Source organism: Paraburkholderia sp. UCT31 (genome assembly GCF_014397655.1).
Lineage (GTDB): Bacteria > Pseudomonadota > Gammaproteobacteria > Burkholderiales > Burkholderiaceae > Paraburkholderia > Paraburkholderia tuberum.
This window is the reverse complement of sequence record NZ_VZQP01000011.1, coordinates 56,409-113,402: the sequence shown is the minus strand read 5'-3', so window position 1 is coordinate 113,402 and position 56,994 is coordinate 56,409. Positions and strand designations below refer to the sequence as shown.

General features: G+C 64.2%; 53 protein-coding genes and 4 tRNA genes (1 of these 57 cut by a window edge). 18 read left to right on the top strand and 39 right to left on the bottom strand.

Features of this window, described 5'->3' with window-relative positions; translation table 11 throughout:
• The 4 genes from rnhA to F6X40_RS11945 form a co-directional block, all read left to right on the top strand.
• Window positions 1-184 carry the 3' portion of a ribonuclease HI gene (gene rnhA / locus F6X40_RS11960; protein ID WP_184028269.1) on the top strand. The gene continues 263 nt to the left of window position 1, outside the view, so 184 of the gene's 447 nt are visible here — the last part of the coding sequence; its start codon lies off the left edge, out of view; its stop codon occupies window positions 182-184.
• Between the two features lie 80 nt (window positions 185-264).
• Window positions 265-999 (top strand): DNA polymerase III subunit epsilon, encoded by a 735-nt coding sequence (gene dnaQ, locus F6X40_RS11955; protein ID WP_184071651.1) that lies wholly within the window; start codon window positions 265-267, stop codon window positions 997-999.
• Between the two features lie 48 nt (window positions 1,000-1,047).
• Window positions 1,048-1,122: transfer RNA gene (locus F6X40_RS11950), tRNA-Val, on the top strand.
• 519 nt (window positions 1,123-1,641) lie between these two features.
• A complete protein-coding gene (locus F6X40_RS11945; protein WP_187627996.1) occupies window positions 1,642-3,516 on the top strand; it encodes an ABC transporter ATP-binding protein in 1,875 nt (624 codons plus the stop codon).
• Between the two features lie 84 nt (window positions 3,517-3,600).
• Here the strand turns inward: F6X40_RS11945 and F6X40_RS11940 are convergent, their stop codons facing one another.
• The 3 genes from F6X40_RS11940 to F6X40_RS11930 all read right to left on the bottom strand — a co-directional run bounded on the left by F6X40_RS11940 (window position 3,601) and on the right by F6X40_RS11930 (window position 6,389).
• The gene (locus tag F6X40_RS11940) at window positions 3,601-4,065 is read right to left on the bottom strand and encodes a DUF2214 family protein (protein ID WP_184071647.1); all 465 of its coding nucleotides are present in this window, start codon (window positions 4,063-4,065) and stop codon (window positions 3,601-3,603) included.
• A gap of 150 nt (window positions 4,066-4,215) precedes the next feature.
• Entirely contained in the window at window positions 4,216-5,064 is an 849-nt protein-coding gene (locus F6X40_RS11935; protein ID WP_187627995.1) for a hypothetical protein, read from the bottom strand.
• A gap of 260 nt (window positions 5,065-5,324) precedes the next feature.
• Window positions 5,325-6,389 (bottom strand): glycosyltransferase family 4 protein, encoded by a 1,065-nt coding sequence (locus F6X40_RS11930; protein WP_187627994.1) that lies wholly within the window; start codon window positions 6,387-6,389, stop codon window positions 5,325-5,327.
• 695 nt (window positions 6,390-7,084) lie between these two features.
• Here F6X40_RS11930 and F6X40_RS11925 point away from each other — a divergent pair.
• A complete protein-coding gene (locus F6X40_RS11925; RefSeq protein WP_184071643.1) occupies window positions 7,085-8,920 on the top strand; it encodes an ABC transporter ATP-binding protein in 1,836 nt (611 codons plus the stop codon).
• A gap of 96 nt (window positions 8,921-9,016) precedes the next feature.
• On the opposite strand, the gene otsA is transcribed toward F6X40_RS11925, so the two are convergent.
• Together otsA and otsB are read right to left on the bottom strand one after the other, a co-directional pair.
• Window positions 9,017-10,495, bottom strand: a complete 1,479-nt coding sequence (otsA, locus tag F6X40_RS11920) for an alpha,alpha-trehalose-phosphate synthase (UDP-forming) (protein ID WP_187627993.1) — start codon at window positions 10,493-10,495, stop codon at window positions 9,017-9,019.
• Window positions 10,496-10,548: 53 nt separating this feature from the next.
• Complete coding sequence (otsB, locus tag F6X40_RS11915) at window positions 10,549-11,298, bottom strand: trehalose-phosphatase (protein WP_090801136.1); 750 nt, start codon at window positions 11,296-11,298, stop codon at window positions 10,549-10,551.
• 486 nt (window positions 11,299-11,784) lie between these two features.
• On the opposite strand from otsB, the gene F6X40_RS11910 reads away from it, so the two are divergent.
• The 3 genes from F6X40_RS11910 to F6X40_RS11900 are packed head-to-tail and all read left to right on the top strand — an operon-like array spanning window position 11,785 to window position 13,813.
• Window positions 11,785-12,399 (top strand): SCO family protein, encoded by a 615-nt coding sequence (locus F6X40_RS11910; RefSeq protein ID WP_187627992.1) that lies wholly within the window; start codon window positions 11,785-11,787, stop codon window positions 12,397-12,399.
• A 28-nt stretch (window positions 12,400-12,427) separates the two neighbouring features.
• Window positions 12,428-12,889 carry a copper chaperone PCu(A)C gene (locus tag F6X40_RS11905; protein WP_187627991.1) on the top strand — a complete coding sequence of 154 codons (462 nt, stop codon included), beginning with the start codon at window positions 12,428-12,430 and terminating at the stop codon, window positions 12,887-12,889.
• A 39-nt stretch (window positions 12,890-12,928) separates the two neighbouring features.
• Window positions 12,929-13,813 (top strand): cytochrome c oxidase assembly protein, encoded by an 885-nt coding sequence (locus F6X40_RS11900; protein ID WP_184071635.1) that lies wholly within the window; start codon window positions 12,929-12,931, stop codon window positions 13,811-13,813.
• An 11-nt stretch (window positions 13,814-13,824) separates the two neighbouring features.
• Here F6X40_RS11900 and F6X40_RS11895 read toward each other — a convergent pair whose 3' ends face one another.
• From F6X40_RS11895 to uvrC, 8 genes are all read right to left on the bottom strand, one after another.
• Complete coding sequence (locus F6X40_RS11895) at window positions 13,825-14,325, bottom strand: GNAT family N-acetyltransferase (protein ID WP_187627990.1); 501 nt, start codon at window positions 14,323-14,325, stop codon at window positions 13,825-13,827.
• A 136-nt stretch (window positions 14,326-14,461) separates the two neighbouring features.
• Window positions 14,462-15,211 carry a TraB/GumN family protein gene (locus F6X40_RS11890; protein WP_187627989.1) on the bottom strand — a complete coding sequence of 250 codons (750 nt, stop codon included), beginning with the start codon at window positions 15,209-15,211 and terminating at the stop codon, window positions 14,462-14,464.
• A 180-nt stretch (window positions 15,212-15,391) separates the two neighbouring features.
• Window positions 15,392-15,934, bottom strand: a complete 543-nt coding sequence (locus F6X40_RS11885; protein WP_262421438.1) for a DUF3108 domain-containing protein — start codon at window positions 15,932-15,934, stop codon at window positions 15,392-15,394.
• Window positions 15,935-16,229: 295 nt separating this feature from the next.
• Window positions 16,230-16,303 (bottom strand) — tRNA-Cys (locus F6X40_RS11880).
• Between the two features lie 128 nt (window positions 16,304-16,431).
• A tRNA-Gly gene (locus tag F6X40_RS11875) sits at window positions 16,432-16,507 on the bottom strand.
• Between the two features lie 61 nt (window positions 16,508-16,568).
• Window positions 16,569-16,644, bottom strand: a tRNA-Gly gene (locus F6X40_RS11870).
• Between the two features lie 196 nt (window positions 16,645-16,840).
• On the bottom strand, window positions 16,841-17,434 hold the full coding sequence (pgsA, locus tag F6X40_RS11865) for a CDP-diacylglycerol--glycerol-3-phosphate 3-phosphatidyltransferase (RefSeq protein WP_062127799.1): 594 nt from the start codon (window positions 17,432-17,434) through the stop codon (window positions 16,841-16,843).
• Window positions 17,435-17,637: 203 nt separating this feature from the next.
• Window positions 17,638-19,869, bottom strand: coding sequence for an excinuclease ABC subunit UvrC (gene uvrC / locus F6X40_RS11860; RefSeq protein ID WP_187627988.1), 2,232 nt, complete (start codon window positions 19,867-19,869; stop codon window positions 17,638-17,640).
• A 263-nt stretch (window positions 19,870-20,132) separates the two neighbouring features.
• Here uvrC and earP point away from each other — a divergent pair, with 263 nt between their 5' ends.
• From earP to F6X40_RS11840, 4 genes are all read left to right on the top strand, one after another.
• Entirely contained in the window at window positions 20,133-21,326 is a 1,194-nt protein-coding gene (gene earP, locus F6X40_RS11855; protein ID WP_187627987.1) for an elongation factor P maturation arginine rhamnosyltransferase EarP, read from the top strand.
• Window positions 21,327-21,721: 395 nt separating this feature from the next.
• Complete coding sequence (efp, locus tag F6X40_RS11850) at window positions 21,722-22,279, top strand: elongation factor P (RefSeq protein WP_008919334.1); 558 nt, start codon at window positions 21,722-21,724, stop codon at window positions 22,277-22,279.
• A 274-nt stretch (window positions 22,280-22,553) separates the two neighbouring features.
• A complete protein-coding gene (locus F6X40_RS11845) occupies window positions 22,554-22,760 on the top strand; it encodes a CsbD family protein (RefSeq protein ID WP_090801149.1) in 207 nt (68 codons plus the stop codon).
• Between the two features lie 188 nt (window positions 22,761-22,948).
• Window positions 22,949-24,331 (top strand): sigma-54-dependent transcriptional regulator, encoded by a 1,383-nt coding sequence (locus F6X40_RS11840; protein ID WP_187627986.1) that lies wholly within the window; start codon window positions 22,949-22,951, stop codon window positions 24,329-24,331.
• 110 nt (window positions 24,332-24,441) lie between these two features.
• On the opposite strand, the gene nagZ is transcribed toward F6X40_RS11840, so the two are convergent.
• The 22 genes from nagZ to F6X40_RS11730 all read right to left on the bottom strand — a co-directional run bounded on the left by nagZ (window position 24,442) and on the right by F6X40_RS11730 (window position 44,808).
• Window positions 24,442-25,470 (bottom strand): beta-N-acetylhexosaminidase, encoded by a 1,029-nt coding sequence (gene nagZ, locus F6X40_RS11835; RefSeq protein ID WP_187627985.1) that lies wholly within the window; start codon window positions 25,468-25,470, stop codon window positions 24,442-24,444.
• Window positions 25,471-25,534: 64 nt separating this feature from the next.
• Window positions 25,535-26,002, bottom strand: coding sequence for a holo-ACP synthase (gene acpS / locus F6X40_RS11830; RefSeq protein ID WP_184071620.1), 468 nt, complete (start codon window positions 26,000-26,002; stop codon window positions 25,535-25,537).
• Window positions 26,003-26,026: 24 nt separating this feature from the next.
• Window positions 26,027-26,791, bottom strand: coding sequence for a pyridoxine 5'-phosphate synthase (gene pdxJ / locus F6X40_RS11825; protein ID WP_187627984.1), 765 nt, complete (start codon window positions 26,789-26,791; stop codon window positions 26,027-26,029).
• Window positions 26,788-27,702 (bottom strand): DNA repair protein RecO, encoded by a 915-nt coding sequence (recO, locus tag F6X40_RS11820; RefSeq protein WP_187627983.1) that lies wholly within the window; start codon window positions 27,700-27,702, stop codon window positions 26,788-26,790. Before recO ends, pdxJ begins: the two co-directional genes overlap by 4 nt.
• Entirely contained in the window at window positions 27,689-28,588 is a 900-nt protein-coding gene (era, locus tag F6X40_RS11815) for a GTPase Era (protein ID WP_026225953.1), read from the bottom strand. The genes recO and era overlap by 14 nt, the downstream gene beginning before the upstream one ends.
• 54 nt (window positions 28,589-28,642) lie before the next feature.
• A complete protein-coding gene (gene rnc, locus F6X40_RS11810) occupies window positions 28,643-29,923 on the bottom strand; it encodes a ribonuclease III (protein WP_187627982.1) in 1,281 nt (426 codons plus the stop codon).
• Between the two features lie 185 nt (window positions 29,924-30,108).
• Window positions 30,109-31,002: a signal peptidase I gene (gene lepB / locus F6X40_RS11805; protein WP_187627981.1), complete on the bottom strand. Its 894-nt coding sequence runs from the start codon at window positions 31,000-31,002 to the stop codon at window positions 30,109-30,111.
• Between the two features lie 18 nt (window positions 31,003-31,020).
• A complete protein-coding gene (gene lepA, locus F6X40_RS11800) occupies window positions 31,021-32,814 on the bottom strand; it encodes a translation elongation factor 4 (protein ID WP_187627980.1) in 1,794 nt (597 codons plus the stop codon).
• Between the two features lie 229 nt (window positions 32,815-33,043).
• Window positions 33,044-33,316: a glutaredoxin family protein gene (locus tag F6X40_RS11795; RefSeq protein WP_184061411.1), complete on the bottom strand. Its 273-nt coding sequence runs from the start codon at window positions 33,314-33,316 to the stop codon at window positions 33,044-33,046.
• Window positions 33,313-34,821, bottom strand: coding sequence for a DegQ family serine endoprotease (locus tag F6X40_RS11790; protein WP_187627979.1), 1,509 nt, complete (start codon window positions 34,819-34,821; stop codon window positions 33,313-33,315). Before F6X40_RS11790 ends, F6X40_RS11795 begins: the two co-directional genes overlap by 4 nt.
• Before the next feature lie 37 nt (window positions 34,822-34,858).
• Window positions 34,859-35,899: a MucB/RseB C-terminal domain-containing protein gene (locus F6X40_RS11785; RefSeq protein WP_187627978.1), complete on the bottom strand. Its 1,041-nt coding sequence runs from the start codon at window positions 35,897-35,899 to the stop codon at window positions 34,859-34,861.
• A 4-nt stretch (window positions 35,900-35,903) separates the two neighbouring features.
• On the bottom strand, window positions 35,904-36,518 hold the full coding sequence (locus F6X40_RS11780) for a sigma-E factor negative regulatory protein (RefSeq protein WP_184028053.1): 615 nt from the start codon (window positions 36,516-36,518) through the stop codon (window positions 35,904-35,906).
• Between the two features lie 93 nt (window positions 36,519-36,611).
• Window positions 36,612-37,211: an RNA polymerase sigma factor RpoE gene (gene rpoE / locus F6X40_RS11775; RefSeq protein ID WP_006051939.1), complete on the bottom strand. Its 600-nt coding sequence runs from the start codon at window positions 37,209-37,211 to the stop codon at window positions 36,612-36,614.
• Between the two features lie 101 nt (window positions 37,212-37,312).
• A complete protein-coding gene (locus F6X40_RS11770) occupies window positions 37,313-37,636 on the bottom strand; it encodes a hypothetical protein (RefSeq protein WP_410452401.1) in 324 nt (107 codons plus the stop codon).
• Between the two features lie 191 nt (window positions 37,637-37,827).
• A complete protein-coding gene (fabF, locus tag F6X40_RS11765) occupies window positions 37,828-39,084 on the bottom strand; it encodes a beta-ketoacyl-ACP synthase II (protein ID WP_184028047.1) in 1,257 nt (418 codons plus the stop codon).
• A gap of 256 nt (window positions 39,085-39,340) precedes the next feature.
• A complete protein-coding gene (gene acpP, locus F6X40_RS11760) occupies window positions 39,341-39,580 on the bottom strand; it encodes an acyl carrier protein (RefSeq protein ID WP_004197638.1) in 240 nt (79 codons plus the stop codon).
• Between the two features lie 152 nt (window positions 39,581-39,732).
• A complete protein-coding gene (fabG, locus tag F6X40_RS11755; RefSeq protein WP_090801174.1) occupies window positions 39,733-40,482 on the bottom strand; it encodes a 3-oxoacyl-ACP reductase FabG in 750 nt (249 codons plus the stop codon).
• Window positions 40,483-40,596: 114 nt separating this feature from the next.
• Entirely contained in the window at window positions 40,597-41,532 is a 936-nt protein-coding gene (gene fabD / locus F6X40_RS11750) for an ACP S-malonyltransferase (protein WP_184061405.1), read from the bottom strand.
• Between the two features lie 118 nt (window positions 41,533-41,650).
• A complete protein-coding gene (locus tag F6X40_RS11745; protein ID WP_184071600.1) occupies window positions 41,651-42,640 on the bottom strand; it encodes a beta-ketoacyl-ACP synthase III in 990 nt (329 codons plus the stop codon).
• Window positions 42,640-43,746 carry a phosphate acyltransferase PlsX gene (gene plsX / locus F6X40_RS11740; protein WP_090801179.1) on the bottom strand — a complete coding sequence of 369 codons (1,107 nt, stop codon included), beginning with the start codon at window positions 43,744-43,746 and terminating at the stop codon, window positions 42,640-42,642. Before plsX ends, F6X40_RS11745 begins: the two co-directional genes overlap by 1 nt.
• 123 nt (window positions 43,747-43,869) lie before the next feature.
• Window positions 43,870-44,049 (bottom strand): 50S ribosomal protein L32, encoded by a 180-nt coding sequence (gene rpmF, locus F6X40_RS11735; RefSeq protein WP_006401275.1) that lies wholly within the window; start codon window positions 44,047-44,049, stop codon window positions 43,870-43,872.
• A 102-nt stretch (window positions 44,050-44,151) separates the two neighbouring features.
• Window positions 44,152-44,808, bottom strand: a complete 657-nt coding sequence (locus tag F6X40_RS11730; protein WP_187627976.1) for a DUF177 domain-containing protein — start codon at window positions 44,806-44,808, stop codon at window positions 44,152-44,154.
• Window positions 44,809-45,116: 308 nt separating this feature from the next.
• On the opposite strand from F6X40_RS11730, the gene F6X40_RS11725 reads away from it, so the two are divergent.
• Window positions 45,117-45,734, top strand: coding sequence for a Maf-like protein (locus F6X40_RS11725; protein WP_187627975.1), 618 nt, complete (start codon window positions 45,117-45,119; stop codon window positions 45,732-45,734).
• The gene (locus F6X40_RS11720; RefSeq protein WP_187627974.1) at window positions 45,731-46,450 is read left to right on the top strand and encodes an SAM-dependent methyltransferase; all 720 of its coding nucleotides are present in this window, start codon (window positions 45,731-45,733) and stop codon (window positions 46,448-46,450) included. Before F6X40_RS11725 ends, F6X40_RS11720 begins: the two co-directional genes overlap by 4 nt.
• Window positions 46,451-46,562: 112 nt before the next feature.
• Here the strand turns inward: F6X40_RS11720 and F6X40_RS11715 are convergent, their stop codons facing one another.
• The 4 genes from F6X40_RS11715 to F6X40_RS11700 are packed head-to-tail and all read right to left on the bottom strand — an operon-like array spanning window position 46,563 to window position 49,707.
• The gene (locus tag F6X40_RS11715; protein WP_187627973.1) at window positions 46,563-47,564 is read right to left on the bottom strand and encodes a S49 family peptidase; all 1,002 of its coding nucleotides are present in this window, start codon (window positions 47,562-47,564) and stop codon (window positions 46,563-46,565) included.
• A gap of 28 nt (window positions 47,565-47,592) precedes the next feature.
• Complete coding sequence (locus F6X40_RS11710; protein WP_184071593.1) at window positions 47,593-48,009, bottom strand: Rieske (2Fe-2S) protein; 417 nt, start codon at window positions 48,007-48,009, stop codon at window positions 47,593-47,595.
• Entirely contained in the window at window positions 48,006-48,665 is a 660-nt protein-coding gene (locus F6X40_RS11705) for an HAD-IA family hydrolase (RefSeq protein WP_187627972.1), read from the bottom strand. The genes F6X40_RS11710 and F6X40_RS11705 overlap by 4 nt, the downstream gene beginning before the upstream one ends.
• Window positions 48,658-49,707, bottom strand: a complete 1,050-nt coding sequence (locus F6X40_RS11700; protein ID WP_184071589.1) for an RluA family pseudouridine synthase — start codon at window positions 49,705-49,707, stop codon at window positions 48,658-48,660. The genes F6X40_RS11705 and F6X40_RS11700 overlap by 8 nt, the downstream gene beginning before the upstream one ends.
• A gap of 724 nt (window positions 49,708-50,431) precedes the next feature.
• Here F6X40_RS11700 and F6X40_RS11695 point away from each other — a divergent pair.
• The 4 genes from F6X40_RS11695 to glp all read left to right on the top strand — a co-directional run bounded on the left by F6X40_RS11695 (window position 50,432) and on the right by glp (window position 56,976).
• Window positions 50,432-53,659: a ribonuclease E/G gene (locus tag F6X40_RS11695; protein WP_187627971.1), complete on the top strand. Its 3,228-nt coding sequence runs from the start codon at window positions 50,432-50,434 to the stop codon at window positions 53,657-53,659.
• A gap of 191 nt (window positions 53,660-53,850) precedes the next feature.
• Window positions 53,851-54,960, top strand: coding sequence for a GTP 3',8-cyclase MoaA (moaA, locus tag F6X40_RS11690; RefSeq protein WP_187627970.1), 1,110 nt, complete (start codon window positions 53,851-53,853; stop codon window positions 54,958-54,960).
• A gap of 11 nt (window positions 54,961-54,971) precedes the next feature.
• Window positions 54,972-55,598 carry a molybdenum cofactor guanylyltransferase MobA gene (mobA, locus tag F6X40_RS11685; RefSeq protein WP_187627969.1) on the top strand — a complete coding sequence of 209 codons (627 nt, stop codon included), beginning with the start codon at window positions 54,972-54,974 and terminating at the stop codon, window positions 55,596-55,598.
• Window positions 55,599-55,659: 61 nt separating this feature from the next.
• Complete coding sequence (glp, locus tag F6X40_RS11680; protein WP_187627968.1) at window positions 55,660-56,976, top strand: gephyrin-like molybdotransferase Glp; 1,317 nt, start codon at window positions 55,660-55,662, stop codon at window positions 56,974-56,976.
• Window positions 56,977-56,994: the final 18 nt, after the last annotated feature.

Here is a 56,994-nt window from a genome sequence, read left to right as displayed (position 1 = left end):
GAAAGGCTGGGTCACCGCGGCGAAACAGCCGGTCAAGAACGCCGATCTGTGGAAGCGGCTCGATGCGCTCGTCGCGCAACACGAGATTGAATGGCGCTGGGTGCGCGGCCACAATGGCCACCCGGAAAACGAGCGCGCCGATCAGTTGGCCAATCGCGGCGTTGCATCGCTCGCCGAGATGTAAAGAGCGTGCGCGCATCGGCAACACCGCGCGCCGCCCTCCCCGCTTTTTTCCGCAATTTTTTCGAAGCAGGCTAATCCGACATGCGTCAACTGATCCTCGATACCGAAACTACCGGCCTGAACGCCCGCGGCGGCGACCGGATTCTCGAACTCGGTTGCGTCGAGCTCGTGAACCGCCGGCTGACCGGCAACAACCTGCACTTCTATATCAACCCCGAGCGCGACAGCGATCCGGGCGCGCTCGCGGTGCACGGCCTCACCACGGAATTTTTGAGCGATAAGCCGAAGTTCGCGGAGATCATCGACCAGTTCCGCGATTTCATCCAGGACGCGGACCTGATCATCCACAACGCGCCATTCGACATCGGCTTTCTCGACGCCGAGTTCGCGCTGCTCGGTCTGCCGCCAGTGAGCATGCACTGCGGCGAGATTATCGACACGCTCGCGCAAGCCAAGCAGATGTTCCCCGGCAAGCGCAATTCGCTCGATGCGCTGTGCGACCGCTTCGGCATCAGCAATGCGCACCGTACGCTGCACGGCGCGCTGCTCGACTCGGAACTGCTCGCCGAGGTCTATCTGGCGATGACGCGCGGTCAGGAAAGCCTCGTCATCGACATGCTCGGCGAAGCGCAGGCCGGCGGCGATACGCATGCGCCGCGCGTCGCACTCGACTCGCTGGAGCTGGTCGTGATCGCTGCGAGCGACGACGAAAGCACCGCGCACGAAGCCGTACTCGACGATCTCGACAAGGCGCTCAAAGGCGCGAGCGTATGGCGTCTTGAACCCGCCCCGGCAACTGATGAGCAAACTGCTTAAAAAAGACTAGACGAACCCTAAATTCCCTGACATAATTTCGATCTCTTCGGGTGGTTAGCTCAGCGGTAGAGCACTGCCTTCACACGGCAGGGGTCACTGGTTCGATCCCAGTACTACCCACCAGATTCTTGGTGTGTCGATCACCGAAGACAAAAGGGCTTACGCAGCAATGCGTAAGCCCTTTTTCTATTTGCCGGCAAATAACGTCGCGTGCGCCATACGAGATATCGTTGGCTATAGAACCACGTCGTTCCGTAGGTTGGCGAGCGCCCCGCACTATTGCTATATTCGGCAAACGGGCATTCGCCCGGTCCGGCTCCGTCCGGTTTCTCCATCTTGAACCATCTCAGGGAAGCGCCACATGTTTGCAGTGCATCGCGCGCTCCCCCGCATGGTTCCACGACCGCCGGCCCGTCCGCCACGACCGATGCGACCTTGAAGCCGCAGCGTTGTCGCTGATGCGCCGCCGCCTCGGCAGGCGCACCGCGTTCATTCCAGACAGTCCGTTGTTCCGTTGCCGTTGTTTGCCGTCGTATTTTTTCGCGCCTTGCCGCGCGGATTCCGGCATCCGCTGGCTGTCTACCCCTTTTTCGCTTCTGACTGGAATCTCGGCGCGCTCGCGCTTCGCCGGGCCCAAAGCAAATGGCCAACAGAAAACTCGACTTTCGCGGACAAGCCTTCAAGGATGTCCTCGGCTTCACCTTCCGTCACTGGGCGCAACAGCCGGGGCGCATCGTCGTGATCGCGGCGCTCGCGCTGTTCACGGCGGGCGCGGACATCCTGACGCCGGTCTTCGCCGGACGTCTCGTCGACGCGATCGCGGCCGGTCCGGCGTCGTCGGCGCCCGTCTGGCATCACGCGCTCGCGGCCTTCGGCGCGCTCGCCGCGCTCGGCCTCACCGCGACGCTGCTGCGCCAAGGCGTGTACTTCAACATCATCCGCTTCACGCTGAAGATGATGAGCGAGATCGCCGCGCGCGCGTTTCAGCGCGTGCAGCGCTTTTCGACCGACTGGCACGCGAACAGCTTCGCCGGCTCGACCGTGCGCAAGATCACGCGCGGCATGTGGGCGCTCGACCTGCTGAATGACACGCTGCTGATCGCGCTGCTGCCATCGCTGGCGATGCTGATCGGCGCGACCCTGCTGCTCGGCTCGCGCTGGCTCATGATGGGCATCGTCGTCGGCATCGGCTCGCTGCTGTATATCGGCGTGACCGTGACGGTGTCGCTGGGCTTCGTCGCGCCGTCCGCGCGTCTCGCGAACGCGTGGGACACACGCATGGGCGGCGCGCTCGCCGATGCGGTCAGCTGCAACGGCGTCGTCAAGGCATTCGGCGCGGAAGCGCGCGAGGAAGCGCGCCTCGCGCGCGTGATCGGCAAATGGCGGCAACGCACACGCCGCACGTGGGTGCGCGGCACGCTCAACGGCGGCCTCCAGGGCGGCATGCTGGCCGCGATCCAGGCGGCGATTCTCGGCGTGGCGCTACTGCTGTGGGCACGCGGCGAAGCGAGCGTCGGCGACATCACGTTCGCGCTGACGATGTTCTTCATGCTGCAAGGCTATCTGCGTGACATCGGCATGCACATCCGTAACCTGCAGCGCTCGGTCAACGACATGGAGGAGCTCGTGTCGCTCGATAGTCAGCCGCTCGGCGTCGAGGATCGTCCCGGCGCCGGCGCCATCGCGATCCGCGACGGCGAGATCCGCTTCGAGCACGTGTCGTTTCACTATGGCGCGCACAGCCGGCCGCTCTACGACGACTTTTCCATCCGCATCGCGCCGGGCGAGCGCGTCGGGCTGGTCGGTCATTCCGGCTCGGGCAAGACGACCTTCATCAAGCTGATCCAGCGCCTTCACGACATTTCGGGCGGGCGGATCACGATCGACGGCCAGGACATCGCGCAGGTCCAGCAAGCGTCGCTGCGCAGCCAGATCGCGATCGTCCAGCAGGAGCCGCTACTGTTTCACCGCTCGCTTGCCGAGAACATCGCGTATGGACGGCCCGGCGCGAGCCGCGCCGACATCGAGCGGGCCGCGCGGCTCGCGAGCGCGCACGACTTCATCGCCGCGCTGCCGAACGGCTACGACACGCTGGTCGGCGAACGCGGCATCAAGCTATCGGGCGGCGAGCGTCAACGCGTCGCGATCGCGCGGGCTTTTCTCGCCGACGCGCCGATCCTGATTCTGGACGAAGCCACGTCGAGCCTCGACAGCGAAAGCGAAGTGCTGATCCAGCGCGCGATGGAGCGGCTGATGCAGGGGCGCACGACGCTGGTGGTCGCGCATCGGCTGTCGACGGTGCGCGCGCTCGACCGGCTCCTCGTGCTCGACAAGGGCAAGGTGATCGAGGAAGGCAGCCACGACGCGCTGATCAAACGCGACAACGGCTTGTACCGTCGCTTGTTCGAGCGTCAGGCGCTGGAACTGATCAAGGGTCTCGGCGAGCCGGAGCTCGTGCGCGAGTCGGCAAAGGTCAAAGCCGACCGGGTCGACGATTCTGGCTTGTTGGTCGGCTAGCGCGACGTGGGCATGCACCAGGCTTCACGGCAAACGATGCCACGCCCGGCGCCACCAGCCCCTGGCAATAGAAGACCCGCCGCGCTACACCGCGCCGGCGGGCAACCCGATGCCGCGCGCCATTCCGGTCGCGGCAAACACCATCAGAACCAGCAGCACGGTCTGGATCACGCTGAAATGCGCGTAAGATCGCGCCTTCTTCAGATTCGGCGCCGCGCCGCTGCGGATCGACGCGCGCCAGCGCATCAGGCCGAGCATCGTGGGCACTTCGAGGATCAGGATCAGCACCAGCAACGTCATCTTCACGTGAAAGAGCGGCTGGTGCAGGTAGTAGTCGGCGCCCTTCTCATAGCTACCGAACATGCGCATCAGGCCGGTCACGATCAGCACCAGCGCGGCGATGCCCCAGCCTGAATCGGCGCGGAACACCGAACGCAACGCGGCGGGCACCGACGCGCGACGCAGCGACCACGTGCGTCTGAGAATCGACGCGAGCGCAAAACCATACGCGAGCAGATGAAGGGCGGCAAGCAACCAGCGAACCAGCATGGCGACTCCTGCGAAAGACGCGATACGATCGATGAGTGTCCCACTCGCCCGCCTGCAGGCCGGGCGCCTTGATTGCATTATCGACGAAGCTTCGCTTCGGGATGCGTGCATCGGCCACGCGATGTGACCGATAGCACAAAACATGCAGCGTCAGACCTGGCGCAGCGTCGTGTCGAGCGCGCGGGCGGCGACGCGATCGCCTTCGGTCGTCAGCGCGGCGCGGAAAACGGTCTGCCGGTTATGACCCGCGGCGGCCGGCGAATCCCACAGCAACTCGACCTTCGGACGTACGCCGAACGCGCTGCGCGCAAGCGAGGGCGCCGCGACCGACCCTATCGGCGCCGCTGACGCGCCGGCCTTGCCCGCCGCGCCGAACGCGACCGCGGGCGCCGGCGTCGCGAGCGCATTGGAACCGCTCGCCCAGCGCACCGACAATTCGCGCGCATCGTATTGCCCCACCTTGCGCCGCTCAGCCCACACGACGACGGTGCGGGTCAGCGGATCGAGCGACACCGCATAGCGGCCGATCGCAAAGCGCCGCGCCGCCACATTGGTACGCCACAACGGCAGCGGCCGGCAGATCCACAAGACGATCGCATACAGCACCGGCGCCGCGACGAGCCAACCGTTGCTGGCCGCGACCGCCTGCATCGCGCGACGCCAGCCTGCGCTCGCGACGAACGCGCCGACCGACCACAGCGCAAACAGAAACCCGAGGAACGCGAACAGGCGCAGCGACTGACGCAGCCATTGCGGCAACGGATGGAACGGACGCTCCGCGACGGCGCGCGCGCCCGGCAGGAAGATCAGCAGGAACAGAAAAACGAGGTTGATACATGCCCACGGTGAAGACGCCATCGCGGTCAGCGCGGTGGTCAGCTTCATCTCGGACATCGAGAAAAACCAGCGGGCGGCGAGCACGAGACCGATGGCGCGCAACGTAAAAATCGTTCCGGCGCCGGGCGCGGCGTTCGCGCGCGTCTCTTTCGTTCTCGCCAAGGCATCCTCCTGTCGTCGGCGGCACCGCAGCCCAATTTGCGGCACGGCAATTATAGGGATATTACCGAGACTGGCTCGTTCGCGCCGCGCGGAAACCCGTATTTTCAGTTGTGCACCGACGAAAAACGCAGCGCGCATGCAACAACGCCCCGCCGGCGACGTGCCGGCGGGGCGTTCAGAGCAACGAAGGAAGCGTGCAACGAGTTGCTGCCGACAGCGTTTTATCTACCGCGAAACAACCGCGGCGGAACAATCGCCAATCAGCCCGCGTTGACTTCGCGCAGCACCGTGCGATGTTTGCGACGCAGCAGTTCTTCATAGGTGGCGACGTAGTTCTGCGCCATCACCTTCGACGAGAAGCGCGCCTCGAACGCCTTGCGCACGCCAGCGCGGGGCAGCGTGTGCAGACGTTTGACGGCGGCGACCGCGCTGATTTCGTCCTCGACGACGAAACCCGACACGCCGTTTTCGATCACTTCCGGCACAGAACCGCGATTGAACGCGATCACCGGCGTGCCGCAAGCCATCGCCTCGATCATCACGAGACCGAAGGGCTCCGGCCAGTCGATCGGGAACACCAGTGCGTGCGCATTGCCGAGAAACTCGCGCTTTTCAGCTTCGCCGATTTCGCCGATGTACTCGATGTGCGACAACGACATCAGCGGCTTGATGACTTCTTCGTAGTAGGCACGGTCGGCCTTGTCGATCTTGGCGGCGACCTTGAGCTTCATGCCTGCCTGCCCGGCGATGCGAATCGCCCTGTCAAGCCCCTTCTCCGGCGAGACGCGGCCCAGGAATGCGAGGTAGCCGGGCTCGACGTTGGGAATCGGCTTGAGCACGTCTTCCGGCAAACCGTGATAGACGGTTTGCAGCCAGTGCGCCTGCGGCAGCGGAATGCGCTGGTTGTCCGAGATCGACACGACCGGCACGTCATTGAACGTGTTGAAGATCGGCTGCAGTTCAGGCAGATCGAGACGGCCGTGCAGCGTCGTGACGAACGGCACAGGCTGACGCGCGAACAGCGAGAACGGGTAGTAGTCGATGTGGAAATGCAGCACGTCGAATTCGTCCGCGCGGCGGCGCACTTCTTCGAGCAGCAGCATGTGCGGCGCCATCACGTCGCGGATCGTCGGGTCGAGGCGCAGCGCCTGCGGCCAGAAAGCTTCGAGCTTCGCCGAGGTTTGCGAATCACCGCTTGCAAACAGCGTGACGTCGTGGCCCTGCTCGACCAGCGCCTCGGTCAGATAGGACACCACGCGTTCCGTACCACCGTACAGCTTGGGAGGAACCGCCTCGTGCAGCGGAGCGATTTGAGCGATTCGCATATTGACGAACTCCTAGTAAAAAATCAGGCAAAAGTACTGCATTTGGAAAAAGCGACTCGCTTGCTCGCCAGGGCAGTCTGGCCGGAAATGCCGGCGCGGGCCTGATTCTTTTGAGAAATCCTGCGATGGATCGCTTGGTAACGAGCCCGGACAAGTGGATCAGCGACTGGGCATGTGCGAGTAAACGCGCCCGTTGCACCGACGTTGACAAACTGTCAGAAAAATTGCCGGGCTAATGAGCACGCATTATCGATGCCCGGATTGTTGCAGCACCGCAGCATTTCAAAGTCTTTACGTTGTTACAAACGCGAAACACTTTGCAAACCCTTGTTTTCAAAGATAGTTCTACAGTATCCACGAGGTTTCGGGAGGCGCGGCGGTACCGTGTCTGCGAGTTCTTGCCCATCAACGTTGCCGGTAGGAATTGCAAAATTGCCGCAGCGCGGTTGAATGCAATCTGTAATTATATCTCGAAATTTTCCGCAATCTGCCTGAATGGCCCGTCGGCTGGTGTGTTGGGACGACGCAGATCGCGGAGGTCCATCGCGAAATCAATCGCGTCAAAGCCCGGATACACAGGGCGCAATCGCCTTTGCATGTTTACAATGCGAAACATCGGCTTCACGGAGAGCCATGCTTGTCCGTGTGGTCCGCGCATTGCATGCACAACCCGCAACACATCGATCTCAGCACAATTGGAACACTTGACCATCGCCCAGCGTAACGCCCAGAACGCCAAGCTCGCGAGCTATGCGCACCGGCCACTTGCGTTTCTCTTCCGCTTTATCCGCCGCCATCCGCTCGCGCATGCGATCGTGTTGTGCAGCGTGTTTGCGGCCGTGGGCTGCGCACTCGCTTCGCAGTACGCGATCAAACATCTGATCGACGTGCTCGGCGGCGGCAGGCATCATCCGGGACCGCTGTGGGGCGCGTTCGCGATCCTCGTCGGCCTGATCGCTGCCGACAACCTGTTGTGGCGGATCGGCGGCTGGTTCGCCGCGCACACGTTCGTCGCCGTGACGGGCGATTTGCGGCGCGACCTGTTTCAGTACCTGAGCGGCCACTCGCCGACCTACTACGCCGAAAAGCAGCCCGGCATGCTGGCAAGCCGGATCACCGCGACCTCGAACGCCGTCTACACCGCCGAAAACACCACCGCGTGGAACGTGCTGCCGCCGTGCATCGCGGTGCTCGGCGCGATCGTGATGATCATCGCGGTGAACCCGCTGATGGCCGCCGGCCTGATGCTGTGCTCGGCGATCCTGTCGGTCGTGCTGTACAAGCTCGCGGGCCGCGGTTCCGCGCGTCACCATAATTTCGCGACCAAGGCGGCATCGGTCGACGGCGAGCTTGTCGACGTGATCAGCAATATGGGGCTCGTGCGCGCGTTCGGCATGACGTTCCGCGAACAGCACCGCTTTGCTTCGACGGTCAAGTCGGAAATGGACGCGCGCCAGCAAAGCCTGCTGTACCTGGAAAAGCTGCGTCTGCTGCACGCCGTGGTCACCGCGCTGCTGTCGGCCGGCCTGCTCGGCTGGGCGCTATGGCTGTGGGACCAGGGCCGCGCGACCTCGGGCGACATCGTGCTCGTCAGCTCGCTCGGCTTCACGATCCTGCACGGCACGCGCGATCTCGCCGTCGCGCTCGTCGACGTCACGCAGCACGTCGCGCGACTCGCAGAGGCCGTGCGCACGCTGCTCGAACCGCACGGCATGCCCGATCGCGACGACGCGACCGAACTCGTGCCGCAGGGCGGCCGCGTCACGTTCGACGGCGTCACGTTCGCCTATCCGCGCCGCCGGCCGATTCTCGATCACTTCGACCTCGATATCGAACCGGGTCAGCGCGTCGGGCTGATCGGCAAGTCGGGCGCCGGCAAATCGACCGTGCTCGCGCTGTTGCAGCGCTTCTACGAGACCCAGGGTGGCGCGATCAAGATCGACGGCCAGGACATCGCGTCGATTACCCAGGACAGCCTGCGCCACGCGATTGCGCTGGTGCCCCAGGACATCTCGCTGTTCCATCGCACGGTGTACGAGAACATCGCGTACGGCCGCCCGGACGCGAGCCGCGAGGAAGTGCTCGCCGCCGCGCGCGAGGCGCGTTGCGCGGACTTTATCGAAGCGATGCCGGAAGGCTACGACACGATCGTGGGCGACCGCGGCGTGAAGCTGTCGGGCGGTCAGCGCCAGCGCATCGCAATCGCGCGCGCGATTCTGAAAAACGCGCCGATCCTGCTGCTCGACGAAGCCACGTCCGCGCTCGACAGCGCGTCCGAGGAAGCGATCCAGAAGGCGCTCGACCGCCTGATGGTCGGCCGCACCGTGATCGCGATCGCGCACCGTCTGTCGACGCTGAACAACTTCGACCGGATCATCGTGATGAGCGCCGGCAAGGTCATCGACGACGGCACGCCGGAAGAACTGCGCCAGCGTCCGGGCCTCTATCGCGACCTGCTCTCGAAGCAGTATGGCAAGGGCCAGACGCTGCATATCGGCGGCAAGAAGGTCGACGAACAGCACGTAGCCTGACGCACGCCTGGTCCACGCGCTGCGCATCGCATCGCTTGAAAAAAAAGCCGCTCCCTGGAGCGGCTTTTTGCTGTCTGGCTCGCGGCCCGGCTTGGCTTAGCCGGTCACGCTCTCGCGCGCCGCCCTCTTCCGCGCGGCGCCCGCAGCACCCGTGGCCGCGCGCGCTTTCCCGCTTCTGGCGCGCTTCGCGCCCTCGACGCTCTGCAGATCGCGCATGAAGTTATCGCGCCACACCGACACGTTGTTCTCGCGCAGCTGCGCCATCATGTCGCGATAGCGCCCCTGGCGCTCGGCGAGCGGCATGTCGAGCGCCCGCGCGAGCGCTTCGGCCATGCCGTCGATATCGACCGGATTGACGATCAGCGCGCCGTCGAGCTCCTGCGCCGCGCCCGCGAAGCGCGACAGCACCAGCACGCCGGGATTCTCCGGATCCTGCGCCGACACGTATTCCTTCGCAACGAGGTTCATGCCGTCGCGCAACGGCGTCACATAGCCGACGTGCGCGGTACGGAACAGCGCCGCCAGCACCGAGCGCTCGTACTGCTTGTGGATGTATAGGATTGGCGTCCAGTCCAGCTCGGCGAAACGTCCGTTGATCCGTCCCGACTCGCCTTCGAGCTGTAGCCGGATGTCTTGATACGCGTGCAGGTCGGCGCGCGTCGGCGGGGCGATCTGCAGGAACGACACCTTGTTGCGCTGCGCGGCCGTATGCTCGAGCAGGCGCTCGAACGCACGGAACCGCTCGACCAGCCCCTTCGAATAATCGAGCCGGTCGACGCTCATGATCAGCTTGCGCGAATGCAGGGTCGCCTTCATCGTGCGCACCGGCTTGCCGCGTTCGCCCGCCTTCGCGAGCTCGGCGATCTCGTCCGGATAGACGCCGATCGGATACGCAGAGGCGCGCAACGTGCGGCCGAACGCATGCACACTCAGCGGTCCTTTCGCCGACGCGTCGATCGAGCCGCCCGCCTCGTTGATCACGTAGTCGCAGAACGCGCGCAGATCGGGACCGGTCTGGAAGCCGAGCAGGTCGAACGAACACAGCGCCTCGACGAGCTCGCGATGCGGCGGCACCGTCAGCAGCACCTGCGCGGCCGGAAACGGAATGTGCAGAAAAAAACCGATGCGGTTCTTCACGCCTGCCGAGCGCAGCGCCTGAGCGAACGGAATCAGGTGATAGTCGTGCACCCAGATCACGTCGTCTTCGCGCAGGAGCGGCACGAGTTGCTGCGCGAGCCACGCGTTGACGCGGCAGTAGCCTTCGAAGTCGTGCCGGTCGTAATGCAGCAGGTCGGATCGATAGTGGAACGCGGGCCACAGCGTCGCGTTCGAGAAACCACGGTAGTACTGGTCGTAATCGCGCCGCATCAGCGGGACGGTCGCGAAGGTCACCGGACCCCGCTCCTCGAGCTTGATCTGCGGCTGGCCGGAGGTCAGCACGTCGCCGCTCCAGCCGAACCACATGCCGCCGGTCTCTTTCAGCGCGTCGTACACGCCGACCGCCAGACCGCCCGCCGCCGGACCGCCCTCCGAAATAGGCGCCACCCGGTTCGAAACAATGATCAGTCGGCTCATGAAGCGCGATTCCCGATGCAGTATGTTGTTTTCGTTGAACGGGGCCGCCGGCGTCATGCGCCGCGCGCCGCCGCGACGATGGTTTCGAGCCAGTCGAGCAGTGACGACACCGATTCGACGCGCGTGTGCGCCATCGTTTCGCCCGCGCCGACCTTGATCGACAGACCGCCGCGCTCGTTGACGACCGCGAAGCCCTTCTCGTCGGTCAGATCGTCGCCGGCGAATATCGGCGTGCGGCCGGTGAACGGCAGCTCGTCGAGGAACGCGCGCGTCGCGCGGCCCTTGTCGACGTCCTTCGGCTTGATCTCGTAGACCATCTTGCCGGGCTGCAGCACGTAAGAAGCGGGGTAATCGGCGACGAGCCGCTCGGTCGCCTCGCGCGCGACCGGCTCGCGGTCCGGCGCGTTGCGGTAGTGCAGCGCGAGCGCCGCGCCCTTGATCTCGAGCAGCATGCCCGGATGTTCGTTGACGACCTGCGCGAGCACCTGCTCCATGCGCAACAGGCGCTCGTCGTGAAAGCCGATGCGCTGCGTGTCGCCATTCGCATCGCGCCGCTCGGCGCCGTGCAGACCCGCGACCGGCAGATCGGGCATGCCGAGAAAACTGTCGATGCTGTCGATGCCGCGCCCCGACACCACCGCGACCGCGCCATTCGTCAGACTGCGCAGTTCGCGCAGCAGGTCGATCACGCGCGGCTGCACCAGCACGCCGTCCGGTGTGGGGGCGAGTTCGACGAGCGTGCCATCGAAGTCGAAGAAAAATGCCGTCTCGCTCGGAGACAGAACAGCCGGAAGTGCTTGCATCGCCTGGGTTCGCCTTTCAGCCATCTATGGCCGGAAAAGTGTGCGCATCTTACCGCGCATCCGTCAATTTTTCGAGAAAGTAAGCTGGGACTCAAGCCCGATAAGCGATCTATCCATCCGCTTCTGTCGATTGCGTTCAAAAGCGCAACGATCGGGCTTCAACCGGCTTTCAGCAAGCTGCGTCAAATTGATTCGCAAATCGTGCGCCCGGCGCGCTGCGCGACGCTGGCGCCAATTTTGCGCTACAGTCGCTGCCACGCGGACCGTCGGTGTGATGGACATCGTTGCACGCTCTCGCTCAATCGCGTGTCGCGCGCGAATCTTGCGCGGCATGATCGGGCGGCGGTGCGGCCCCCTGCTCCATCGATTCGCGTTGCCTGCTCTTCAATCGAGTCATTGAACCCTGCTTTGTTCCCGATCCTGCCACCCCAGCGCCAGCGGCCGAACCGGTCCCGCTCACGACCCAAGCGACTCACGCACCGCTTGATGCACGGGTTGGCACGCCGGCTTGCGGCGGCAACTGCGCTGGGCACGCTGGTCGCGCTCGCCGCGCTGACCGGTTGCACACAGCGCGCCGAGCCGTGGCAGTTGACCAACGTGACCGGCCACCTGCCGGATCTGGACTTCACCTTGACCGACGACACCGGCCGTCCCGTCAACGCCGCGTCGTTCAGGGGCCGCACGTCGCTGGTTTACTTCGGCTACACGCATTGCCCGGACGTCTGTCCCGAAACGATGGGCCGTCTGATGCAGGTGCTCGGCAAGCTCGGTCCCGATGCGCAGAAAGTGCGCATTCTGTTCATCACCGTCGATCCCGCGCGCGACACGCCGCGGGCCTTGCACGACTATGTCGGCGCGTTCGACGCACAGCACGCCGAAGGGCTGAGCGGCACCGACTGGCAGATCGAGTCGCTGGCCAAGCGTTATCGTGTCGCTTATCAGATGGAAAAGCGCGACCCGAACGGCAACTACGAGGTCACGCACAGCTCCGCCGTCTATGTGTTCGACAGCCGGGGCCGCGCGCGCCTGCTCGCCACCGATCACGACACGCCCGATGCGATCGCGCAGGACCTGCGCCGCATCATCGATGACCAATCCTGATTCTTCTTTGATCCCACTCCATTCCATCATGACGATCAAGCTCAAACCAATCGCTTCCCTCGCCTGCGCGCTCGCGCTGTCACTCGGCGCCGCGTCGGCCGCGCAAGCGGCCGATGCTCACGCGATCAGCATCAAGGACGCGTGGGTGCGCTGGCTGCCGAACAACCTGCCCGCGGCCGGCTATGCGACGCTCGTCAACGCGAGCGACCAGCCGATCGACCTCGTCGATGTATCGAGCGACGACTACGGCGATGCGATGCTGCATCAGACCGTATCGAACGGTTCGACGCAGAAGATGGTGATGGTCGACAAGCTGACGGTGCCCGCGCATGGCCAGGTCGCGATCGCGCCGGGCGGCTATCACGTGATGCTCGAGGACGCGAAGCACAAGGTCGCGCCGGGCGACACCGTGCGTCTGACGCTGAAGTTCTCCGACGGCGAAACAGTGAGCGCGCCGTTCGCGGTCAAGTCGCCGGGCCAGACCAGGTAAGCGGCACGACGGGCCGCCGCCACCGCACGCGCCATCGCCATGAACCTGCTCTACTGGCTCGATCCCTGGGAGTTTTCGCCGACCGTCGTGATCGCGTTGCTGATCCCCGCGATCCTGTTCGTGCGCGGCGCGCGCAAGGCGCGGCTGTCGTTCGCGCGGCGTCTGTCATTCTGGCTCGGACTGGTCGCGCTGTATGTCGTGCTGCATACGCGGCTCGATTACTTCTTCGAGCATGAATTCTTCATGCATCGCTTGCAGCATCTGGTGCTGCATCATCTCGGGCCATTCTTCATTGCGCTGTCGTATCCGGGCGCGGCGTTGCGCGCGGGAATTCCGTTGCGCTGGCGGCAGCGCTTCGTGCGGCCCGCGCTGCAAACACCGCTCGTGCGCACGGCGCTCGACGTCGTCATGCACCCGGTCGTCGCGCTCACGCTATTCGTCGGGCTGATCTATTTCTGGCTGCTGTCGCCGATCCATTTCGTCGCGATGCTCGACTGGCGGCTCTATCGCGTAATGAACTGGAGCATGGCGATCGACGGCCTGCTGTTCTGGTGGCTCGTACTCGATCCGCGTCCGGCGCCGCCCGCGCGTCTGTCTCCGGGCAAGCGCGTGCTCGTCGTGATCGCGGCGATTCCGCCGCAGATCGTTCTCGGCGCATTCATCTTTTTTACGACGCACGAGTTGTATCCGATCTACTCGATCTGCGGCCGGGCGTTCACGTGGCTGAGCCCGATGCGCGATCAGCAGATCGGCGGGCTCCTGCTATGGATTCCGGGTTCGATGATGAGCGTGGTCGGCGCGCTGATCGCGCTGCGTCACTGGATGCGGCTGTCGTCTCGCGGACGCCTGCGCGCCGAGCGGCATGCAAAAGCGGCGCGCGGGCTCACGCATGCGGCGTCGACGACCACGAACGTGCCCCGCTGACCCGTTCGCGTTCACAGCGCGCGCATCCACACATGCGGGATGCCGTCTTCGTCGTGAACCTCCGAGACCGGCTCGAAGCCGAACGCACCGTAAAAGCCTTGCAGATGCGCCTGCGCGTGCAGACGGATCGGCGTATCGGGCCACTGCGCACGGATTTGCGCGAGCGAGCGTTCGAGCATCGCATTGCCGAGACCGATGCCGCGAAACAGCGCGGTCGTCAACACCCGGCCGATGCGCACATCGGCATCCGCCGCATCGGGCAACAACACGCGCAGATAGCCGGCCAACGGCGGCAGCGCCACACCGTCGCCGGTGCCATACGCAAGCAGATGCCAGGCTTCGACGTCGAGCCCATCGATATCGCCATACACGCAGTTCTGTTCGACGACGAACACCGCGCTGCGGGCGGCCAGCATCTCATAGACTTCGACGCTCGTGAGGTTCCCGAACGGCTTCCAGCGCCATTCGAGCTGGGCGAGCCGCGCGGCGGCGGTGTGTTGCGGTTCAGTCATCGGTAGCTTTCAGGGTCAATGCGCGACAGCGCGGGCAACGATCCGCAATTATGCCGCGCGCCTCGTCATCGAGCATGCGGCCTGGCATCCGGGCGGTCGACACGGCTGTCTTCAGTCGCGAAAGCCGCGCACGCGTTCAGAACACCGCTTGCACGGGTCGCGCGAGACAGTCGGGGAGATTGCCGGGGCCGCATAGATGCAGCGCGCCGAGGACCACCAGCGTGCGCTCGCGAACGTCCAGCAACTCGCTCAGCCGCGCGGCCCACGCGCGATTGCGCACGTCGAGAATCGCCTGACGGATGCCGGCCAGATTGAACATCGGCGCTTCGACGGCGATTTGCTGTATCGCGTGCAGATCGCCCTCCAGCCACGCCGCGTGCATCCGTTCGAGCGTGCGCTGCGGTTCGCCGCGGTCGGCCATCAGCATGTCGAGCGCCGCGGCAATGGCTTCGAGCGGAATCGATTCGAGCGCGACTGCGACGTCCCGCGCGGACTCGAGATAGCGATACGGCTTCGCCTGCGCGAGCGCCGAGCGCAACATGCGCGGCTCGACACCCTCGACGACCTGCTGCAGCAGCGTCGGCGCGACGATCAGCGCGGCCCACGGACGCAGTGTTTCAAGCGGCGCGAGCAGGCCATCGGTCGGCCACAGCGCCTGCAATTGCGTCCAGGCTTCGTCGCGCATCCGGGGCCGCAGTTGCGCGGCGTCGGGGTGTGCGTCGGCTTTGAGAAACGGCAGGATCGTTGCTGGGTCGGACTCGAATACGAGCGCGTCGGCCCAGTCATAGGCTTCGGCGACCCATGGCGGCGTTCGACGGTTCGTCGCGGGAAACAGATGCATCGAGCCGAGCAGGCGGACCTGAGTGCCGGTGAGTTGGAAATACATGCGGCTTCAATGAAAACGGGCGATGACAGTGGTGCGATTCTATCGCCCGGCCTGGATAAGGCGCGCCGGCGTGCGTTGCCCTTCCCGTGCGCGCGCCGGACACGCCGTTGAGCGGAATGCGCTGCCCCAATGAATGCGCGAACGCATCAAACGCCTGAACCCGATTATTGCCCGCTCTTTTTAAACGACTCGAGTTCGGTCGTATAGCGCTCGTTTCTCACGCCATTGCTGCCGTAATACTCTTCCACCGATTTCACCCAACGGCCGACTTCCGGCACATACCAAAACGCTTTTATACGTGCGTCCCGTCGCCTGAACAGGACCGAGTTTCTGCGCATGCGTGATCATCGCGGTGTCGCCCTGCTCGACCTGGGTGGCTTGCGTGACCGTCTGCCGCGGCTCGAGTTGCGCGACGCAGTCGCCTTCGGCTTCGATCTTGATCGCCTGGAATTTGCCGGCGGGCACTTCGACGGTTTCCGTTCCGACCACCCGATACTGCGAGTCCCACTTCTGCGAAGCGAATACCCGGTTCGGATGCTGCCCGGCGTATTCGACCGTCCAGCTCTTACCCGGCGACAACGGAAACGCGAACGGCCGGTTCACGACTGTATCGGTGCCGTTCACGCTGCGCTCGCGGCTCCGGTCCGCTCCGGCGATCACTTCGCGTGGCGCCTGCGTCGAACCCGAGATCTTCGATTCGAAATAGATGTGCGATGGCGTCACCCGCAGCACCGTCACCTGCTCGTGCGTCTGGTTCCAGCCCGATGGCCCTCTCTCGCTGGTCGATGTATATGTCCGGCGGTACGCCGCAAGAGAACTACTGCTTCCTGAACACCGCTGCCGTGCAGTCGATTAAATCCGCGCTCAATTTCTGATCGATTCGGAGGAACGTCTGCGGCACGCAGTCGGATCGACCGCTCCGCTCACCTTGATGACGACGATCGACAAGGCTGGCGAAGAGAGGAACAGAAAAACGAAAAGCCCCGACAAGTCGGGGCTTTCGCTTTACATCAAAGACTGGAGGCGCGAGCCGGAGTCGAACCGGCCTAAACGGCTTTGCAGGCCGCTGCATAACCGCTTTGCTATCGCGCCACAAGCGGACTGGAACCTGGACACGGGTTCGCAGATTTATCTGGTGATAACCAGAAGAACCGAAGCTCTGGAAGTTCAGAACAAGCGGCCTTCCAAACAAAAAGGGAAGCGCTGCTTCCCCTGATGTATGGAGCGGGAGACGAGGCTCGAACTCGCGACCTCAACCTTGGCAAGGTTGCGCTCTACCAACTGAGCTACTCCCGCATTGAACTGCTTCACCGCGCTGCCTTTTTTACTTCGCCAAACAACGCGATGCTTCGAATACTGGAGCGGGAAACGAGGCTCGAACTCGCGACCTCAACCTTGGCAAGGTTGCGCTCTACCAACTGAGCTATTCCCGCGTTGTGCTGCATTTACCGCTACTGCTTTACTGCGTCTCCGGTGTTTCACGTTGCGTGCATCGGAGAAACGAGATTATGGAGAATCGACTGAAACGTGTCAACCCCTTTGCCCGTCTGCTTTAAAGAAATATTTCTCTCGTAGTAGTGCGGGGTTCGAACACACTTTTGCGCCCCCCGTGCTCTTCTATTCACACCGTCACGCAATGCCGCCGCGCTCGCGAATCTGCGGCCACGCGAGCTTCATGTAGTACAGCATCGACCAGATCGTCAGGAACGCAGCCAGATAGATCAGCCACAGGCCCCACACGCGCGTGTCGACCGTCACGCCGCCACCGAGCGGCAGCGGGCCATAGAACAGCAGCATCGGAATCGCGACCATCTGGCAAGCGGTCTTGAACTTGCCGAGCGAGTTCACCGCGACGCTCTTCGACGCACCGATCTGCGCCATCCATTCGCGCAGGGCCGAGATCGCGATTTCACGTCCGACGATCACGAGCGCGATCGCGGAATCGATCCGCGTGAGTTGCACGAGCACGAGCAGCGCCGCGGTCACCATCAGCTTGTCGGCGACCGGATCGAGAAACGCGCCGAATGCCGAGGTCTGATTCCATTTGCGGGCCAGAAAGCCGTCGAACCAGTCGGTGAGCGCCGCCAGGATGAAGATCGTCGCGGCCGCGAGATTGCGGTGCGCGGGGCTCATCATCATGTCGGGCAAATAGAACACACCGACGACGAGCGGAATCAGCACGATCCGCAGCCAGGTCAGGAATATCGGGAAATTAAACGGCATGGGGCAGGCGCAGCGTCTGACGAGTGAGTTGCAATTGTGCCGTGTCACAGGGCCTGCCACAAGCAAGCGCGCCCAGGCATGGCCGCGCGGGGGCGGCAAGCGAGCCGCCCCCGGCGCGTGGTTCGCAGCCAGCGCATCCGCAGCGCGACGCCGCGGGTCCGACGAACCGTCGTTCCGATCACGGCGCGGCGTGGCCCGCCAATTCAATGCAGTTGCCGGTAGATCTGCTCGGCGAGTGCCTGCGAAATGCCTTCGACGCTCGCGAGATCCTCGACGCTCGCGGCCACCACGCCGCGCAAGCCGCCAAAGCGCGCCAGCAGGCGCTGACGCCGCTTCGCCCCTACGCCTTCGAGTTCTTCGAGCCGCGAGGTCTGGCGCGTCTTGCCGCGTTTGGCGCGCATGCCGGTGATCGCGAAACGATGCGCTTCGTCGCGGATCTGCGCGACCAGCATCAGCGCGGCGCTTTCCTTGCCGAGTTCGAGCGGCGTGCGGCCGTCCGCGAAAATCAGCGTCTCGAGACCGACCTTGCGCCCCTCGCCCTTCGCGACGCCGACGAGCATGCCAGTATCGAGCCCCAACTCCGTGAACACCTGCCGCGCGATCTCCACCTGCCCCTTGCCGCCGTCGATCAGCACGATGGTCGGCAGCACGCCGCCGGCCGCGGCCGGCTCGGCGGCATCGGCGGCGAGCGCGGGATCGGCGGCCGCGTCACTTTGCGATTCGGCGGCTTCGTCGCTCGCATTCGCGGCGGCCTGCGCGACCATCTTTTCGTAGCGGCGCGTGAGCACCTGGCGCATCGCCGCGTAATCGTCACCGGGCGTGATGCCGGCGATGTTGTAGCGGCGATACTCGGACGACTGCATCTTGTGGTGGTGATAGACGACGCAGGACGCCTGCGTCGCCTCGCCCATCGTGTGACTGATGTCGAAGCATTCGATGCGCAGATGCGCGAGGTCGTCGCACTCCATGCCGAGCGTGTCGGTCAACGCGCGCGTGCGCGCCTGCTGCGAGCCCTGCTCGGAGAGCAGGCGCGCGAGCGCGAGCCGCGCGTTCTGCTCGGCCATCGCGAGCCACGCGCGCCGCTGTCCTTGCGGTTGACGCAGTACGGTCACCTTGTGGCCCGCCTGCTCGATCAGCACGTCGACGAGTTCGCGCGCCGGCGCGTGGCTGACCACCAGCACCGGCGGCACGCGATTGCCAAGGTAATGCTGCGCGATGAACGCTTCGAGCACTTCGGATTCGATGCCACCTGCCGCGCGGCTTTTGCGGCGCTTCGCCGCGGGGCCGGACTCTGCGTTCCCGTCGGTGCCTTCGTCCGCGCCTTCGTCGCTGACGGCGTCCGGGGTCGCTTCGGCAACCTCGTCGATCGCGTCTTCTTCACTACCATCGGCGTCCTCGTCTTCCGACGGCATGTCCTGAGCGATCGCGAGCGCATCGGCCGAGGCGCTCGCCGCCGCGGCCAATGGCGCGACCGCTCGCGCATCCGCCGATGCATCGTCCTGATCGCCGTCTTCTTCGAGCCCGCCTTCCTCCGCCGTCAACGCGCTCTCCACGTGCGTGGGAAAGTACGCCTTGTCGCCGAGATGTCGTCCGCCGCGCACCATTGCGAGATTCACGCACACGCGGCCGCCCAGCGCGACTACCGCGAGAATGTCGACGTCGCTGTCGCTGCCGACTTCGATTGCCTGCTGATGCAGCACCGTCGACAGCGAACTCATCTGGTTGCGCACCGCCGCGGCCTGCTCGAACTTCAGCTCGCTCGCGAACGCATGCATCTTCTGCTCGAGCTCCTTCATCACCTCGCCCTGACGGCCGAGCAGAAAGCGCGACGCGTTGGCGACGTCGCGCGCGTAATCCTCCTCGCTGATGTTCGCGACGCACGGCGCCGTGCAACGGCCGATCTGATGCAGCAGACACGGCCGCGTGCGGTTGTTGAACACCGAGTCTTCGCAGGTGCGCAGCTGGAACACGCGCTGCAGGATCTGGATGCTCTCGCGCACCGCCCACGCGCTCGGGAACGGGCCGAAGTACTGGTTCTTGCGATCGACCGAGCCGCGGTAATAGGCCATGCGCGGAAACTTGTGGCCGGTCAGCTTCAGATAGGGATACGACTTGTCGTCGCGAAACAGGATGTTGTAACGCGGCGTGAGCGCCTTGATCAGATTGTTTTCGAGCAGCAGCGCCTCGGCCTCGGAACGCGTGACCGTGGTCTCGATGCGCGCGATGCGCGTGACCATCATCGCGATACGCGGCGACAGCTGCGTCTTCGTGAAGTAGCTCGATACGCGCTTCTTCAGATCGCGCGCCTTGCCGACGTAGAGCACCGCGCCACTCGTGTCGTAATAGCGGTAGACGCCGGGCAGATGCGGCAGTTGGGCGAGCACTGTTTTCGGCTCGAAGGTGTCGGGGGCGTCGCTGGCTTCGGGTTCGGTCATGCGGGATCGATTGGGGTGGGACTGTCTCGCGCTGCCTCGCCGCTTGCACCGATTGCACCGATTGCACCGATTGCACTGATTGCGCCGCCGGGTGCCCGGCATCGTGCGCCGGGGGGGCATGTCGCGTGTCGCCGATGCGGCCCGCATGGCGGACAAAGGGCGCGCGCGATCGCGAGCGAGGCTTTAGAATCGCCAGTTTAGAACATTCCGCGTTCGTTCGAACCCGCTCCGTTCGCCGGAGTCACCGAGCCAGCCGAGCCGCCATGTCCTCCGTCGCGCCCGATTCCGGATCACCCGCCGCCCCTGCCAACCCGATCGCCTGCGATATCTTCTGCGCGGTGATCGACAACTTCGGCGACATCGGCGTGTGCTGGCGCCTTGCGCGCCAACTCGCGCGCGAGCACGACTGGCAGGTGCGCGTGTTCGTCGACGATCTGCATGCGTTCAGGAGGCTGTGCCCGTCGCTCGAGCTTGAGCGTGCGCGGCAGACGCTCGACGGCATCGTCGTCGAGCATTGGCACGAGCCGTCCCATGTTGGCGATACGCTCGAAGTCGCCGACGTCGTGATCGAGGCGTTCGCCTGCGAACTGCCGCCCGTCTATATCGCGGCGATGGCAGAGCGCGCGAGCGTGCCGCTCTGGTTCAACCTCGAATATCTGAGCGCCGAGGACTGGATCGCCGATTTTCATCTGCGGCCGTCGCCGCATCCGCGCTACGCACTCAGCAAGACCTTCTTTTTCCCCGGACTCGGCCCCGGCACCGGTGGCGTCCTGAAAGAGCGCGATCTCGACGCGGCGCGCGCCGCTTTCGAAGCATCGCCCGCCGCGCGCACCGACTGGTGGCGCAACGTCACGGGCCACGCGCCGCCGCCCGCCGACGCGACGGTCGTGTCGCTGTTCGCCTACGAAAACCCGGCCGTCGACAGCCTGCTCGAACAATGGCGCGACAACGCAAGCCCGATCGTGCTGCTGGTGCCCGAAGGACGCATTTCCGGCGCGCTGGCGCGCTTTTTCGGCCTACCGTCGTTTGCAGCGGGCACCCATGCGACGCTCGGCAACCTCAGCGCGCACGCGCTCGCGTTCACCGAACAGCCTGGCTACGACGCACTGCTCTGGGCGAGCGACGTCAATTTCGTACGCGGCGAGGACTCGTTCGTGCGCGCGCAGTGGGCCGCCAAGCCGTTCGTCTGGCACATCTACCCGCAGGCCGACGACGCCCATCTGCCAAAGCTCGACGCCGCACTTGCGCACTACACCCGCACGCTCCCAGCTGACGCGCGCGCCGCGCTCGAGCGCTTCTGGCACGCGTGGAACGGCGCTGGTCAGCCGGACTGGGCGGAATTCCAGCGCCACTATCCGGCCCTGAAACGGCGCGCCGCTGGCTGGGCGGTCGAACTCGCGCAAGTCGGCGATCTCGCCGGAAATCTGACCTCGTTCGCAAAAACTCAGTTAAAATAAGCGGTTATCCAACGGCCGACGACGCAAGCGCGGCCCGATTAGACCAACTACCCCATGGTCAGCCCGTCTGACCGGTCCCCTCGAAAAACACAGCACGCGTCCCAATCTTCCGGTCGGGCACGCGAATGTCAAAAAAGGGACGTATGTTTGGGCGTGTTGCAGATCGGCGCCACTCGTGTACACGCCCGAACAGGGTAAAAATCAGGTAACGGACAGGTGGAACGCCGAGGCATCACGCCCCCGGGTTTTCGCCGCGAGCCGGTCCCGTTTCACGCATCCGGGCTGCGCGGCCGCTTCCCGCGGCGCGCGGCAGGCGGTGGGCGAAACGCCGAAGCCGCTTGCGCCGTATGCCGTTGAGCAACAGTTAAGCTATTTATCTCGTACAGGACAGTTTTATGAAGACCGCACAGGAACTCCGCACCGGCAACGTCGTGATGATCGGCGCAGACGCAATGGTCGTGCAAAAGGCCGAATACAACAAATCGGGCCGTAACTCCGCCGTCGTCAAGATGAAGTTCAAGAACCTGCTGACCGGCGCAGGCATGGAAACCGTGTACAAGGCGGACGACAAGTTCGACGTCGTCGTGCTCGAGCGCAAGGAAGTGACGTACTCGTACTTCGCCGACCCGATGTACGTGTTCATGGACGCCGACTACAACCAGTACGAAGTCGAAGCCGAAATGATGGGCGACGCGATGCACTACCTCGAAGACGGCATGGCTTGCGAAGTCGTGTTCTACAACGAGAAGGCGATCTCGGTCGAACTGCCGACCACGCTGGTTCGCGAAATCATCTACACGGAACCGGCCGTCAAGGGCGATACGTCGTCGGGCAAGGTGCTGAAGAACGCCAAGCTGAACACCGGCTTCGAACTGCAAGTGCCGCTCTTCTGCAACATCGGCGACAAGATCGAAATCGACACGCGTACGCACGAGTACCGCAGCCGCGCCTAAGCGGCCGCCTACGTCACCCCGCCAGCGCCGGCGCCCTGCCGGCCTGCACAAAAAGCGCTCAATTTTTGGGCGCTTTTTCTTTTCTGTCGCGCCGTGTATGGTTTAGGAAAACTTTACCGGCAAATTTCTCAAAATTACCATCGCGACATCCGGATTTCGCGTTGGGCGCGCGGCAAGCCCTTGATCGATTTCGTCCACGCTCTTTGGCACGATCTCTGCTAGGTGGAGAGAGTTACGCGAGTATCGCTCATTTTCCACTCCTGGGAGAGGCACCATGAACAACGACATCGCTGAAGGTAAATGGAGACAGATGATCGGCAAGGCGAAGACCGCATGGGGCGAACTGACGGACGACGAGTTGACCAAGGCCGAAGGCCGGGCCGACAAGCTCGCTGGTCTGATTCAGGAACGCTATGGCAAAACCCGTGAACAGGCGGAACTCGAAGTGCGCCGGTTTTTCGATAGCAACCGGGATTTCTGACAGGACCAGTGAAGGAACTACAGGCGCCGGCCCGCGTGACTCAAGGCGCAGTGCCGGCGGCTGTCGTTTTTTCATCGCCCAAGGACCGTTCGTTTAGCCCTGTCATCGAGCCCCCAGAGTCCGCGGTGCGCGCCATCAGCGTTGGCGGCGCACCGGGCATTCAACCCATTCATAAAATTGCGCTCGCCATGCCACACGCCCTGATTGTTGAAGACGATCCCAATAGCCTGTCCGGTCTGTCGGCAATCCTCGCCGCCGACGGCTTTTCAGTCGACACCGCGACCACGCTCGCCGAGGCCCGCGGCGCATTGACGCGCTTCATCCCTGACGTCGTGCTCGTCGACCTGAATCTGCCGGACGGCAGCGGCCTCGATCTGTTGCAGCATCTGCCCGCGCATCCGCCGGGCGGCGCGCTTCCGGTGATCGTGATGACCGGCAATGCGACCGTCGAGAGTGCGATCGAGGGCTTGCGGCACGGTATCTGGGACTATCTGCTGAAGCCGGTCAACATTCCGCGCCTGCGCAGCCTGCTCGCGCGCATTCCGCGGCCTTATGAGCTGACCGAGGAGGTCCAGGCGCTGCGCGCGGCGCTGCGTCAGCTTGGGCGCTTCGGCTCGATGCTCGGTCGCAGCGGCGCCATTCAGCACGTGTACGACACGATCGAGCGTCTCGCGCCGACAGAAGCCGCGGTGCTGATCTCCGGCGAGGCTGGCACCGGCAAGCAGATCGCCGCGCGCACGCTGCACGACATGAGCCGCCGCCGCAAAGGCCCGTTCGTCACGTTCGATTGCCGCGGCGCGACCACGGGCGGGCTCAATCGCTCGCTCGACAGCATGCTGTTCGGTCACGAACGCGGAGCGTTCGGCGGCGCCGAGCAGCGCGAGGCGGGCCTCTTCGAACAGGCGAGCGGCGGCACCTTGTTCATCAACGAAATCACCGAGCTGCCGCGCACGCAGCAGGAAGCGCTGTTGCGCGCGCTCGATTCGCAGACCTTCATGCGCGTGGGCGGTACCAGCCAGATCGTGACCGACTTCCGGCTCATCGCGTCGACGCGCAAGTCGCCGCGCGCGGCGGTCGCGGACGGCTCGCTGCATCAGGACCTCGCGCTGCGCCTCGAAGCCGCCGCGGTCATGCTGCCGCCGCTGCGCGAGCGTGGTGAAGATCCGCTGCTGATTGCGCAGGCAGCCGTCGACGAACTGAATGTGGAAGCGACCGCGCGCGGTACGGCCGAGGTCGCGAAGCAGGCGGCGCCGAATTTCCTGCGCGAATGCCTCGCGTACGATTGGCCGGGCAACGTGCGCGAACTGCAGGAGCGCGTGCGGCGCGCTTATCAGGCATCGGGCGACGTGATCGAGTCGTTGCGCGCCGACGAAGCCAGCACGGCGAACGGCCGCGATCTGAACGGCAGTCGCGTGCAGGTGACCGTCGGTACGCCCCTCGCGGACGTCGAAGAAATGCTGATTCGCGCGACGCTCGACGCGGTCGGCGGCACGCGGCATCGCGCGGCGTCGTTGCTGGGAATCAGCCCGAAGACGCTGTACAACAAGTTGCAGCGCATGCGCTTGAACTGAGCGATCGGATCGCGCGTGCTGCGGCTGTCAAGCAAAGCCTGACGGCGGCTCGCACCGTTCGAAGCTGATAAAAAATGGCGCCTTGAATTGCTTCAAGGCGCCATTTCCGTTTATGCAAACGTACTGCGCAGCAGCCTCTGCGCTTCGGCGTACCGTGGCTCGGCCATCAGCTTGCTCCACGTGAGCGCTTTACCGCGCGGCCGCATGCGCTTCAGCCGCCGCTGCGATTCCCTCGCCGGCGTGACGCGCAGCGCGTCGAGCACCTTCTCCGCTTCGTCCGGCTGGTTGCAGATCAGCACCATGTCGCAGCCGGCCTCCAGGGCCGCTTGCGCACCTTCGGTCAGCGTGCCGCCCTGGCGCGCGGCTTCCATCGACAGATCGTCGCTGAAGATCGCGCCTTCGAAGCCAAGCTTGCCGCGCAGGATGTCCTGCAACCAGATGCGCGAGAAGCCGGCCGGCTTCGCATCGACCCGCGGATAGACGACGTGCGCGGGCAGCACCGCGCCAAGCGACAGACCGAGCCAGTCGTACGGCGCGACGTCGTTGCCGACGATTTCTTCGATCGGGCGTTCGTCGACGGGCATCGCGACGTGCGAATCTGCCTGCGCGAATCCGTGCCCTGGAAAATGCTTGCCGCAATTGCTCATGCCGGCGAGCGCGAGGCCGTGGTTCAAACTCTTCGCGAGCAGCGCGACCACGCGCGCATCGCGATGGAATGCGCGATCGCCGATCACCTGCGAGTGCCCATAGTCGAGGTCGAGCACCGGCGTGAAGCTCATGTCGATACCGCACGCGCGCAGTTCCGCGGCGAGGATATAGCCGACCGCGGTCGTCACCTTGGTCGCGTGCAGCACGTCCTGGTCCCACAGCGCGCCGAGCTTACCCATCGACGGCAGCACCGTGAAGCCGTCGGTGCGAAAGCGCTGCACGCGGCCGCCTTCGTGATCGACGGCGATCAGCAGATCCGGGCGAATCGCGCGGATGGCATCGGTCAGCCCGACCAGTTGCGCGCGGCTCTCGTAGTGGCGCGCGAACAGGATCACGCCGCCGGTCATCGGGTGAGCGAGACGCCTTTTGTCATCGCGGTTCAGCGTTTTGCCGACCACGTCGAGCATCACCGGTCCGGGTGTGGTTTTCATCGAATTCCGCTGGAAAACTGTGAGACAACACAAACGCGACCGCCAGCGGCCGCGCTCAACCTTTTCATTCTGTGGCGGAACGGGCGGACGAAGCCCGCGACGCCGACGCCGCCAACGAAGCTTCCGTATCGCCCGGCCGCTGCGTCTCCGCGATCACGAACGACACCGCGTAGTCGCGCTCGTCGCTGATCGTCACGCGCGCCGTGATGCCGCGCGCGTCGAGCCAGTCGGCCAGCTCGCCAGAGGCGACCACCATCGGCTCGCCGCTCGGCCGGTTCAGCGTTTGCAGCGCGCGCCAGCTCATCGGCCAGTGCATGCCGAGGCCGATTGCCTTCGAGAACGCCTCTTTCGCCGAGAAGCGCGTCGCGAGAAACGCGAGACCGCGCGCCGCCGAACGGGCGTGGCGCGCGTGGTACACGCGTAGTTCGTCGGGACCGAGCACCTTCTCCGCGAAACGGCCATTGGTGCGAGTCATCACCGCTGCTACGCGGCTGACCTGAACGATGTCGGTGCCGATTCCGTAGATTGCCATGCGTGCGTCCGTCGCCAGGTTGCGTTACGCGCGCGCGCCGAGACGCGCGGCGACCATGATCGCCTTCATCTCGCGCACCGCGTTGTCCCAGCCCGCGAAGATCGCGTGCGCGACGATCGCATGGCCGATGTTGAGTTCGACGATGCCGTCGATCGCCGCGATCTGCTGCACGTTCGTGTAGTGCAGGCCGTGGCCCGCGTTCACTTTGAGGCCGAGCGTCGCGCCGAATTCGACTGCTCGCACGATGCGCTCGTATTCGGGCTGCTGTTCCGCGGGATCATGAGCTTCCGCGTAACGGCCTGTGTGCAGCTCGATCACCGGTGCGCCGGCTTCGTACGCGGCGCGAATCTGCGTCTCCTCGGGGTCGATGAAGAGCGACACGCGCGAGCTCGCGTCCGCCAGTTGCTTGCATGCGGCGCGCACCGCCTCGAACTGTCCGGCGACGTCGAGACCGCCTTCGGTCGTCAGCTCCTCGCGCTTTTCCGGCACGAGGCAGACGTCGTGCGGTTGCACTGCGCACGCGATGTCGAGCATTTCCGGCGTGACCGCGCATTCGAGATTCATGCGCGTTTTCAGCAGCGGACGCAGCTTGCGAACATCCGCATCGATGATGTGCCGGCGGTCTTCGCGTAGATGCAGCGTGATCGCGTCGGCGCCGGCTTCTTCGGCCATCAGCGCGGCGCGGATCGGATCGGGATAGGACGTGCCACGCGCGTTGCGCAGCGTGGCGACGTGGTCGATGTTCACGCCGAGATCGATCGCGGTCGGCGAAGTCAGGAAGAAGCTCATAGGTTTTGCAGGTCGATCAGGATCTGGCGGGTGGCAAGCGGCGCGCCGCCGAGATAGGTGTTGAGCAGGAAGCGCATCAGCGTTTTGCTTTGCGCGACGGTCTGCGCTCGATGGTAATCGTCCTTTTCCATATCGAGCAAGGTTTGTCCCGTCACTACCGGCCACTGCGCGGGCCATTCGTCCGATGCCTCGCGTACGCCGCGCTCGGGATCGAACACGTAGCGGCCGTCGGCGAGCACCGCTTTGCGTGCGACCGTGCGGTCGAGCGCCATCGCGTAACCGGTCTCGCGTAGCAGCACGCGTTCGAACGAGCGCAGCACCTGCACCGGCGGCTCATCGTGCGCGAGCCGCGCCAGCGTGACGACGTAGTGATGGAACAACTGAGGATGCGGGTCTTCGCGCGCGCAGAAACGCACCAGCAGTTCGTTGACGTAGAAACCGCACAGCAGCGCGTCGCCGGTCAGCGGCAGCATGCCGCCGACCCATTCGGCGCCGGTCAGCGTGCGCATTTCGGACTTGCCCGACCACGCGAGCGACAGCGGCTGGAACGTTTGCAGCACGCCGCGCAGCGCGGAGTGCGGGCGCTTCGCGCCCTTTGCGACCAGCGCGAGACGGCCGTGATCGCGCGACAGCACGTCGATGATCAGGCTGGTCTCGCGATACGGATAGCTATGCAGCACGAACGCGGGCTGCTCGGTGATCCGATATTCGGATGTGGAGGTGCGCGGCACGCGGCGCGCCGGCGTTTTGCGTGGCTCGCCATCGTCGGCGGGTGCGCCTTTCGCGCTTTTTGGGCTTTTTGCGTCGGCCGACGATTTCCTCGCGCTACGCGCGGGCCGAGACGGTTCGTGCTCCGGCTGATCCGAAGCCTCGTCTGAATTGAGCGTCATCCACGCGTCATTCGTACCCATACGCACGAAGCCCGGCTTCATTGTCGGCCCAGCCGCTCTTCACCTTGACGAAGGTTTCGAGGTACACCGGCCCGTCGAACAGCTTTGCCATGTCGAGGCGAGCCTCGGTGCTGATCTGCTTCAGCTTCGCGCCCTTCTGGCCGATGATCATCGCCTTGTGCATGTCGCGATCGACGAGGATCGTCGCGAAGATACGGCGCAGCCGCCCTTCGGTTTCGAACTTCTCGATCAGCACGGTGCTCGTGTACGGCAGCTCGTCGCCGGTCCAGCGGAAGACTTTCTCGCGCAGGATTTCGGCGGCAAGGAAGCGCTCGCTGCGATCGGTCAGGTCGTCCTCGCCGTAGATCGGCTCGCCTTCCGGCAGGAACGGCTTGACGGTGGCCATCAGACGTTTGATGTCGTCGGAATTTTTCGCCGAGAGCGGCACGATCTCGTTGAACTCGCGCAGCGTGCTCATCTGCTGCATGAACGGGAACAGCGAGTCTTTATCCGACACGCGATCGAGCTTGTTCGCGATCAGCAGCGTCGGGACCTTCGCCGGGATCAGATCGAGTACCTTCTGGTCGTCAGGGCCGAAGCGGCCTGCTTCGATGACGAACAGGATCGCGTCGACCGAGGTCAGCGTCGACGTAACGGCGCGATTCAGCGAGCGGTTCAGGGCGCCGCTGTGTTTGGTCTGAAAACCGGGCGTGTCGACGAAGATGTACTGGGCGTCTTCGAGCGTATTGATGCCGGTAATGCGATGGCGCGTGGTCTGCGCCTTGCGCGACGTGATGCTGACTTTCTGGCCGACCAGCGCGTTCATCAGCGTGGACTTGCCGACATTCGGGCGGCCGACGATCGCGACCATGCCGCAGCGAAAACCAGTGGGAGTGGGAGCGTTCATATTCGGACTACGGCAGGTTCAGTCCGGCGCGCGCGACGCGCACGCCGATGGCAATCAATGGCCCGCATCGGCGACGCGCGTTTGCACCGCGTCGGCGACGCCGGGTTCGTGTTCGGCAGGTGCCGGGGGCACCGAGACAACCGACGCGGGCGCGGCGGTCACGCTCGACGCAGCAGTCCCCGGCGCGGCCTCGCGGCTGCGCTGACGGTCTGCGCTGCGAGCGTGTGACGGCGTGTCGGCTTTGAGGTCGGGGGTTTGGTCCGCTGCGGGTTTTTCGGCCGGCTTGTCGACAGGTTTCTCGCCCGCGTGGATCGAAACCTTGTCGGCCCTCTCCGTCTTTTCGGACTTTTCGGCGCGCTCCGGCTTGTCCTGTCCGCTGTACTCCACATGCGCGGCACGAATTACAGCCAACGGCGCACCGGCGGGACCCGGCGCGGCACGCTCGGCCGCCGGTCTTTCAGCGGCTGATTTTTCCACGAAAGGTTTGTCGGCGTGCCCTTCCAGCGCGACAGCCGCGCGCCCTTCACCGCGCGCGCTCTTGCGATCCGGTGTGCGCAAATCCAGTGCAGCCTGTACGCCGGTCACGCCCGGCACGATTTCCTGCAGGGCATTTTTCGCGGCACGCGCGCCCTTCGAGCGCTTCGGCTTCGCGACCACGGCAGGCGCCGCGGCCATCACTTCGTCGAGCGCCTTCTTTGCGGCCGCCTGCTCCGCCGCGCGACGGCTCGCGCCGGAGCCGGACACCTTGACGTCCAGCTTCGGCACCGTACATTCCACTTCGAACTGCTGATTGTGCGCCGCACCATGCGTGGCGACGACCGTATAAGTAGGCAACGCGATCTTGTGGCCCTGCAGATACTCCTGCAGCAGCGTCTTCGCGTCCTTGCCAAGCGTGCGCGGGTCGATATGGTCGAGAATCGGTACGTAAAGGCGCTTGATGACCGTCTGCGCAGCCTCGAATCCGCCGTCCAGAAATATCGCACCGAGCACCGCCTCGAGCGTATCCGCGAGGATCGACGGGCGGCGGAAGCCGCCGCTGCGCAACTCGCCCTCGCCGAGGCGCAGGCCCTCCGAAATATTGAGTGCCTGAGCAATCTCGTAGAGGGACTGCTGTTTGACCAGATTGGCGCGCACGCGAGACAGGTCGCCTTCGTCGAGTTTGCCGAAACGTTGGAACAAAAGCGCAGCCACCGCGCAATTCAGAACGGAGTCGCCGAGAAATTCGAGCCGTTCGTTATGCGTGGAGCTATGACTGCGGTGTGTTAGAGCCTGGCGCAGCAATTCCGCATTGCGAAATTCGTAGCGCAAACGGCTTTCCAACGGAGATAGGGGCATGGGCAGAGTATAACGCGGGCGCCTGACCCGGCGGAAACACGGGGCGCCAGCGGAAAAAGCGTGGTGAAACGACGTTACCGCGAGTTCTTAAAGTAGCATGACAACACGCCGCGACCGAGATAACCGGGTGCCGGTTATTCGCGCGGCGTGTGAGAAGCGCTCATGAAGCGATCAATGCACGCGACTCACTGGAAAGGGCCGATGCGCCGCAGATCGCTGAAGTTCATCCAGATGAAAAATGCGCGGCCGACGATATTGCGTTCAGGCGCAAAACCCCAGTACCGGCTATCCGCGCTGTTGTCGCGGTTATCGCCCATCATGAACAAATTGCCCGGCGGCACTTTGCAGATCACGCCACGCGCGTTGTACTGGCAGTTGTCGCGATACGGATAATCTTCCGCACCAACGATGAACGGCGGCACCGCCGGATTATTCAGAATCGCGTTCTTGCGGCCGTCGATATCTTCCTCGAACTGCTTCGCATAACCGAGACGCTCTTCGTCGAGATAATCGGGCAACGGCGTTTCAGGCACCGGCTTGCCGTTGATCGTGAGTTTCTTGTCCTGATACTCGATCACGTCGCCGGGCAGACCAATGACGCGCTTGATGTAGTCGACCGATTCGTCTTTCGGATAACGGAACACCACCACGTCGCCGCGATGGACCGGACTGCCCTGCGTGATCCTCGTGTTGGTAATCGGCAAACGTAGACCATATTCGAATTTATTGACGAGGATGAAGTCGCCCACCAGCAGCGTCGGCACCATGGAGCCCGATGGGATCTTGAACGGCTCGATCACGAACGAGCGCACGACGAACACCACCAGAATCACCGGAAAAAAGCTCGCCGTATATTCGAGCCACCACGGCTGACGCAGCTTGTCGTCGCGCAGACGCGCGCGCGTTTGCGCGGCGTTTTCATCGGCGAAACGCTCGCCGATGCGTGCCTGCTGACGATCGAATTCGGCGACTGCGGCTTCCGCCTCGCGGCGCCGTTTCGGCAGGAAAACCAGTTTGTCCGCGACCCATGCGACACCCGTCAAAACGACGAGCACAAAAAGAATCAACGCAAAATTCATAGGGTTCCGTTATTCAACTTATTTGTCTTCGACACGCAGAATAGCGAGGAAAGCCTCTTGCGGGATTTCAACCGAGCCCACCTGCTTCATTCGCTTCTTGCCCGCCTTCTGCTTTTCAAGCAGCTTCTTCTTACGCGTGATATCACCGCCGTAGCATTTTGCCAGCACGTTCTTACGCAACGCTTTAATGTTTTCGCGCGCAATAATGTTCGAACCGATCGTGGCTTGAACCGCTACGTCGTACATCTGACGCGGAATCAGCTCGCGCATTTTCGCCGCCACTTCGCGGCCGCGGTACTGGCTTTGCGAACGGTGCACGATAACCGACAGCGCATCGACCTTGTCGCCGTTGATCAGCATGTCGACCTTCACGACGTCCGACGCGCGGTATTCCTTGAACTCGTAATCCATCGACGCATAACCGCGCGAAATCGACTTCAGACGGTCGAAGAAATCGAGCACGACTTCACCCATCGGAATTTCGTACGTAAGCTGAACCTGACGACCGTGATACTGCATGTTGATCTGGTTGCCGCGCTTCTGCGTACACAACGTGATCACCGCGCCGACGTAGTCTTGCGGCATGTACAGGTTCACGGTGACGATCGGCTCGCGCACTTCCTCGATCTTCGACGGCTCCGGCATCTTGGCCGGATTCTCGACCATCAGGGTCGTGCCGTCGCGCTGCAGGACTTCGTAGACCACGGTCGGCGCCGTCGTGATCAGGTCCATGTCGAACTCACGTTCGAGACGTTCCTGCACGATTTCCATGTGCAACAAACCGAGGAAGCCGCAGCGGAAACCGAAACCGAGCGCCTGCGACACTTCCGGTTCGTACTGCAGCGACGCGTCGTTCAGCTTCAGCTTTTCGAGCGAATCGCGCAGCGCGTCGTACTGATTCGCTTCGACCGGATACAGACCCGCGAACACCTGCGGCTTCACTTCCTTGAAACCCGGCAGCGGCACGGCCGCCGGCTGGTTCACGAGCGTAACCGTGTCGCCGACCTTCGCCGCCGCGAGTTCCTTGATGCCGGCGATGATGAAGCCCACCTGCCCCGCCGACAGTGATTCGAGATCCTTCGACTTCGGCGTGAACACGCCGATATGTTCAACCGGATACTGCGCGCCGGTTGCCATCAGCCGGATCTTGTCCTTCGGACGCAGCGTGCCGTTGACGATGCGCACCAGCATCACGACGCCGACGTAGTTGTCGAACCACGAGTCGATGATGAGAGCCTGCAGCGGCGCTTGCGGATCGCCCTTCGGCGGCGGCACTTTCGCGATCAGCGCTTCGAGCACGTCTTCGACGCCGAGGCCCGTTTTCGCGCTGCAATGCGTCGCGTCGGTCGCGTCGATGCCGATCACGTCCTCGATCTCGGCGATCGCGTTTTCGGGGTTCGCCGCCGGCAGATCGATCTTGTTCAACACCGGCAACACTTCGACACCGAGTTCGATGGCCGTGTAGCAATTCGCGACGGTTTGCGCCTCCACACCCTGGCTCGCGTCGACGACGAGCAGCGCGCCTTCGCACGCGGACAGCGAGCGGCTGACTTCGTACGAGAAGTCGACGTGCCCCGGGGTGTCGATCATGTTCAGGTTGTAGAGCTGCCCATCGCGCGCGCGATACGACAACGCGGCGGTTTGCGCCTTGATGGTAATGCCGCGCTCGCGCTCGAGATCCATCGAGTCGAGCACCTGAGCTTCCATCTCGCGGTCGGACAAACCACCACAAATCTGGATGATGCGATCGGCGAGCGTCGACTTGCCATGGTCGATGTGCGCGATGATCGAGAAGTTACGAATATGATCCATTCAGTGCCGATCAAGCGAAAAGGCGCGCCCCGGACAATAGCGGAGCACGCCTTGTAAGTAGGTGAAAATCTTATCTATTTTAGCCGAAAAGCCCATCGGCCGGCGCATCTTGCGAAGCGCAGGCCTCAAGACGGCGTAGAGGATGCGAGAAAATTACCGCGCGCATCGCAGTGAGCCGCGGCAAAAATGCGCATGGATCGCGCGAAACCAGATGCCGCGGGGGTGTGTATCAGGATGCCGCCGCGACACGCGACGCATGTGCAGCCAATGCTGCCCGCACGGGCGCTTCGTCGAGATGGTAGTGGCACAGTTCGACGCCATCGCAAACCAGCACCGGCACCAACTCGTTGTAACGCGCTTCGAGCAACGGATCGCTGTCGACGTCGATCACCGCCAGCTGCGCTCCGAACTCGGCCAGCATTGGCTCGAGCGCAGCGCGCATGTCCTCGCACAGATGGCACCACGCGCGCCCATAGAGCGTGAGCGATGCCGTCTTCGTCATTTCTGCGCGCTGCGCGGACGAATCGGCACGAACTGCGTGTTGTCGCCGCGACGAACCAGCAACGCGACCATCTTCTGCGAATCGAGGTGTGAAGTCAGCTCGTCGAACTGTTTCGCGCTCGTCACATCCGTATCGCCAACCCGCAGGATGATGTCGCCCTTTTGGAGCCCGACACGCGCGGCCGGACCGTCGACCGCATCGATCTGCACGCCGTTCTGAATCTTCAGCGCTTTCTGCTGATCGGCGGGAATGTCGCTGACCGCGATGCCGAGCGCGTTGGTCGCGCGCTGCTTCGGCGCTTGCGGCTTCTTCTGATCCGCCTTCGCGACCTTGTCCGGCTGCATTTCTGCGATCGTGACCGGCAGTTCGCGCGTTTGACCCTTGCGCCAGATCGTGATCGACGTCTTCGTGCCCGGCTTCGTATCGCCGACCATGCGCGGCAGGTCCGTCGCCGTGTCGACCGAATGACCGTTGAACTTCAGGATGATGTCGCCCGGTTGCACGCCGGCCTTATCGGCGGGTCCGCCCGGCTCCACGCTGCTGACAAGCGCGCCCTGCGCCTTCGGCAAACCGAGCGACTCGGCGACGTCCTTCGTCACTTCACCAATCGCCACCGCGATGCGGCCGCGCACCACCTTGCCCGAACTCTTCAGCTGATCGGCCACGCGCATCGCCTCGTCGATCGGAATCGCGAACGAAATGCCCATGAACCCGCCGGTGCGGCTATAGATCTGCGAATTGATGCCGATCACCTCGCCCTGCATGTTGATCAGCGGACCGCCCGAATTGCCCGGATTGACGGCCACATCAGTCTGGATGAACGGCAGGTAGTCGCCGGTATCGCGCCCCTTCGCGCTGACGATACCGGCAGTCACCGTGTTTTCGAGACCGAACGGCGAACCGATCGCGACGACCCATTCGCCGACGCGCACCTTGTTCGAGTCGCCGATCGTGATGGTCGGCAGGTTCGACGCGTTGATCTTCACGACCGCGACGTCGGTACGGTCGTCGACGCCGATCAGCTTCGCCTTGAATTCGCGCTTGTCGGTCAGCGTCACGTAGATCGTGTCCGCGTCGTCGATGACGTGCGCGTTGGTCATCACGTAGCCGTCCGCCGACAGGATGAAGCCCGAGCCGACCCCGCTGTTCTGTTCGGCGTCCGAGTTGTCCGGTGAATCCGGGCTGCCGCCACTACCGCCGCCGCCCCCGTTATCACCCCCGTGCGGCGATTGCGGTGACTGCGGCAACGGAATCCCGAAGAAGCGCCGGAAGAACTCCGACATGTCGCCGTCGTCCATACCCGGCGGCAGGCCGCCGCGGGAACTACCGTTCGACACGCGCGTTGTCGTGCGAATGTTGACGACCGCCGGGCCAACCTTGTCGACGAGGTCGGTGAAGTCGGGCAGGTTGGCAGCGGGAGCCGCCGATGCCATATGCGGCACAAGCGGCAAACACGCTGCCACCACTACGGCCGCGAGGAATTTGCGCACCGAGAAAGTCGTCATATCGTAGCAAGCCGAGGGATTTCAGGATTCGGAAGGGTTACTTCGGAGCTTTGTATTCTATGGCAGACGCGAACTGCTGCAATGTGGTTTGGGGCACTTCACCGAGCAGGGTAATCCAGAAGTCGCCCTGACGCTTGACCAGTACGTGCGTCGCGCCGCTATCGCCCGTGCCTTCCTTACGCGTATTTTTCTCGACGGGCTCGACGAACACCGAAATCGCTGCGAGGCCGTCGGAAAACACGGCCTGGTCGACCGGGATCGGAGGCTGCCCCGCCTCGCGCGACGCCATCGGACGACGCAACTGGCGGATCATATGGAAGCCCGGTACCGACGGCATGATTTGCCAACCCTGCGCGGCCATGTCGACCGGCTCGACTGGCGGACGCACTACCGTCCAGCCCGTGAGATTGCGGATGCCGTTGACGATGCCCGTCTTGTCGACCGGCACGCCGATGCGGACCTGCGAAAACGACAACTGCTCGAGCACCTGACCGCTCGGGTCGAGCGTCTGCGCGCGCAACAGCAGACCGGACTTTTTGTCTGCCCACAGCTTGTACGCGAAGCGGTACGCGTCTTTCGGATCGAGTTCCATCACGAGGCTGTCGACGCCCGCGACGCGGTCGTCGTCAAGCATCTTCGGCTCGTAGACGGACAGCACCTGCTCGCCGTTCACCGACAGCAGCGCAGGGAATGAGTCCTTGTTCTGCCGTTTTTCGAAGACCACGATACGCCGCTCCGGCAAGAACGTGTACATGTCGTCGTTGTGACGCAGCATTTTGCGCGGCTTGCCGTCGAGGCTTTCGAGCTGCTCGAACTCGCCGTCCGTACGCGTGGAGTAATGTGCGATGCGCGACGTCTGCACGAAACTGCCGCGCTGATAGACGAACGCGCCCTCGTAGTTCTGCTGCTGGGCGGCCTGACGGATGCGATCGAGCAGTTCCGCGGCCGTGCGACGGGCGACGGCAGGATCGTCTTGTGCGAAGACCCGCGGTGCAGCGGACAACAACACGGCTGCGCAGAACAGAAATGCTGGCAACCGCCCCCAGATAGTCGTTATATTGAACCGCGGAGTCTGCATCAAACTATTGGCCCTGCGTGGAGACTGAGGCAGCGCGAATCACCGGCATCGAGCCTGCCATCGCCGGTTGTTGCGCGAATTGCTGATGAGCTTCGAGGTATTGATCGAGGCTCGCGTCGCGAATGATGTTGGAGTCTTGCGCGGGCACCGAGGCCATGGCGACACGCTGCACCGCGTCGCCGTGCGATTGGAGCGAAGCGAGCTGCGCACCCGGACCACCCGGCACGCCCTGCAGCTGCGGCACGACGATCCAGGTCAACGTAGCGGCCGCGGCAGCGACGGCAAGAGCCGGCACGACTCTCCGGCGCAGCCCGAGCAGGCGGCGCGCGACCGATGCAGACGCGGCGGCGGGCGCCAGCACATGCGGCTCGCTTTCAAGACGCGCGGCAAACCCGCTCAGAAAGGCACTGCTCCGTGCGGGGCTGACTGCCAGATCGTCGGAACGTAGCGCGTCGCCGATCAGGTGGTAGCTCGACCAGGCAGCGCGATCATCGCCGCCCAGCTCCGCAAGAAACTTGTCCAGATTCAGATGCTCTTCGCCGAACAACTCACCGTCGACGAAAGCGGACAGACGCTCGCCGTGCGAGCCTGCTTGCGATTGCATCGAGACCGACCCCATGATGCTCTCCATCTTCCAAATACCCCGTAGTGACACCACTAATCCAGATATTGCACCGCTGCCCCGCCAAGCCAGCTGGACGTTCGGAAACGTCTACCAACGCTTGCCTTCGGGTGTGTCAAGCAACGGTCGCAATTTTGCCGCAATGGCTTCGCGAGCGCGGAAAATTCGTGATCTGACTGTGCCAATCGGGCAACCCATCATCTCGGCGATTTCCTCGTAACTCAAACCCTCAATTTCTCGGAGAGTAATGGCGGTGCGCAATTCTTCCGGTAAAACCGCCATCGCAGCATTGACCGTCTCTGCGATCTGCTTGCTCATCAACATCGACTCAGGTGTGTTGATATCCCTTAGTTGGTCGGCATCGGAGAAAGTTTCAGCTTCTTCAGCATCCGCTTCGGTCGAGGTCGGCGCGCGCCGGCCCTGGGTGGCAAGGTAGTTCTTCGCGGTATTGACCGCAATCCGGTACAACCACGTATAAAACGCCGACTCGCCGCGAAACTGCGGCAACGCGCGATACGCCTTGATAAAAGCGTCTTGCGCGACGTCTTCGACTTCGGCGGGGTCCCGCACGAGACGCGAGATCAGCCGGAGAATCTTGCGGTGGTATTTGGAGACCAGAAGCTCGAACGCGGCCTTGTCGCCCTTCTGGACGCGCTCGACCAGCACCTGATCAATTTCTTTTTCGCTCACCTGATAAATCCGTTAACTATAGGGCGCATGGCGGGGGACCATTGTAGCGTCCCCCTCGTGAGGGCACGTTACTACGGTAACAGCGGTTACAGTCGTTACAGTCAGGCGCCGGCCGCACGCCGGCCCAGCACGGAAAGTTCGCGGAAAACAGTGGACGGCAGCGCGTCCGCGGCGAGCAGCAGGGAGCGCCTGCGACCCGTCGGTGCGCGCATGAGGCCGCGCCTTCGACCACCCTCGGGATCGAGCTCAAGCACCAGCAAACGGCCGCTCCACTGCGCGCAACCGACCATGCGGCCCCGCGCGAGCAACTCACCCGCGTGGTTCCAGGCGGAAATCTCGCCCATCGCGACATGCAGCGCGATGGCCTGCGCCGCGTCATGCCTCGCCGCGCAGAGCATGAGCAGTGCTGCGACGGCGAGCGTCAACGGAGCGGCCTGTCTCGCGCCCACTCGCGGCGCGAGACAGGTATAAACGGCTAACGTCGCAATCAGCACGAACGCTCCCACCGCGGCACGCATTGCGATAGAGCGACGCAGCGTGATCCGCTGCGCTGCCCTACCCAATGTTGCCGGTGCGGGGGAAAGCGCCGGCGAAGCCGGCGTCGTGAACCGACGCGTCACCCGAGATCAGGCGATCCGGCGCGCTTGAACACCAGCGTGCCGTTCGTGCCCCCGAACCCGAACGAGTTCTTCAGCGCGACGTCGATCTTCATTTCCCGCGCGGTGTTCGCGCAGTAATCGAGATCACAGGCCGGGTCCTGGTTGAAAATATTGATGGTCGGAGGCGACACCTGGTGATGCACGGCGAGCACCGTGAACACCGACTCCAGACCGCCAGCGCCGCCCAGCAGGTGACCCGTCATCGACTTGGTCGAGTTGACGACCATGTTCTTCGCGTGGTCGCCGAACGCCCGCTTGATGCCGGTCGTTTCCGCCAGATCGCCGAGTGGCGTGGACGTGCCGTGCGCGTTCAGGTAGCTCACCTGATCGCCGTTGATGCCCGCGTTCTTTAGCGCTGCGAGCATGCAGCGGCGTGCGCCGTCACCGTCTTCGAGCGGCGCCGTCATGTGATACGCATCGCCGCTCATGCCGTAGCCGCCGATTTCCGCGTAGATCTTTGCGCCACGCGCCTTCGCGTGCTCGTATTCTTCGAGCACCATTACGCCGGCGCCTTCTCCTAGCACGAAGCCGTCGCGGTCCTTGTCCCACGGACGGCTCGCGGTAGCCGGATCGTCATTGCGTTGCGACAGCGCGCGCGCCGCCGCAAAGCCGCCGATACCGAGCGGCGACACGGTCGATTCCGCGCCGCCCGCGATCATCACGTCGGCGTCGCCATATTCGATCAGGCGCGAAGCCTCGCCGATGCAGTGCAGACCGGTCGTACACGCGGTAACGATCGACAGATTCGGACCCTTGATGCCGAACTTGATCGACAGGTGGCCGGAGATCATGTTGATGATCGAAGCCGGCACGAAGAATGGCGAAATGCGACGCGGGCCGCGATTGAGCAATTCGGTTTGGGTGATTTCGATCATCGGCAGACCGCCGATGCCCGAACCGACCACCACGCCAATGCGCTCCGAATTCTCGTCGGTGACTTCGAGGCCGCTGTCCTGCATCGCCTGGATGCCCGCAGCCACGCCGTAATGGATGAAGGTATCCATGTGGCGCGCTTCCTTACCGGGGATGTAGTCCTCGATATTGAAGCCCTTCACCTCGCCGGCGAAACGAGTCGAGAAGTTCGACGCATCGAACTTCGTGATATTGGCAATCCCAGACTTGCCGGCGACCAGATTGGCCCAGCCATCGGCAACATTATTGCCAACAGGCGAAATCAGCCCCAGGCCTGTAACAACAACACGACGGCGGCTCACGGTAACCCCTTTTTCATAGATGACAAAAAGCAAAAGCCACAGCGGCCACAGGAATCGCCCTGTGTGCCCTGTGGCTGTTTAAGTCGGCAATCGCGCGGAAAGTTGCGCTGTCAACATCGCTGGCTCCTGCGTGGCAAGCGGTGCGACGTATGGTGTGCCAATGGACACGCCCGATAGCGTCGACCCTGCTGGCGCCGGCAAGCGGCACGGCAGGGCGTCATGCGCGGCCCGTGCAGAAACGCAGGCGCGAATGACCTTAGGCCTTGACGTTTGCGCGAGCGTAGTCGATCGCTTGCTGAACGGTGGTGATCTTCTCGGCTTCTTCATCTGGAATTTCCATGCCGAATTCGTCTTCGAGGGCCATCACGAGTTCAACGGTGTCGAGCGAGTCGGCGCCGAGATCGTTCACGAACGACGCTTCGTTCTTGATTTCCGCTTCCGCAACGCCCAGTTGTTCCGCGACGATCTTCTTGACGCGCTGTTCGATATTGTCCATTACCCCTCCAAGGGAAAAGAAGTTCAAAAATACAGGTGCGCGCATTTTATCAGGTTTGACCCGGCAAAAAAGCGGCGCATCGGGTTCCTGTCAACGCATGCGCCTCGTGCTTTCCGCAAACGCATCAAGGCGCGGATAGTAACCGAAATTGGTTACTGCATATACATGCCGCCGTTCACGTGCAGCGTCGTGCCGGTGATGTAGCCCGCTTGCGGCGACGCGAGGAACGCGACCGCGTGCGCGATGTCTTCCGGGCTGCCGAGACGGCCGAGCGGAATCTGCGTTTTCAGCGCGGTCTGCTGCTCTTCGGGCAGCGCCTTCGTCATGTCGGTATCGATGAAACCAGGTGCCACGCAATTGACCGTGATGCCGCGGCTGCCGATCTCGCGCGCGAGTGCGCGCGTCATGCCCGCGACGCCGGCCTTCGCGGCCGCGTAGTTGATCTGCCCCGGGTTGCCGGCCGAGCCGACCACCGACGTGATATTGATGATCCGACCGCCCTTCGCTTTCATCATCGGGCGCAGCACCGCACGCGACAGACGGAACACCGACTTCAGGTTGGTGTCGACCACGGCGTCCCAGTCGTCGTCCTTCATGCGCATCGCCAGTTGATCCTGCGTGATGCCGGCGTTGTTCACCAGCACGTTCAGCGCGCCGAATTCCTTGACGGTGCCGTCGATCAGCGCTTCGGCCGCGGCCGCGTCGTTGACGTCGAGCACCGCGCCGCGGCCGTTCACGCCCGCCGCCTTGAACGCTTCGGTGATCGCCGTCGCGCCGCTTTCGCTCGTCGCGGTGCCGATCACCGTCGCGCCCTGACGCGCGAGTTCCATCGCGATCGCACGGCCGATGCCGCGCGATGCGCCCGTCACGATTGCGATCTGCTTGTCGAGAGTCTTTTCCATCTGTCAGTCCGGATGCCCTTCAAATAGGGCTCATTGATTCTTGTTGATTCGTCTGTCGAGGGATGCCGCGCCAGCGCGGCATTGCTCTGTCGATACCCGTTCGCGAATGCGCGCTCAGTCTGCCGTCACGAGCTTCAGCGTTTCTTCGAGCGACGCCGGATCGAACACCGACGCGCCGACGAGATTGCCGTCGATGCGCCTGGTCAAACCCGCAAGGACCTTGCCCGGGCCGCATTCGATCACGTGCGTGACGCCCTGCGCTGCCATTGCCTGTACGCATTCGACCCAGCGCACCGCACCAGCTGCCTGGCGCACGAGCGCGTCCTTGATTTTGGCCGGCTCGTTGACCACGGCGACGTCGACGTTGTTGATGACGGGAATCGACGGCACCTGCACGTCGATGCTCGCGAGGTATTCGCGCAATTGATCCGACGCCGGCTTGAGCAGCGACGAGTGGAACGGCGCCGACACCGGCAGCGGTAGCGCGCGCTTCGCGCCCTTCGCCTTCGCGACTTCGCAGGCTTTCTCGACCGCGGCTTTGTGGCCCGCGATCACGACTTGCGCCGGCGCATTGAAATTGACCGCTTCGACGACGCCCGCCGCCGACGCTTCCGCGCAGACCGCGCGCACCGTGTCGTCGTCGAGGCCGAGAATCGCGGCCATGCCGCCTTCGCCCACCGGTACCGCGGTTTGCATCGCCTGCGCACGGAAACGCACGAGCGGCACCGCGTCGCGGAACGCAAGCGCGCCGGCCGCGACGAGCGCCGTGTATTCGCCAAGGCTATGGCCGGCGACGAGCGCCGGCGCCGGGCCGCCCGCCTGCTGCCACGCGCGATAGATAGCGTAGGCCGCGGTCAGCATGACCGGCTGGGTATTGGTGGTGAGATTGAGATCTTCGGCGGGGCCTTCGGCGATCAGCTTGCCGAGGTCCTGGTTGAGTGCGTCGGAGGCTTCCTGAACCGTCTCACGCACGATCGCGTAATCGGCGAATGCGTTGAGCATGCCGACCGCCTGCGAACCCTGCCCAGGAAAAACGAACGCGAATTTCATATCGTCCCCAAAATCTGTTTAATCGGATGTGGCGGCCGGCCGCGGCTGCCAGATGGCGCGCGGTGTTATTCCGGCCGCACGGGCGCCGCCAGCGACGCCCCGGAATGCGTCGTCCCGCTCAGTAGCGGATGACCGACGCGCCCCACGTGAAGCCGCCGCCGACGCCTTCGATCAGCACGTTATGGCCGCGCTTGATGCGGCCGTCGCGCACCGCGACGTCGAGTGCAAGCGGAATGGACGCCGCCGACGTATTGCCGTGCTCGCCCACCGTGACGACCATGCGCTCCTGCGGCAGGCCGAGCTTGCGGCAGGTGCTTTGCATGATGCGGATGTTGGCCTGATGCGGAATCAGCCAGTCGATCTGCTCGGGCTTCAGATCGGCTTTTTCCAATGCTTCGATCGCGACCTTCTCGAGCACGTTGACGGCAAGCTTGAACACCGCCTGACCGTCCATGTGCAGGAAGGCGCTGCCGGCGACCACGCCGCCATTCACGTTGCCCGGCGTGCACAGAATGTTCGAATGGCTGCCGTCCGCGTGCAGCGCGCTCGAAAGCACGCCCGGTGCGTCGGACGCTTGCAGGATCACTGCGCCGGCGCCGTCGCCGAACAGCACGCAGGTGGTGCGGTCGTTGAAATCGAGAATGCGCGAGAAAGTTTCCGCGCCGACCACGAGCGCCGTGCGATGCTGGCCGCTGCGAATCAGGGCGTCCACCGTCGCCACCGCATAGGCGAAGCCGGAGCAGACCGCCTGTATGTCGAACGCGGCACCGTGATTCTTGATCCTGAGCTTGTTCTGCAGCAGGCAGGCGGTGCTCGGGAACACGAAGTCCGGCGTGGAGGTGGCGACGACGATCAGGTCGATGGACTGCGGATCGACGTCCGCCGCTTCGATCGCTCGCTGCGAGGCGATCAACGCGAGGTCGCTGGTCGTGACGTCCGGCTCGGCGAAGTGACGCGCATGGATGCCCGTGCGCGCGACGATCCATTCGTCGCTCGTTTCAACGCCTTGCCTGGCGAGACGCTCAGCAAGATCCTGATTGGTGACGCGGTTGGGCGGCAGACAGCTGCCGGTGCCCAGCACGCGGGAGTAGATTGTGGATTGAGCCATTATGCCTTCGAGGATTGCGCAGCGTAGGGCTCGGCCGGCTGGCCTGCGATCGGGCTTGCGTGACCCGCACCGCTTGCGTCGCGCGCCGCCTGTTCGAGAGAACTCGCGTTCTCTTCCATCGCTCGCGCAAGGCGCTCCAGCACGCCGTTTTTGACGGCATCATACCCGCGTTTGATAGCCCACTCAAACGCGTAGGCATCGGCTGAACCGTGGCTTTTGATCACGAGACCGCGCAAGCCGAGCAGCGCGGCGCCGTTGTATTGCCGATGATCGACGCGTTTCTTGAAGCGCATCAATACCGGCAGCGCGAGCACCGCCATCACCTTGGTCAGCCACGAACGGCCGAACTCTTCCTTGATGATGTTGGACAGCATCTGCGCGAGACCTTCCGACGTCTTCAGCGCGACATTGCCGACAAAGCCATCGCAGACGATCACGTCGACGGTGCCCTTGTAGATGTCGTCGCCTTCGACATTGCCATGAAAGTTGAGTGTACTCGCACGCAGCAGTTCGCCGGCGCGCTTGATGATGTCGTTGCCCTTGATGACTTCTTCGCCGATGTTGAGCAGGCCGATGGTGGGCCGCTCTTTTCCTTCGAGCGCGGACACGAGCGCGTGCCCCATCTCGGCGAACTGCAGCAGATGCTGCGGCTCGCAGTCGACGTTGGCGCCCAGGTCGAGCATCATCGTATAGCCGGTGGGATTAGGCAGGGCAAACGCGATGGCCGGGCGTTCGATGCCCGACAGCGTTTTCAGCACATAGCGCGAGACCGCCATCAACGCGCCGGTATTGCCGGCGGAAATGCAGGCTTGCGCCTCGCCTTCCTTGACGCGGTTCAGCGCCACGCGCATCGACGAATCTTTTTTCTTGCGCAGCGCGACCTCGACCGGGTCGTCCATCGCGACGACCTCGGTAGCAGGTACGACGGTCAGCGCCGGCAGATCCTGAGCCTTGAGCTTCTTCAGCTGCGCACGAATCGCACTTTCAATGCCGACGAGCAGCAACTGCGCGTCGGGATGCGAACGAACGAAGTTGACGGCAGCGGGAACGGTCACGGACGGGCCGTGGTCGCCTCCCATGCAATCTATCGTGAGCTTTACTGTCATGGAGTGCGACGAATTTCAGACACAAAAAAGCGGCAGTTGAATGCCGCCTTTTTGCCGAACCGGGAAAATGTCAAGCGAGCCGATCGCTACGCGAAACGCCACAGGGCGCATCGCAGTCAACGATTAGTCGTTCTTCGTCTTGACGACTTTCTTGCCGCGATAGTAGCCGTTCGGGCTAATGTGGTGACGTAGATGCACTTCGCCCGTGCTCGGCTCGACGGCCAGCGGCGCTGCCGTCAGGAAATCGTGCGAACGGTGCATGCCGCGCTTCGACGGCGACTTCTTGTTTTGTTGAACTGCCATGACTAAAACTCCAAAAAATTTTCCGAATTCTAACACAGCCCGACACGGACTTAACCACTGGCCGAATGGCCAATGCGCCCGCATCGCGCCCCCTGCAACTGTTTAGCGCTTCTTGCCGCCCGGTTCGTCGCGTTTCAGACTTTCGAGCGCCGCGAACGGATTGCGCCGCTCGCTGGACTGGTCCGGCTTGCTGGCATCGCCAGCTTCTTCCTGCGCGGCTTCGTCGCCCTCGCCTTCGCTACCGTCCGTGCCCGAGACAAGGCTCTCGTGCACTTCGGGACAGACCTCGTGTTTGGGCACGAGCGGCAAGGAAAGCAGCAACTCTTCTTCGATCAAGTCGATGAGATCGAACTGGCGCGAACCGACGACCACCTCGACTTCATCCTCGTCCAGCGGAAACTCTTCGGCTTCCGCCTCCGTATTGACGATCCGGTAAGTTGCATCGACGTTGAACGCCTGCGAATACGGCGTCAAGCACCGCTGGCATTCGAGCCACGCGGCACCGTGAATCGCCAGCCGCAGATAAGGCTGGGAACCTTCGGTGCCATCGTCCTGCAATTCCGGCTGCGTCGTCCCTTCGGCCTGCCATGTGAACGCGGTGTCGCGATCTGGCGCTTCCGCCGGGACTTCGTTTAACATGCGCGGCAGTTGCGAGACGCGCACGACACCCGCGGCCTGACGCCCGCTCCGCGCAAATTCGAACAGATCGAGTTCATGCGGGTCGGACAGACCTGCAGGTTTGCCAGGATGTTGAGTCATGTGCGCTCCTGCGTCGGCAAGCATGTTGCCGGGGTGATTCGCGAAGGATGATCAGATCCGCCGCGAAGATAATCCGGTGTGCGGGGCAGTCAGTGGGGCCCGCGGCCGTTGCGTTCACCCTGCCGGACTTTCTTCAACCTTCCGACTGCCGAAAGCCGCTGAACGCGCCGAGACCCTTCAAGTGCAAGCATACCGTGAAAAGCCCGAAATCATATCCGTTTTGTCTTTTCGAGTCAAACACTTAAGGCCGTACGTACGGGAGCCTCGCGCGACCCCGTACGACCCGCCGCTCCCGTTGCCCGCAAACTATGCCTGAATCCTCCAAACGCCCGCCACGCCTGATTCTGGCGTCGAGTTCGCGGTATCGCCGCGAGTTGCTCGAACGCCTGCGCGTGCCGTTCGACGTCGTCGTGCCTGCGATCGACGAAACCCCGCTCGCCGCCGAAACGCCCGAAGCCACTGCGCTGCGCCTCGCCGAAGCCAAAGCGCGTGCGGTCGCCCAAGGCCTCGCCGCCGACGAACATGCGCTCGTGATCGGCTCCGACCAGGTCGCCACCTACGACGGCCTGCAGATCGGCAAACCCGGCACGCACGACAGGGCGCTCGCGCAATTGCAGGCGATGCGCGGCCGCGACGTGTTGTTCCACAGCGCGCTGTGTCTGTTCGACAGCGCGACGGACAGCGCGCAAACGGTCGAAGTGATCACCCGCGTGCGCTTTCGCGATTTGCCGGACGCGGCGCTCGACGCCTATCTGCACGCTGAAACACCGTACGACGTGGCCGGCAGCGCCAAATCCGAAGGGCTTGGCATCGCGCTGCTGGAGGCCATCCATTCCGACGACCCGACCGCGCTCGTCGGCCTGCCGCTCATCGCGCTGTCGCACATGCTGCTCGCGGCCAACTACCCGCTTTGGGGGGCCCGATGACCGGTACGCTCTATCTCATTCCCAACACGCTCGGCGAAGGCGACGCAAGCGCGCTCGATCTGGTGCTGCCCGCGTCCGTACGCGCCCGCGCGGCGTTGCTGCACTATTACATTGGCGAAAACGCCAAAACCACGCGCGCGTTCCTGAAGAAAGTCGGCCCCGATCGGCCGATTCAAGAAATCGAGATTCGCGAACTGAACGTCAATACGCCGGCCGGCGAAATCGACAAGCTGCTCGCGCCGCTGCTGTCGGGCACCGATGCGGGCCTCGTCTCCGAGGCTGGCTGCCCGGCAGTCGCGGACCCGGGCGCGCTGCTGGTGCGACGCGCGCACGAGCGCGGCGTAAAGGTCGTGCCGCTGGTCGGGCCGAGTTCGATTCTGCTCGCGCTGATGGCATCGGGGCTGAACGGCCAAAGCTTCGCGTTTCACGGCTACCTGCCCGTCGACGTCACCGAGCGCGCCAAACGTCTGCGCGATCTCGAGCAGCAGTCGCGCAAGAGCAAGCAAACGCAGATCTTCATCGAAACGCCGTACCGGAATCGCGCGCTGCTCGATACCTTGCTCGCGACCTGCGCGCCGTCGACGCTGGTCTGCGTGGCGGTCGATCTGACGCTGCCGAGCGAAGTGATCGCAAGCCGGAGCGTCGCCGACTGGAAAAAGAAGGCGGAGATCGACCTGCATAAGCGGCCGGCGATTTTTCTGATTCTGGCAGCCTGAACGTAGGCGCCGGCCAGGCAGTTGAGGGCGACCTGGGGCCCGAAACTCACAACGCAAAGTCCGCGCGATCGGCCAAAACCGACCGCGCGGGCGTCTTTTTAAAACTGTGGATTCAACGCAGATTCATTTTCGCGCCGAGCGCCATCGCCCGAACCGCGCCGGCGCCGACGGCCGCGCCGAATTTGCGGGCAACGCGATCCGTAATGCTCTCTTTCACCGTGTAATCGATGATATCCGGCGCTTTGAAGATCTCCCGCGCGACGTAATCTGCATCGCCAAAACCGTCCGCGAGTCCAAGTTCGACGCTCTTCTGCCCCGTCCAGAATAGACCCGAGAACATGTCCGATGTCTCATGCAGACGCTTGCCGCGCCCTTGACGCACCGCGTCGATGAACTGCGCGTGGATCTGATCGAGCATAACCTGCGCATGTTCGTCCATCTTCGGCGTTTCGGGTGAAAACGGATCAAAAAAGCCTTTGTTCTCACCCGATGTGTGCAGTCGGCGCTGAATCCCCAACTTGTCCATCAGGCCGGTGAAACCAAAGCTGTCCATCAGCACGCCGATCGAACCGACGATACTCGCCTTGTCGACATAGATCTTCTCCGCCGCCGCGGCCGCGTAGTAGCCGCCGGACGCGCATATGTCGCCGACAACGACGTACAGCGGAATAGACGGATATTTGCCGCGCAATCGCCGAATTTCGCTGTTGATAATGCCCGCTTGCACTGGACTGCCGCCCGGGCTGTTGCAATAAAGAATCACGCCGGCTGTATCGGAATCTTCAAACGCGGAATCGAGTGCAGTGTTGATATCTTCGGCGTTCGCACTCGCATCCGTTGCGATCTCGCCATCAAGCGAAACCATTGCCGTATGACGGCCAGTCGTGGCGACCCGCTCGCCCGAGAGGTTCAGCGCACCCCATACCGCCAGTGCGAGCACTGCGAGGAACACGAAGCGGAAGAAAATCCGCCAACGTCGCGCGGCGCGTTGCTCGTTGATCGCGGCGAGCGCGATGCGCTCGAGCGCGGCCCTTTCCCAGCCGGGCTGGTCGGCGGATGCACGGGAGCCGCCTCCCGAGGCAGGGTTCTTTTCGGGGGTCAAATTGTCGGACATGCGGGCAGTTGAAAAATGGAAGAGGAAATCAGCGCGTGACCGGCAGCAAATCGCCGTCAGGCAGCCAGAATACCGCACGGCCCTCGAGCGTATCGCGTTCCTCGACCTGCACGGGACGCAATCTGCCCCCGCGACACGGACCACCGACGCATTTGCCAGTATCCGGCGCGTAAATCGCGCCATGTGTCGCGCACATCAAGTATAAGCCGGACGATTCGAAGAACTGCCCTTCTTGCCAGTCGAGCTCCATCGGCACATGAGCGCAACGGTTCAAATAGCCGTAGGCGCAGCCATCATAGCGGACGAAAAACACCACGGCATCCTGCCCGCCGAGCCGCGCGTCGCGCCGGATGCCGTCGCCACCGTCGACCAGCTCGTCGGCCGCGCAAATGCGCACTGCCTGCGCAGCCGCGGCAGTAGCAGTATCCACGCCGTCGGCGCTCATGCGTTCTCCCGCAGCCAACCGGACAGATCGCTGATGCTCGACGCCACGAACTTCGGTGACATCGCACTCAGCGAATTCGCCGGATGCGCGCCATAAGTCACGCCAATGCCCGCCACGCCGGCGTTGAGCGCCATCTGCAGATCGTGTGTCGTATCGCCGATCATGACCGTGCGCGCCGTATCCTGCCCCAATTCGCGGGTGAGCTCGTGCAGCATGGCCGGATGCGGTTTCGAGAAGGTTTCGTCAGCGCAGCGCGTGCCGTCGAACAGGCTCGTCAGGCGCGCCTGGTCAAGCGCGCGATTGAGCCCGACGCGGCTCTTGCCGGTCGCGACCGCGAGCAGATAGCCGACGTCGCGCAACTCCTGGAGCATCTCGCGCACGCCGGGGAACAGCTCGGTAGTCTGGTCTTTTACAAGAAAATGAAAGCGGTAACGCTCAGAAAGCCGCGGGTAGTCGGCCGGATCGAGCGTCGGCGCGGCAAGCTGCAGCGCGTCGCGCAGGCCGAGGCCGATGACGTAGCTCGCGGCTTCGTCCGCGGGAACCGGCAGGCGGAGATCGCGGCACGCCGCCTGGATGCTGCGCGTGATATGCGCGGTGGAATCCATCAGCGTGCCATCCCAGTCAAACACGATCAGATCGAATTGCTCTCTAGCCATGCAAGGTCGTCTCCGGGTTGAACCCAGTGCGTAGTTCGTTGAGTTGTTCTATAAAGCCGCGGCAGTCGGCAGGCAGCGGTGCCTCCAGCTGCAGCGGCGCGCCCGTCGCAGGATGCGTGAGCTTGAGCCGGTAAGCGTGCAGAAACATCCGCTTGATGCCGGGCTTCGCGTTGGCGCGCGCAAGCGCCTTGTTCAGCGCGAAATCGCCATATTTGGCGTCACCGACGATCGGTAGTGCCAGATGCTGCAGATGCACGCGAATCTGGTGCGTACGCCCCGTCTTCAGTTCCGCCTCAAGCAGCGCATACTCCGACCAGCGCTCGACCAGATTGAAGATCGTGTGCGAAGCGAGGCCATCGGCCTGCACGCGCACGCGGCGCTCGCCGTCGGCGGTCAGGTACTTGTGAAGTGGCTCCTTTACCGCGCGGCGGCGACCCCAGTCGCTCGCCCATTCGCCGTGCACGCACGCGTAGTAGCGCTTGTCCATCCGGTTATCGCGAATCTGCTCGTGCAGATTGACGAGCGCCGCGCGCTTCTTCGCGAGCATCAGGATGCCCGAGGTCTCTCGATCCAGTCGATGCACGAGTTCCAGGAATTTCGCCTGCGGCCGCGCCTCGCGCATCTGCTCGATCACACCGAACGCGACACCGCTGCCCCCGTGGACCGCAACGCCGGCCGGCTTGTCGATCACGAGCAGATGCTCGTCTTCGAACAGGATGTGAAAGTCCGGCGCGGGCACGGGCACGCGGGCTGCGGCCTGATTCGGCTGCGCGACGCGGATCGGCGGCACACGCACCAGATCGCCCAGTTCGAGCCGGTACTGCGCGTCGATCCGGCCCTTGTTCACGCGCACTTCACCGCTGCGCAGGATGCGATAAATATGGCTTTTCGGCACGCCCTTGCAGACGCGCAGCAGGAAATTGTCGATGCGCTGACCAGCCGAGCGGTCGTCGATTTCGATCAGCGAAACCTGGTCGCTTGAAACCGAGTCTTCGACCGCGCCTGCAACCGATCTCTGGGATGTTTTGCCTAACTCTTTCATTCTGAATATAATTTGCCCAGCAGTCCGCGACGGCCGGCGCAGTGTCCGGAATGCGGCGGATTGCGCGAGCGCAAGCGATAAACCGTTATTTTACTTGCGCCGGGGTCTGGTTGCTCGCCCTGAAAATGAGATGCAACAAGTTGCACGCACGAAGTCAGCTCCCGGCAGGGACGGCGCCCGCAGGCGCGTTCGGTCAAGGTCGGCTTCGACGGTAACGGAATTTTGGTAAAAAAGAATTTAGCTTTCAGCTTCGTGATCCGGGTGGTATGACGCCCAGCTGGACGAAGCTGCAAGTCGCGAAAATACGGCGTGCGCCCAAGGCGTCTTGTAGAAAGTACAAGACATGGCGACGTCAAAAGAAGGCGAGACACCCCCAGCAGGAAAAGACGCGCCGCCTGCGCGAACTTCCCGTTGCGGCATGACCGCGGACTTCGGCCCTTCGCTCGCGCGCCCATTTGGCGCGCCGGCTTCAGAGGGCGAAGACTTATGAAGGTCTGCTGGCTAAACGCGGCGTGTCAGGCCATGATTTGAAGCCGTGTTCGCATGTGCCCTGCGGCACCGTGCCCTTTTTTATCGGGCTGTGCCCTCTCAGGCAATTCTCCCGCCATCTTTCCCGCTCCAGCGTGTTTGTGAAAACACAATAAGACGCGACACGCCTACTCTCCCCGCTCTCGCGACTGACAACCGCGCAGCTGGGCCGGCGAGGCCGCTCTGGAGTCGTTCAATGAAACGAATGTTGTTCAACGCGACGCAGCAGGAAGAGCTGCGCGTCGCCATCGTCGATGGGCAAAAACTCATCGACATCGATATCGAAACCGCCGGTCGCGAACAGCGCAAAGGCAATATTTACAAGGGCATCATCACGCGCATCGAGCCGTCGCTCGAGGCCTGCTTCGTCAACTACGGCGAAGACCGTCACGGCTTCCTGCCGTTCAAGGAAGTCGCCCGCCAGTACTTCCGCGATGGCGTCGACATGCGTTCCGCACGCATCCAGGACGCATTGAAGGAAGGTCAGGAACTGATCGTCCAGGTCGAAAAGGAAGAACGCGGCAACAAGGGCGCAGCCCTGACCACGTTCATCTCGCTCGCCGGCCGCTATCTGGTGCTGATGCCGAACAACCCGCGCGGCGGCGGCGTGTCGCGCCGGATCGAAGGCGACGACCGTCAGGAACTGCGCGAAACCATGGCGCAGCTGCAACTGCCGGAAGGCATGAGCATCATCGCGCGCACGGCCGGCATCGGCCGCAGCGCCGAAGAGCTGCAGTGGGACCTGAACTACCTGATGCAGCTGTGGCGCGCAATCGAAGCCGCGTCGCAAAGTGGCACGGCCGGCCAGCCGATGCTGATCTATCTCGAATCGAGCCTCGTGATCCGCGCGATTCGCGACTACTTCCAGCCCGATATCGGCGAAATCCTGATCGACACGACCGAAATCCATGACCAGGCCCGCGCCTTCATGGACATCGTGATGCCGGACAACGTCGGCAAGGTAAAGCGCTACCACGACGACGTGCCGCTCTTCTCGCGCTTCCAGATCGAGCACCAGATCGAAACCGCGTACTCGCGCACCGTGCCGCTGCCGTCGGGCGGCGCGATCGTCATCGACCACACCGAAGCGCTCGTCGCGATCGACGTGAACTCGGCGCGCGCCACCAAAGGCGCGGACATCGAGGAAACGGCCGCGCGCACGAACCTCGAAGCCGCCGACGAAGTCGCTCGCCAGCTGCGTCTGCGCGACCTGGGCGGCCTGATCGTGATCGACTTCATCGACATGGAATCGGCCAAGAGCCAGCGCGAAGTCGAACAGCGCCTGAAAGACGCGCTGAAGCACGACCGCGCCCGCGTCCAGATGGGCAAGATCTCGCGCTTCGGCCTCATGGAACTGTCGCGTCAGCGTCTGCGTCCGGCGCTGTCGGAAGGCAGCCACGTCACGTGTCCGCGCTGTAACGGCACGGGCCACATCCGCGATACCGAATCGTCCGCGCTGCAAGTGCTGCGGATCATTCAGGAAGAAGCGATGAAGGAAAACACCGCGGCGATCCACTGCCAGGTGCCGGTCGAAGTGACCGCCTTCCTGTTGAACGAGAAGCGCGCCGAAATCAACAAGATCGAGTCGCGTTTCAAGGTCAACGTCGTGCTGATCCCGAACAAGCACCTCGACACGCCGCACTACAAGCTCGAGCGTCTGCGTCACGACGACGCGCGCCTCGACGAGCCGCGCGCATCGTGGAAGATGGCCGAAGAAGCGGCCCGCGAACTCGAATCGGAAACCGGCTACAGCAAGCGCGCTGAGGAAGTGAAGCCGAAGCAGGAAGCGGCGGTCAAGGGCATCACGCCCGAGAAGCCGGCTCCGAGCGCGCCGGCCCGCCCGGCGGCTATCCCCGCTCCGGTCGCGGTGACGCCGGCCAGTGGCGGCTTCATCGGCTGGCTGAAGAATCTGTTCGGCATGCAGCCGGCTGCTCCGGCACCCGCGGCGCCGGCCACCACCGACAAGCAGGCCCGTCCGCAACGCGGTGAACGCACCGAGCGCGGTGAGCGCACGGGCGAGCGCGGCGGCGATCGCAACCGCAATCGCCGTGGCGGCGCAGGCGGTCGCGACGCGGCAGCGCGTGGCGAAGGCGTGACCGGCGGCCGTCAGGCGCAAGGTCAGCAGCCGTCGCCGCGTCGCGAGGAACGCGAAGGCCGCGAGGCACGCGAGGGCCGCGAACCGCGCGCGCCGCGTGAGCAACGCGAACCGCGTGAGGCCCGTGAACTGCGTGAGGCTCGCGAGCCGCGTGAAGCGCGTGAACCGCGCGAGGCTCGCGAACGCGACACCCGCGGCGCCGAGCGCGCGGAAGCCGTCGAGGGCACGGCACGCGGTGAGCGTCGCGAGCGTGGCGAGCGCGCTGAACGCGTCGAGCGTGGCGAGCGTCGCAAGCCGCAGGCGGAAGCCGCCTCGGCGCTGACGCAAACCGACACGCAAGCTGCCGACGAACTGGCGCGCAACCGCGCCGCAGCGGGTGAAAACGGCGTGCCGGTCGATCAGGAAACAGTCGCACGTGACGGCGAAGAGCGTCGTCGCCGCCGCCGCGGCCGTCGTGGTGGTCGTCGCGAGCGTGAAGAGGACGTGAATGGCAATCTCGCGGCGGATGTCGCGGAAGCCGAAGGCGACAACGTTGCCGCCAGCGACGAAACGCCGGTGCGCACCCAGCAGCCGGTCGAGCACACGCCTGCAGCCAGCGAAGCGAAGGAAGTGACCCCGGTCGAAGTGGTGGTCGCCGCCGTCGCAACGGAAAGCGCCGTCGTGGCCGAACTGCATGCGGCAGCCGAAACGCCGGCTCTCGCCGCGGAAAATGCCGCGAAGACCGAAAAGGTCGTGCCGGTCGAAGAGGCCCCGGCCGCGTCCATCGAACCCGTGGCGGCGGAGCCGGCTATCGAAGCGCCAGCGCAGGCAGAGCAAGCCGCGTCGGCCGCGAGCGAACCGGTTACGCCGGCCGCTTCGGTCGAACCCGCCGCGCATGCCGAATCCCCGGCAGTCGAGCCGGCCCTGGAAGTGCAGCCGACCGTCCCGACCGAACCGCGAGCCGTCCCGGCTGCGCTCGACACCGCGGCTCCGGCCACGATCGTCGAGGCACCGGCAGCCGTGCCGGCACCGCAGGCCGAAATCGTCGAGCCGCAACCGGTCGTCGCAACGGAACCGGCCGTGGTCGAACCGGCGCCCGTCGCCGCGGCCCCGCAGCCGGCCCCCGTCCGCAGCGCAGCCCCCGCCGCCGCATCGGCCGACGCCTTGCAGCCGATCCTCGAGCAGGCTGGCCTGATCTGGGTAAACACCGACGCCGACAAACTGCGTGCCGCGCAGGAAGCGGCGGCGCAGACGGTCAAGCCGCCGCGCGTGATCCGTGAGCGCAAGGCGCTGCCGCCAGACGACCACACGCCGATGCAACAGGTCGAAACGATCAAGCATCCGCAGTAAGCCGCGTCGTTGTTCGTGAAAAAGCCCGCCCTTTCCGGCGGGCTTTTTCTTTAGGCGGTCATTTGTCGCCGCGAGCCGCGCCGCGCCGCTCCCCGTATACCCCGACAACGTCCGTCGCGCATCTGCCGCCACCGGCATTTCCGATAGAATCAAATCATCCCCGTCCGTTAAAGCACCTGACGAAGCATTTCATGTCACGACGCATCATCCCTGTTGCCGATCTCAGCGCGGCGCCGGTCATCACCGGCCCAGTGCAGACACCTAGCGGCGTGCTGCACGATGCGCTCGCGCGTCCGCTGCACGATCTGCGCATCTCGGTGACGGACCGCTGCAACTTCCGCTGCGTGTATTGCATGCCGCGCGCAGTGTTCGACAAGGACTATGCTTTCCTGCCGCACAGCGCGTTGTTGAGTTTCGAGGAGATCGAGCGGCTCGCGCAGTTGTTCGTCGCGCATGGCGTCGAGAAAATTCGCCTGACCGGCGGCGAGCCGTTACTGCGCAAAAACCTCGAATTCCTGGTCGACCGGCTCGCCCGGTTGACCACGCCTGCGGGCCGTCCGCTCGATCTCACGCTGACCACCAACGGCTCGCTGCTCGCGCGCAAGGCGCGCAGCCTGAAGGACGCCGGCCTCACCCGCGTGACCGTCAGCCTCGATGCGCTCGACGACGCGCTGTTCCGCCGCATGAACGACGCCGACTTCGCGGTCGCCGACGTGCTCGATGGCATCGCCGCCGCGCAAGCGGCCGGTCTCGCGCCGGTCAAAGTCAACATGGTCGTCAAACGCGGTACCAACGACGGCGAAATCGTCCCCATGGCGCGTCATTTCAAAGGCACGGGCGCGGTGCTGCGCTTCATCGAGTACATGGACGTCGGCACCTCGAACGGCTGGAACATGACCGAAGTGCTGCCCTCCGCCGAGGTCGTCACGCGCATCGCCGAGCATTTCCCGCTGGTGCCGCTCGAAGCGCACAGCGCCGCCGAAACTGCGCAACGCTGGGGTTATGTCGACGGCGGCGGCGAGATCGGCGTCATTTCGAGCGTCACCCGCGCGTTCTGCGGCAATTGCACGCGCGCGCGTTTGTCGACCGAGGGCAAGCTATACCTGTGCCTGTTCGCATCGACCGGACATGACCTGCGCGCGCTGTTGCGCGGCGGTGCGAGCGATGCCGGGATCGCCACCGCCATCGCCGAAATCTGGCAGGGCCGCGGCGACCGCTACTCGCAGCTGCGCGGCAGCCAGCCGGCCGATCAGGGCGAGCCGACCAGGCGTCGCGTCGAAATGTCCTACATCGGCGGCTGAGCGGCCGACGCATGTCCATCCCCCGCGAACAGATCACTGGGCTCGTGCTCGCGGGCGGGCGCGGCACGCGCATGGGCGGCGTCGACAAGGGCTTGCAGCCGCTGCACGGCGAACCGCTCGCCGCTCACGTGCTGCGGCGCCTCGCGCCGCAGACCGGCCCGCTGATGATCAGCGCGAACCGCCATCCCGACACCTATGCGGCGCTCGGCGCGCCATATCGCGCAACGCTCGTCGCCGACACCCTCCCCGACTTTCCCGGCCCGCTCGCCGGCATGCACGCCGGACTGCGCGCCGCCGGCACGGCGTACCTGCTGAGCGCGCCCTGCGATTCGCCGTGGCTACCGGCCGACCTCGCCGCGCGCCTCGCGGATGCGCTCGACGCGAACCACGCCGACATCGCAACGGTCACCACTGTCGACACCGGTGGAGAAACCTCCCTGCACCCGGTATTCGCGCTGATGCGCACCGCCGTCGCGGACGACCTGGCCGCGTTTCTGGCCTCCGGCGAGCGCAAGGTCCGCGCGTGGTACGCGCGCCACAAGACGGTCGAAGTCGTCTTTGCCGACGAGCGCGCGTTCTACAATGCCAATTCGTTACAAGAACTCGCCGACCTCGAACGCAATCGGGGCCCCGGCTGACATCCGCTCCGGCCGCACGGCAACAGCCGCGCCCGTCACCGGTCGCGACGCCCAGCCATTCATGACCACGCTCAACGACTTTTCCCGCTGCGTCGCGCAGTACGATCCTCATGCGCTACCCGTCCCGGCCGCTCAGGCGATCGTCCGGCAGTGGGCGACGCCGGTCGCGGCCGTCGAGCGCCTGGCGTTGCGCGATGCACTCGACCGCGTGCTGGCCGCCGACATCGTGTCGCCGATCGACGTGCCCGCGCACGACAACTCCGCGATGGACGGCTACGCGTTCAATCACGCGGCGCTCGCGGCCGCTATGCGAGGCGGCGCGGACAGCGTCGAGCTGACGGTCGCCGGCAAGGCGCTCGCCGGTCATCCGTTCGCGGGCCGCGTCGCGGCGAACCAGTGCGTGCGCGTGATGACGGGCGCCTGCATGCCTGCCGGTTGCGACACCGTCGTGCCGCAGGAACAGGCGCAGCGCGACGGTGCGGATTCCACGTCGATCCGCTTCGCCGCCAGCGCGGTGGCGGCGGGTGCGAACCGCCGCCGCGCCGGCGAAGATCTCGCGCGCGGCCACGTCGCGCTGCATGCCGGCCGCATCGTGCGCGCCTCGGACCTCGGCCTGCTCGCGTCGCTCGGCATTGGCGAAGTCAGCGTGCGGCGGCGTTTGCGCGTCGCGTTCTTTTCGACCGGCGACGAACTGCGCTCGCTCGGCGAGCCGCTCGACGCGGGCTCGGTCTACGACAGCAACCGCTACACGCTGTTTGCGATGCTGCGGCACCTGAACATCGACGCGCTCGATCTCGGCGTCGTGCGTGACGAGCCGGCCGCGCTCGAAGCCGCGCTGCGCAGTGCCGCGGCCAACGCCGACGTGGTGCTGACTTCGGGCGGCGTGTCGGTGGGCGAAGCGGACTTCACGAAGCAGCTGCTACAGACCTTCGGCGACGTCGCCTTCTGGAGTCTCGCGATGCGCCCCGGCCGGCCGCTCGCGTTCGGCCGCCTGTGGTCTGGCGCACAGCCCGGGCTCGGCAAACCTGCGCTATTCTTCGGCCTGCCCGGCAATCCGGTCGCCGTGATGGTGACGTTCTATCAGATCGTGCGCGAAGCGCTGCTGCTGATGGCCGGCGCGACGCCGCGGCCGCTGCCGGTGATTCACGCGACGAGCCGCGTGGCGGTGGGCAAGCGCGCGGGCCGCACCGAATTCCAGCGCGGCATCGCCGAACAGGACGCGCACGGACACTGGCACGTGAGCCCGACCGGGTCGCAAAGCTCAGGCGTGCTGAGCTCGATGAGCGAAGCGAACTGCTTCATCGTGCTCGGCCACGACGAGGGCGACATCGCCGTCGGCGATCGCGTGTCGATCATGCTGTTCGACGGTCTCATCTGACGTTCCAGGCGGCGCATC

Bases quoted from the DNA above. Each gene is read 5' to 3' on its own strand.
- F6X40_RS11785 (WP_187627978.1), bottom strand. From the start codon at position 35,899: ATGCAGACTCCGCGGTTCAATATAACGACTATCTGGGGGCGGTTGCCA.
- F6X40_RS11780 (WP_184028053.1), bottom strand. From the start codon at position 36,518: ATGGGGTCGGTCTCGATGCAATCGCAAGCAGGCTCGCACGGCGAGCGT.
- F6X40_RS11795 (WP_184061411.1), bottom strand. From the start codon at position 33,316: ATGACGAAGACGGCATCGCTCACGCTCTATGGGCGCGCGTGGTGCCAT.
- nagZ (WP_187627985.1), bottom strand. From the start codon at position 25,470: ATGAAAACCACACCCGGACCGGTGATGCTCGACGTGGTCGGCAAAACG.
- rpmF (WP_006401275.1), bottom strand. From the start codon at position 44,049: ATGGCAGTTCAACAAAACAAGAAGTCGCCGTCGAAGCGCGGCATGCAC.
- F6X40_RS11730 (WP_187627976.1), bottom strand. From the start codon at position 44,808: ATGACTCAACATCCTGGCAAACCTGCAGGTCTGTCCGACCCGCATGAA.
- F6X40_RS11725 (WP_187627975.1), top strand. From the start codon at position 45,117: ATGCCTGAATCCTCCAAACGCCCGCCACGCCTGATTCTGGCGTCGAGT.
- F6X40_RS11715 (WP_187627973.1), bottom strand. From the start codon at position 47,564: ATGTCCGACAATTTGACCCCCGAAAAGAACCCTGCCTCGGGAGGCGGC.
- plsX (WP_090801179.1), bottom strand. From the start codon at position 43,746: ATGACAGTAAAGCTCACGATAGATTGCATGGGAGGCGACCACGGCCCG.
- F6X40_RS11895 (WP_187627990.1), bottom strand. From the start codon at position 14,325: ATGACTGAACCGCAACACACCGCCGCCGCGCGGCTCGCCCAGCTCGAA.
- pdxJ (WP_187627984.1), bottom strand. From the start codon at position 26,791: ATGAGCTTCTTCCTGACTTCGCCGACCGCGATCGATCTCGGCGTGAAC.
- F6X40_RS11900 (WP_184071635.1), top strand. From the start codon at position 12,929: ATGAACCTGCTCTACTGGCTCGATCCCTGGGAGTTTTCGCCGACCGTC.
- F6X40_RS11840 (WP_187627986.1), top strand. From the start codon at position 22,949: ATGCCACACGCCCTGATTGTTGAAGACGATCCCAATAGCCTGTCCGGT.
- recO (WP_187627983.1), bottom strand. From the start codon at position 27,702: ATGGGTACGAATGACGCGTGGATGACGCTCAATTCAGACGAGGCTTCG.
- rnc (WP_187627982.1), bottom strand. From the start codon at position 29,923: ATGCCCCTATCTCCGTTGGAAAGCCGTTTGCGCTACGAATTTCGCAAT.
- F6X40_RS11945 (WP_187627996.1), top strand. From the start codon at position 1,642: ATGGCCAACAGAAAACTCGACTTTCGCGGACAAGCCTTCAAGGATGTC.
- F6X40_RS11705 (WP_187627972.1), bottom strand. From the start codon at position 48,665: ATGGCTAGAGAGCAATTCGATCTGATCGTGTTTGACTGGGATGGCACG.
- F6X40_RS11710 (WP_184071593.1), bottom strand. From the start codon at position 48,009: ATGAGCGCCGACGGCGTGGATACTGCTACTGCCGCGGCTGCGCAGGCA.
- acpS (WP_184071620.1), bottom strand. From the start codon at position 26,002: ATGGCAATCTACGGAATCGGCACCGACATCGTTCAGGTCAGCCGCGTA.
- moaA (WP_187627970.1), top strand. From the start codon at position 53,851: ATGTCACGACGCATCATCCCTGTTGCCGATCTCAGCGCGGCGCCGGTC.
- F6X40_RS11745 (WP_184071600.1), bottom strand. From the start codon at position 42,640: ATGGCTCAATCCACAATCTACTCCCGCGTGCTGGGCACCGGCAGCTGT.
- F6X40_RS11930 (WP_187627994.1), bottom strand. From the start codon at position 6,389: ATGCGAATCGCTCAAATCGCTCCGCTGCACGAGGCGGTTCCTCCCAAG.
- F6X40_RS11700 (WP_184071589.1), bottom strand. From the start codon at position 49,707: ATGAAAGAGTTAGGCAAAACATCCCAGAGATCGGTTGCAGGCGCGGTC.
- earP (WP_187627987.1), top strand. From the start codon at position 20,133: ATGTCCTCCGTCGCGCCCGATTCCGGATCACCCGCCGCCCCTGCCAAC.
- fabG (WP_090801174.1), bottom strand. From the start codon at position 40,482: ATGGAAAAGACTCTCGACAAGCAGATCGCAATCGTGACGGGCGCATCG.
- glp (WP_187627968.1), top strand. From the start codon at position 55,660: ATGACCACGCTCAACGACTTTTCCCGCTGCGTCGCGCAGTACGATCCT.
- efp (WP_008919334.1), top strand. From the start codon at position 21,722: ATGAAGACCGCACAGGAACTCCGCACCGGCAACGTCGTGATGATCGGC.
- F6X40_RS11890 (WP_187627989.1), bottom strand. From the start codon at position 15,211: ATGTATTTCCAACTCACCGGCACTCAGGTCCGCCTGCTCGGCTCGATG.
- otsA (WP_187627993.1), bottom strand. From the start codon at position 10,495: ATGAGCCGACTGATCATTGTTTCGAACCGGGTGGCGCCTATTTCGGAG.
- lepA (WP_187627980.1), bottom strand. From the start codon at position 32,814: ATGGATCATATTCGTAACTTCTCGATCATCGCGCACATCGACCATGGC.
- dnaQ (WP_184071651.1), top strand. From the start codon at position 265: ATGCGTCAACTGATCCTCGATACCGAAACTACCGGCCTGAACGCCCGC.
- pgsA (WP_062127799.1), bottom strand. From the start codon at position 17,434: ATGCCGTTTAATTTCCCGATATTCCTGACCTGGCTGCGGATCGTGCTG.
- F6X40_RS11790 (WP_187627979.1), bottom strand. From the start codon at position 34,821: ATGACGACTTTCTCGGTGCGCAAATTCCTCGCGGCCGTAGTGGTGGCA.
- acpP (WP_004197638.1), bottom strand. From the start codon at position 39,580: ATGGACAATATCGAACAGCGCGTCAAGAAGATCGTCGCGGAACAACTG.
- era (WP_026225953.1), bottom strand. From the start codon at position 28,588: ATGAACGCTCCCACTCCCACTGGTTTTCGCTGCGGCATGGTCGCGATC.
- F6X40_RS11695 (WP_187627971.1), top strand. From the start codon at position 50,432: ATGAAACGAATGTTGTTCAACGCGACGCAGCAGGAAGAGCTGCGCGTC.
- fabD (WP_184061405.1), bottom strand. From the start codon at position 41,532: ATGAAATTCGCGTTCGTTTTTCCTGGGCAGGGTTCGCAGGCGGTCGGC.
- F6X40_RS11910 (WP_187627992.1), top strand. From the start codon at position 11,785: ATGCACGGGTTGGCACGCCGGCTTGCGGCGGCAACTGCGCTGGGCACG.
- F6X40_RS11720 (WP_187627974.1), top strand. From the start codon at position 45,731: ATGACCGGTACGCTCTATCTCATTCCCAACACGCTCGGCGAAGGCGAC.
- uvrC (WP_187627988.1), bottom strand. From the start codon at position 19,869: ATGACCGAACCCGAAGCCAGCGACGCCCCCGACACCTTCGAGCCGAAA.
- F6X40_RS11845 (WP_090801149.1), top strand. From the start codon at position 22,554: ATGAACAACGACATCGCTGAAGGTAAATGGAGACAGATGATCGGCAAG.
- mobA (WP_187627969.1), top strand. From the start codon at position 54,972: ATGTCCATCCCCCGCGAACAGATCACTGGGCTCGTGCTCGCGGGCGGG.
- F6X40_RS11905 (WP_187627991.1), top strand. From the start codon at position 12,428: ATGACGATCAAGCTCAAACCAATCGCTTCCCTCGCCTGCGCGCTCGCG.
- lepB (WP_187627981.1), bottom strand. From the start codon at position 31,002: ATGAATTTTGCGTTGATTCTTTTTGTGCTCGTCGTTTTGACGGGTGTC.
- otsB (WP_090801136.1), bottom strand. From the start codon at position 11,298: ATGCAAGCACTTCCGGCTGTTCTGTCTCCGAGCGAGACGGCATTTTTC.
- F6X40_RS11940 (WP_184071647.1), bottom strand. From the start codon at position 4,065: ATGCTGGTTCGCTGGTTGCTTGCCGCCCTTCATCTGCTCGCGTATGGT.